The organism is Kitasatospora sp. NPDC051984 (assembly GCF_044593455.1).
In the GTDB taxonomy this organism is placed as follows: Bacteria; Actinomycetota; Actinomycetes; order Streptomycetales; family Streptomycetaceae; genus Kitasatospora.
In genome coordinates this window covers 59,786-116,755 of record NZ_JBIUCB010000011.1, presented here as the reverse complement: position 1 = coordinate 116,755, position 56,970 = coordinate 59,786, and the positions used below count along the sequence as shown (strand labels likewise).

Here is a 56,970-nt window from a genome sequence, read left to right as displayed (position 1 = left end):
TGGGCGGTTGGGCCGAGACCGGCGGCTACTTCGACGACTCGGGCAAGCGGGTCAACTCCGGCGGCTTCTACTCGATGACCGTCAACGCGGACGGGTCGGTCAACCAGGCCGGCATCAACACCTTCGCGGATTCCGCCGTCAACTTCATCAAGAAGTACGGCTTCAACGGCGTCGACCTCGACTACGAGTACCCGACCTCGATGAAGGACGCGGGCAACCCGCTCGACTACTCCATCTCCAACGCCAAGCGCGCGTCCCTGATGAAGGGCTACGCGGCGCTGATGAAGACCATGCGCGAGAAGCTCGACCGGGCCTCCGCCGCCGACGGCAAGTACTACCTGCTGTCGGTCGCCGCCCCGTCCTCGGGCTACCTGCTGCGCGGCATGGAGACCTTCCAGGTCACCCAGTACCTGGACTACGTCAACATCATGTCGTACGACCTGCACGGCGCCTGGAACAAGTACGTCGGCCCGAACGCCGCGCTGTACGACGACGGCAAGGACGGCGAGCTCGCGGCCGCCAACGTGTACGGCACCTCGCAGTACGGCGGGATCGGCTACCTGAACGGTGACTGGGCCTACCACTACTTCCGCGGCGCGATGCCGGCCGGCCGGATCAACCTCGGCGTGCCGTACTACACCCGCGGCTTCCAGAACGTGCAGGGCGGCACCAACGGCCTGTGGGGCACCGCCTCCACCACCAACTGTCCGGCCGGCTCCGGCCTGACCACCTGTGGTGACGGCGCCGTCGGCATCGACAACATCTGGCACGACCTGGACGACAACGGCAAGGAGTCGCCGGCCGGCTCCAACCCGATGTGGCACGCCAAGAACCTGGAGAACGGCATCCTGCCGGACTACCTCTCCAAGTACGGCGTCAAGGACACCGCGCTGAACGGCAGCTACACCCGCAACTACAGTGCCTCGCTGGTCGCCCCGTGGCTGTGGAACGCCGACAAGAAGGTCTTCCTGTCCACCGAGGACGACCAGTCCATCGGCGCCAAGGCCGACTACCTGGTCAACCAGGGCGTCGGTGGCGCGATGATCTGGGAGCTCGCCGGCGACTACAAGTGGGACGCCACCGCCAACGGCGGCAAGGGCGAGTACGTCCAGGGCAACACCATGACCTCGCTGCTGTACGACAAGTTCAAGGCGGCCTCGGCGTACGGCGCGACCCGCTCCACCGTCGCGCTGCCGCAGCAGACCCTGCCGATCGACGTGTCGTTCACCAACTTCGCGCTGGGTGACAACAACTACCCGATCAACCCGAAGATCCACATCGTCAACAACTCGACCGTCACCCTGCCGGGCGGCACCGAGTTCCAGTTCGACTACTCGAACTCCGCGCCCAGCAACGCCGCCGACCAGTCCGGCTTCGGCTCCAAGGTCATCCGGGCCGACCACACCGGCAACAACATCGGCGGTCTGAAGGGCACCTACAACCGGGTCTCGCTGAAGCTGCCGACCTGGCAGTCGCTGGCGCCCGGCGCCTCTGTGGACGTCGCGTTCGTCTACTACCTGCCGGTCTCCACCCCCGCCAACTGGACCGTCAACGTCGGCGGCACCCTGTACGGCATCACCGGCGACTACACCCGCGGCGCCACCGCGGGCACCGGCTCGCCGTCGCCGAGCACCTCGGCCAGCGCTTCGGCCAGCGCCTCTGCGTCGGCCTCCGCCTCGCCCTCGCAGTCGGCCTCGCCGTCGGCGTCCGCGTCCGCCTCGGCTTCGCAGTCCGCGTCGCCGTCGGCGTCCGCCGGCAGCTGCTCGGCCGCGCCGAGCTGGAGCGCCGGGACCACCTACGCCGCCGTCACCAAGGTGTCGTGGCAGGGCCACTACTACCAGAACAAGTGGTGGACCGCGGGCGAGGACCCGTCGCTGAGCGGCGCCTGGGGCGTCTGGACGGACCTCGGGGCCTGCTGATCCCGAACCCATGAACGGCGGTGGCGGTCGACCCGGTCGGGGGGTCGGCCGCCACCGCTGCCGCGTTCTCGGTTACTGCCCGACCTTCAGGTCCTTCAGCAGCTTCGCGACATGGCCGGTGGCCCGGACGTTGTAGAGCGCCCGCTCGACCTTGCCCTGCTCGTCCACGATCACCGTGGAGCGGATCACACCCTGGTAGGTGCGGCCGTAGTTCATCTTCTCGCCGTACGCGCCGTACGCCTCGAGCACCTTGTGCTCCGGGTCCGACAGCAGCGTCACCTTCAGGTGCTCCGTCTCGCGGAACTTGCCGAGCTTCTCCGGCTTGTCCGGCGAAATGCCGATCACGTCGTAGCCCGCGCCCGCGAAGACCTCCAGGTTGTCCGTGAAGTCGCAGGCCTGCTTGGTGCAGCCCGGGGTCAGCGCCGCCGGGTAGAAGTAGACGATCACCTTGCGGCCGAGGTGGTCGGCCAGCGACACCTCGTTGCCGTCGGCGTCGGGCAGGGTGAAGGCGGGGGCGGTGTCGCCCGCCTGCAGGCGCTCGCTCACGATGGTGCTTCTCTCCTCCGGTCCAGGACAGGGTGGTGCTCCCGCCAACCTACCTCCGTTGGTGGGTGGCGCTGCGCGAGCGCGACGGCGAGCTGACAGACTGTCGGTGCAGAGACGTACCTAGCGGTAACAGAGATGGGGTGGCCCCAGTGGCAGCGAGCAGCAAGGACACGTCGGCACCGCGCACGACGGCCCAGATCGAGGCGGACATCGCCGGGACCAGGGACAGGCTCGCCGCGACCCTCGACGAGCTCGCCATGCGCGTGCACCCGGCCACCGTCGCCGCCCAGACCAAGGCCAAGCTGCGCGCCACGGTCGAGCAGCGGGCCGGCAAGGCGTACGTCGCCGCGAGCGGCGCCGTCGAGCAGGTCAAGTCCAGGTTCGTCGACGAGGACGGGCGGCCGCGACCCGAGCGGATCGTGCCCGTCGCGCTGGTCGGCGTCGGCGTGGTGCTGCTCATCGCCTCCGCGAAGCGGCGCCGCAAGGGCTGACAGCTCCTGCGGACGGCGGGGACCCGGGTTCGGACGCCCGGGGCCCCGCCGTTTTCGCTGTCCGGTACGGTCGGGGAGTGAGTGAGAACGACACGCAGAGCAGACACGACCGGCTCGGGGAGAAGCTTCCGATTCGGATGCTGCACGACCGGGTCCTCGTCAGGACCGAGACCGGCGAGGGCGAACGCCGCTCCACCGGTGGCATCCTGATCCCCGCCACCGCGGAGCTTTCGCGCCGCTGCACCTGGGCCGAAGCCGTGGCCGTCGGCCAGAGCGTCCGCTCGGTGGAGCCCGGCGACCGGGTGCTCTACGACCCGGAGGACAAGCTGGAGGTGGAGGTGCGCGGCGCGACCTACATCCTGCTCCGGGAACGCGACCTGCACGCGGTGGCGGCGGGACGCTTCGGGGACCTTGAGGGGTCGACGGGGCTGTACCTGTAACAGCTTGGGATTATCGGTCCGCAAGGTCGCGAGCACGTGCAAGTAATTGCCCGGCGTCGCGACCTTGCGGTTTGGTACGTTCCCCTTCGCGCAGTTCTCCCCCAGCCCCAGCGGGCCGGGAGGTACCCCCACGCGCCCCTGTTTTCCAGCGCCCAAGGAGACAGCCGACATGGCCGGGGTCTACTTAGCCGTCGCCCGCGGCGCGTTCCGGCGGTACTCGACGTACCGGGCCGCGACGGTGGCCGGGGTGGTGACCAATTCCGTCTTCGGGTGGATTCTGGCGTCGACGATGCTCGCGTTGTGGCAGGTGCGGCCGGGGCTGGGCGGGTACGACGCGCGGCAGGCGGTGACGTATGTGTGGATCGGCCAGGCGCTGTTGGCGGCCGTCGCGGTGTGGGGCGGCGGGTTCCAGGACGACGTGCAGGCGCGGTTCCGGAGCGGGGACATCGCGATCGACCTGTACCGGCCGGTGGACTTCCAGGGGTGGTGGCTGGCGACGGACCTCGGGCGGGCGGGGTTCCAGCTGATCACCCGGGGTGCGCTGCCGCTCGCGCTGGGGGCGCTGCTGTTCGAACTGGCGCTGCCCTCAAGGCCGTTGGTGTGGGTGGAGTTCCTGCTGGCGGTGGCGCTGGCGGTGGTGGTGAGTTTCGGGCTGCGGTTCCTGGTGTCGCTGACGGGGTTCTGGCTGCACGACACGGACGGGGTGCGGGCGGCGGTGATGGTGCTGTCGATGTTCTTCTCCGGTTTGCTGCTGCCGCTGGCCCTGTTCCCGGGCGTGCTGGGGGAGCTGGCGCGGGTGCTGCCGTTCTCGGCGATGGTGCAGCTGCCCGCCGACGTGCTGCTGCAACGACGCACCGGACACGGCCTGTTGGCCCTGTACGCCTTCCAACTGGCTTGGGCGGCAGCCCTGTTGGGGATGGGCCGGATGGTGCAGGCGCTCGCGGTGCGCAAGGTGGTGGTGCAGGGTGGTTGAGAGCGAGTCGCTCGCCGCCAGGGCGGGCTGGGCAGTGCGGTCGTGGTGGCTGATCGCCGCGATGTGGGGCCGGTCCATGCTGACGTACCGGGCGTCGTTCGTGCTGGGCCTGGCCGCGAACATGCTGATCACCTTCCTGGACTTCGCGGTGCTGATCCTGATGTTCCGGCAGGCCCGCCAGCTGGCCGGCTGGACGCTCGCGGAGACCGGGTTCCTGTACGGGACGAGTTCGGTGGCGCTCGGCGCGGCCAACTTCCTGGTCGGCTCGGTGAGTGGGCTGGGCGAGCGGGTGCGCTCCGGGGCGCTGGACACCATGCTGATCCGGCCCGCCCCCGCGCTGTCCCAACTCGCCGCCGAGCGTTTCTCGTTGCGGCGGCTGGGCCGCCTGGCGCAGGCGTTCGCGGTGCTCGGCTGGTCGCTCACCGCGCTGGACGTGCGGTGGACCTGGGACCGGGTGCTGATGGTGCCCGGTCTGCTGCTGTGCGGGACGGTGATCTTCTGCGCGGTCTTCGTCGGCTGCTCCTGCGTGCAGTTCTGGTGGGGCGACGCTGCCGAGCTGCAGAACTCCGTCACCTACGGCGGCGGCACGCTGCTCCGGTACCCGCCCACGATGTTCGCCAAGGAGGTCGTCGCGGGCACCGTCTTCGGGGTGCCGCTGGCGTTCGTCAACTGGCTGCCCGCGCTGCACATCCTGAGCCGGCCCGACCCGCTCGGGCTGCCCGTCGCGTTCCAGTTCGCCTCGCCCGTCGCGGCGGCGCTGTGCGTGCTGGCGGCGGCGCTGGCCTGGCGGGCCGGGCTGCGTGCCTACCGTTCCACCGGAAGCTGAGAGAGGGAGACGGACCGTGGCGGTGATCGAGGTCGAGGACGTCCGGCGGACATTCACCGTCCGCACCAGGAACGGCCGCCTGCGGCGCGAGAAGCGCGAGGTGCGGGCCGTGGACGGGCTCACCTTCCAGGTCGAGGAGGGGGAGTGCGTCGGCTACATCGGGCCGAACGGGGCCGGCAAGTCGACGACGGTGAAGATGCTCACCGGGATCCTGGTGCCCACCGGCGGGCGGCTGCGGGTGGCGGGAGTGGACCCGGCGGCCAGGCGGGCCGCGCTGGCCCGGCGGATCGGCGTGGTGTTCGGCCAGCGCACCACCCTGTGGTGGGACCTGCCGCTGCGCGACAGCTACGAACTGGCCCGCCGGATCTACCGGATCCCCGACGCCCGCTACCGGACCAACCTCGACCGGTGCGTCGAACTGCTCGACCTGGGCGGCCTGTTGGACACCCCCGTACGGCAGCTCTCGCTCGGCCAGCGGATGCGCGGCGACCTCGCCGCCGCCCTGCTGCACGACCCGAACGTGCTGTACCTCGACGAGCCGACCATCGGACTCGACGTGATCAGCAAGACCAAGGTCCGCGAGTTCCTCCGCGAGACCAACCGCGAACAGCGCACCACCGTGCTGCTCACCACCCACGACCTCACCGACATCGAGCAGCTGTGCGGCCGGGTGATGGTGATCGACCACGGCCGGCTGGTGCTGGACGGCCCGCTGGAGCAGCTGCACGCGGCCGGCGAGAGCGAACGCACCCTGGTGGTCGACCTGGCCACCGCGCACCCGCCGATCGAACTGCCCGGGGTGCGCACCGTCAAGGTCGAGGGCCCGCGGCAGTGGCTGGCGTTCCCGGCCCGGCAGAGCGCCGCCCCGCTGGTCGCCGCCGTCGCCGAGCGCTACCCGCTGGTCGACCTGTCGCTGCGCGAACCCGCCATCGAGGACGTGATCGCCCGGATCTACGCCGGCGCCGCCACCGAACCCGCCGTCTGACCCACTCACTCGTTCGGGTGGGGGAGGTGACCGAACGGTCGGCCCGGGAGTTGGTATCTCGTGACCGAGCCCGAACCGGACGTCAGTGTGGTGATCGCCGTCCACGACACCATGCCGTACCTCACCGACTGCCTGAACTCGCTGGCCGAACAGACCATCGGCGCGGACCGGATGGAAGTGGTCGCCGTCGACGACGGGTCGAGCGACGGCAGCACCGAGGAACTCGCCCGGTTCGCCGACGCCCACCCCGGACTGCTGCGCACCGTACGGCAGCCCGCGTCCGGCGGCCCCGCCAAACCCACCAACCGCGGCACCGACCTGGCCCGCGGCCGCTACCTGATGTACCTCGGCGCCGACGACTGGCTCGGCCCCGAGGCACTGGAGCGGATGGTCGACACCGCCGACCGCTGGCAGTCCGACGTGCTGATCCCCAAACTCGTCGGCGAGAACGGCCGGATCGTCCCGCAGGGCATCTTCGAGCGCACCGCCGAACACGTCGGCTTCACCGACTCGGCGCTCGCCTGGGCACTCGCCGACACCAAGATGTTCCGCCGCGCCCTGGTGCTCAGCCACGGCCTGCGCCGCCGCGAGGACCTGCCGGTCTGCTCCGACCAGCCGTTCACCCTCGGCGCGCTGCTCAACGCCCGCAAGGTGTCCGTACTCGCCGACTACGACTACTACCACCTGGTGCTGCGGCAGGACCGTTCCAACGTCACCCACCGCGCCGGGCCGATCGACCGGCTGCGCGCCATGGGCGCCGTCCAGGAGGTGCTGGAGCGGGGCACCCGCCCCGGCCCCGCCCGCGACGCCGTCCGGGAACGCTACTTCAGCTGGGACGTCCCGCAGGTGCTGCAGGAGCAGTTCCTCGCCGAACCGCCCGCCATGCAGCGGCGCATCCTCGGCGAGATCGGCCGGCTGCTCGACCGGCACTGCCCACCCGCCGTGTTCGCCGCCGTACCGGTACCCGCCCGGCTGCGCCTCGCGCTCGCCCGCCGCGGCGAACTCGCCACCCTGTGCGAACTCATCGACTGGGAACGGCAGCACGGCCCCGCCCCCGTCGAACGCCGCGGCGGCCGGCTGTACGCCCGCTACCCGATGTACCGCGACCGGCGGCTCGGCCTGCCCGACACGCTGTTCGACACCGGCCGCGCCCCCGGCCCCACCGGCTGGCGACGGATGGTCCCCGCCCCCGCACGCCGCGCGCTGCGCCGCGCCCGGAAGGCCTGGCGCGGCCGCCCCGACACGCTGCGGGCCGCCCGATGACACCAAACGTCCTACCGGAAGGCGACCGAGTGACGGCGCTGCACGTCTGCGTGGTCGGACTGGGCAAGATCGGCCTGCCGCTGGCCGTCCAGTTCGCCACCAAGGGACACCGGGTCACCGGCGCCGACATCGCCCCCGCGGTGGTCGCCGCCGTCACCGCCGGGCGCCCGCCGTTCCCCCGGGAGGCCCACCTCGACGAACTGCTCGCCGAGACCGTCGCCGCCGGCCGCCTGCACGCCACCACCGACACCGCCGCCGCCACCGCCGCGGCCGACGCCGTGGTGATCGTCGTCCCGCTGCTCACCGACGCCGACGGCCGGCCCGACTTCGCGCTGCTGGACGCCGCCACCGACGCGGTCGCCGCCGGGCTGCGGCCCGGCACGCTGATCAGCTACGAGACCACGCTGCCGGTGGGCACCGTACGGGGCCGGTTCGCCCGGCGGCTGGAGGACGGCTCCGGGCTGACCGCCGGCCGGGACTTCGCGCTGGTGTTCAGCCCCGAACGGGTCCGCACCGGGCGGGTCTTCGCCGACCTGCGGCGCTACCCCAAGCTGGTCGGCGGCATCGACGAGGAGTCCACCCGGCGCGGCGTCGCGTTCTACCGGGCGGTGCTGGACTTCGACCCGCGCCCCGACCTGCCGCGCGGCAACGGCGTGTGGGCGCTGAGCGGGGCGGAGGCCGCCGAGTTCTCGAAGCTCGCCGAGACCACCTACCGGGACGTCAACATCGCGCTGGTCAACCAGTTCGCCCGGCTCGCGGACCGGGTCGGCGTCGACCTGGTCGAGGTGATCGACGCCTGCAACTCGCAGCCCTACAGCCACCTGCACCGCCCCGGCATCGCGGTCGGCGGGCACTGCATCCCGGTCTACCCGCGGCTGTACCTGTGGAACGACCCGGACGCGACCGTGGTGCGCGCCGCCCGGGAGGCCAACGAGCAGGTCCCGGCGTACGCGGTCGGACTGCTGGCGGGCGCGCTCGGCCCGCTGGACGGCGTCGCCGTCACCGTGCTCGGCGCGTCCTACCGGGGCGGCGTCAAGGAGACCGCCGTCTCCGGGGTGTTCCCGCTGGTCGCGGCGCTGCGGGCGGCCGGCGCCCGGGTCGGCGTCAGCGACCCGCTGTACACGCCGGAGGAACTCGCCGCGCTCGGCCTGCCGCCCGACGACGGCAAGCCCGTCGCCGCGCTGGTCGTGCAGGCCGACCACCCCGAGTACCGGGACCTCGGCGCCGTCGACTTCCCGGGCGTGCGGGTGCTGCTGGACGGCCGGCGGGTCACCGACCCGGCCCGCTGGGAGGGCGTCCGGCGGATCGTCCTCGGCGGGGGCGGCTGACCGGGCGGATTCGCGGGGCGGCGGTCGTTTCGCCCGCCCGGTGTGCCAGGCTGACGGGGTGAGTGTGGACGAGACGGCACCCCCAGGAGTCAGCTTCACCGCCGCCGACGAGGCCAAACGGCAGGGCGTACGGCGGATGAAGACCATCGCCACCGGCCTGCTCGGCCTGGCCACGGTCGTCTTCGCGCTCGCCACCTGGGCGGGGTCCGCCGGCGCGGGCAGCTGGGCCGGCTACGTGGCGGCCGCCGCCGAGGCCGGCATGGTCGGCGCGCTCGCCGACTGGTTCGCCGTCACCGCGCTGTTCCGCCGCCCGTTCGGCCTGCCGATCCCGCACACCGCGATCATCCCGACCAAGAAGGACGCGTTCGGGCGTTCGCTCGGCGACTTCGTCGGCGACAACTTCCTGTCCCCGTCGGTGGTCCGGGCCCGGCTCGGCCGGATCGGGGTGGCCCGGCGGCTCGGCGAGTGGCTGTCCGCGCCCGGCAGCGCCGAACGCGTCACCCACGAGGCCGCCGCCGCGCTGCGCGGCGTCCTCGCGGTGCTGCGCGACGAGGACGTGCAGGCCGTGGTCGCCGAGGCGATCACCCGGCGGGCCGCCGCCACCTCGGTCGCCGAACCCGCCGGCCGGCTGCTCGGCAAGATCGTCGCGGACGGCGGCCACAAGGGCGTGGTCGACCTGGTCGCGGTCCGGGCCCGCGACTGGCTGGTCGAGCACCACGTCGACGTGGTCTCCCGGGTCACCGCCAAAACCCCCGGCTGGACGCCCAAGTTCATCGACCACCAGGTCGGCGAGCGGGTCTACAAGGAACTGCTGCGCTTCGTCACCGACGTCCGCGACGACCCGGAGCACCCCGCGCGCGGCGCCCTCGACAACTTCCTCGCCGACTTCGCGCAGGAACTCCAGCACGACCCGGAGACCATCGCCCGGGTCGAACGCGCCAAGTCCGACCTGCTGGCCCGCCCCGAGGTGCAGGACCTGATCGCCTCCTCCTGGTCGGCGGTCCGCACCCTGGTGATGAACGCCGCCGAGGACGAGGACAGCGAGCTGCGCCGCCGGATCACCACGGCCCTCCGCTCCTTCGGCCGCCGCCTCGCCACCGACGGCAAACTCCAGGCGAAGACCGACGGCTGGCTGCTGGACGCCGCCGAGTACGTGGTCTCCACCTACCGGGAGGAGATCACCTCGCTGATCTCCGACACGGTGGCCGGCTGGGACGCCGACGACGCCTCCCGCAAGATCGAGGCGAACGTCGGCCGCGACCTGCAGTTCATCCGGATCAACGGCACCGTGGTCGGCGCGCTGGCGGGCCTGCTCATCCACACCGCCAGTACGGCATTGGGTGGTTGACGAACGGTCCGGTCCGCCCCCGGTGGGTAGGTGTCCGACCCCTTCGGTAGGGTGATCGACCGATCGGCACGGCCAGGGGGGCCGGGGCCTTTCCAATCCATGGGGGGATTCACTGTGAAGACGGTTCACGCACGCACACTCGGACTCCGCATCGCCGCCCTCGCGGCGGCCGGCCTGGTCCTGACGGCCTGCAACGACGACGACCTGGACACCGGGGCGACCGGCCAGACCTCGCCCACCGCGCCGGCCTCCTCGTCCGCCACTGCCGGCGCCAGCGGCAAGGCCAAGGACCCGGCCAAGCCCAGCACCCGCCCGAGCGGCACCGCCGCGGGCGGCAACTCCGCCACCGCGCAGGCGAAGACCAACAAGCTCGCGCTGACCCCGGCCGACTGGGGCACCGGCTACCAGACCAGCGCCGACGACGACACCGCGATCACCGCCTTCACCATGGACAAGTCCTGCGTCTACAAGGACTCCGGGCAGGTCAAGACCCTCGTCGCCTACACCGGCCGGTTCGTGAAGGCACCGCGACCCGACGGCGACGAGGTCATGGGCACCAGCGTCGCCTCCGAGTTCACCAACGCCGACGCCGCGCACCAGGACATGGCGGAGCAGCTGGCCAACGTCCTGCGCTGCACCAACTACAAGGACGGCGAAGGCAACGAGTTCAAGGCCGTGCACGACGTCGACGCGCCGAAGGTGGCGGGAGCCGACGAGGTGTACGCGGAGGAGGGCCTGGCCGTGTACGGCACCACCGACGGCGGCAAGACCCAGGACCGCCCGTTCTCCCGCGTCGTCGCGCGCAAGGGCGCGGTGACCATCTCGGTGCTGGTCGACCTCGCCCCCAACCAGCAGGTCTTCGAGGGCCGCGCCCAGGTGCGGGCGCTGCTGCAGAAGGCCACCGCCAAGTGGTGACACCGCCGTTCGCGGCAGCGGGTTAGCTTGTGGCGCCGGGTGGTTGACGAACCGTCCGGCGCCGGTTCGGTCCGCGCGTGTCCGACCGATTCGGTAGGGTGATAGACCGGTCGGCACGGCCAGGGGGGTCGGGGCCTCGTATTTCCATGGGGGATTCACCGTGAAGACGGTTCACGCACGCACGCTCGGACTGCGCATCGCCGCCCTCGCGGCGGCCGGCCTGGTCCTGACGGCCTGCAACGAGGACGACGCGGCCACGGGGGCGACCGGGCAGACGTCGCCGAGCGCGGTGGCTTCGGCGCCGGCGTCCGCGAAGGCCAGCGGCAAGGCGAAGGAGCCGGTGAAGCCCAGCGCCCACGCGAGCGGCAGCACGACGGGCGGCGACGCGGCGGCCCAGGCCAAGACGAACAAGATCGCGCTGACCGAGAAGGAGTGGGACAACGCCTTCGTCTCCGACGGCGACGACTACACCGGTCTGTTCAACTCCGCGATGGACAAGTCCTGCAAGTTCAATCCCGACACCACCTCGGACAAGGGTCTGCAGGCCGACACCTACCGGTACGTGCGCCAGGACCATGAGAAGGACAGCACCTACGCGAGCACCGGGGCGATGTCCTTCACCACCGCCGACGCGGCGGTGAAGGAGATCGCCAAGCGCAGGGACAACACCAGGCGCTGCCCGAACTACACCAATGACGACGCTCATGCCGCCAACCAGGGTGTCCACGAGATCGAGTCGCCGAAGGTGCCCGGTGCCGACGAGGTGTACGCCGAGGAGGGCCGCGCCGTGTACGACACCGACGGCGGTGGCAAGTCCGCCGCACGGCCGTTCACCTCGGTGATCGCCCGCAAGGGCTCCATCACCGTGGAGGTGTTCGTGGACCTCGACCCCGACCGGCAGGCCTCCGAAGGCCGGGGGCAGGCCCTCGATGCGCTGAAGAAGCTCACCGCCAAGTGGTGACACCGGCGTTCGCCGCGGCGGGTTAGCATGCGAGGTCTGTCCGGGTCCGGGTGAGTAGACGGGAGCGTGCCGTGGCCGAGGGTGTCCAGGGGATCGAGGCGTTCATCGCCGGAATGCCGAAGGCGGAGCTGCACGTGCACCACGTCGGCTCGGCCTCGCCGCGGGTGGTCGCCGAACTCGCGGCGCGGCACGCCGGGCGCACCAAGGTCCCGGCGGACCCGGAGGCGCTCGCCGAGTACTTCACGTTCACCGACTTCGCGCACTTCATCGAGGTGTACCTGAGCGTCGTCGATCTGATCCGGGACGCCGAGGACGTCCGCTCCCTCACCTACGGCGTCGCCGAGGACATGGCCCGGCAGAACATCCGCTACGCGGAACTGACCGTCACGCCCTACTCGTCGGTCCGTCGCGGCATCCCCGACGTCGCTTTCATGGAGGCGATCGAGGACGCCCGGCTGGCCGCCGAGAGGGAACTCGGCGTTGTCCTGCGCTGGTGCTTCGACATCCCCGGCGAGGCCGGACTGGCCTCCGCCGAGGAGACCGCCCGCCTCGCGCTCGACCTGGCGCCCGCCGGACTGGTCTCGTTCGGCCTCGGTGGCCCCGAGATCGGCGTGCCGCGCCCGCAGTTCAAGCCGTACTTCGACCGGGCCCGGGCGGCCGGCCTGCGCAGCGTGCCGCACGCCGGCGAGTCCACCGGGCCGGAGACGGTCTGGGACGCGATCCGGGAGCTGGGCGCGGAGCGCATCGGCCACGGCACCCAGTCGGTGAAGGACCCGGCGCTGGTCGACTACCTCGGCGAGCACCGGATCCCGTTGGAGGTCTGCCCGACCTCCAACCTGGCCACCCGGGTGGTCGAGCGGATCGAGGACCACCCGATCCGCCGGATGGTCGACGCCGGGCTGCTGGTCACCGTCAACAGCGACGACCCGCCGATGTTCGGCACCGACCTGAACACCGAGTACGCGGTCGCCGCGAAGCTGCTCGGCCTGGACGAGGCAGGGATCGCGGCGCTCGCCCGCAACGCGGTGGAGGCGTCGTTCCTGGACCCGGCGGGCAAGCGCCGGCTGACCGGCGAGATCGACGCCCACCTGGCGGCCTGGCCCACCGCCTGACGGACGACCGGGTCACCGGCGGGGCGGTGAGGATCCCGCCGGTGACTTCGACCGTGCCGGTCAGGGAAGGCGGACGACGCTCGCCGTCGCGGCGGAGGCGCGGGCGGCCTCCAGGACGGTCAAGGTGGCGACGGCGTCCCAGGGGTTCACCGGCGGCGGGGTGCGGTCGGTGAGCGAGGCCGCGATGCCCGCGTAGAAGGCGGGGTAGTCGCCGGCGTCGGTGGTGATCGGTTCGACGTCGCCGTCGCTGCCCAGCAGACCGTACGCGGCCGGGTCGTCGTCGCCCCAGTGGCTGTCCGGCCCGGGGCGGCGGCCGGCCCGGAGCGCGGCCTCCTGCGGGTCCATGCCGAACTTGACGTAGCCGGCGCTGTCGCCGAGGACCCGCAGCCGGGGCCCGGCGAGCGGGGCGAGGGCGCTGGTCCACAGGTGGGAGCGGACGCCGCCGGTGTGGGTGAGGGCGAGGAACGCGTCGTCGTCGACCACCGCGCCGTCCCGGCGGACGTCGATCTCGGCGTACACCGTCTCGACCGGCCCGAACAGGGCGAGGGCCTGGTCGACCAGGTGGCTGCCCAGGTCGTACAGGGTGCCGCCGACCTCCGCCGGGTCGGCGAGCTCGCGCCAGCCCGGCTTGGGCTTGGGACGGAAACGCTCGAAGCGGGACTCGAAGCGGTGCACCCGGCCGAGCCGGCCGTCCTCGATCAGGCGGCGGGCGGTGAGGAAGTCGCCGTCCCAGCGGCGGTTCTGGAACACCGACAGCAGCAGACCGGACTTCTCGGCGAACTCGCACAGGTCGCGGGCCTCGGCGCTGGTCGCGGCGAGCGGCTTGTCGACGACGGTGGCCAGACCGGCCAGCAGCGCGGTGCGGGCCAGCGGCACGTGGGTGCGGTTGGGGGAGGCGATCACCACCAGGTCGTAGCGGTCGGCCTCCTCGAACAGCTGGTCGGGGGTGTCGAGGGCGCGGGCGCCGGGGTGCTCGCGCTGCAACTGGGCGCGGCGCTCGGGATTGGCGGTGACCACCGCCTCCAACTGGAGTCCGGGGGTGGTGGCGATCAGCGGGGCGTGGAACGCCGAGCCGGCCAGGCCGTAGCCGATCAGGCCGACGCGGAAAGGGGCGGGGGGCGTGCTCATGACCCCCACTCAATCATCCCCGTCCCCCGGAGCGACGGAGGTCGTCCGGTCCGTATGCCCAGGTCGGGACGGCCCTGCGCCGCGGCGGCGCACGGTGACGGCCGCCGCACCGGTGAGCAGCAGCACCGAGCCGAGCGACAGCAGCACCCCGTCGGCGGTGCCCCCGTCGGCGAGGGCGGCAGCGGTGTCGGCCGCCGAGGCGGGTGCGGCGGCGCCGCCGAGCAGGGCGGTGGCGGCCAGCAGGACGGCGGTGCGGCGAACGGAGGCCACGGGCGGGCTCCTTGCGTCGGGCGGAGGGTGTGCCCGGGACATTAGCCTTACTGCGGACGGAAGTTGACTGGGCGTCAGGGCAATTAGGCGCCGCTTAAGGCTGACTTGAGGCGGTCCCGGCGTCCGGTCGCACGGCCGGACGCCGGTGGGAGATCCGGGCCTCGGTCAGATCAGCTCGACCAGGTCCGCGATGGACTCCACCACCCGGGTCGGGCGGTACGGGAAGCGGTCCACCTCGCCGGCCTGAGTGAGGCCGGTCAGCACCAGGAAGGTCGACATGCCGGCCTCCATGCCGGAGACGATGTCGGTGTCCATCCGGTCGCCGATCATCGCGCTGTTCTCCGAGTGCGCGCCGATCGCGTTCAGGCCGGCCCGCATCATCAGCGGGTTCGGCTTGCCGACGAAGTACGGCTCCACACCGGTGGCCTTGGTGATCAGCGCCGCGACCGCACCCGTCGCGGGCAGCGCGCCCTCGGCGGACGGGCCGGTCTCGTCCGGGTTGGTGGCGATGAAACGGGCACCCGCGTCGATCAGCCGGACCGCCTTGGTCATCGCCTCGAACGAGTAGGTGCGGGTCTCGCCGAGCACCACGAAGTCCGGGTCGGTGTCGGTCAGCACGTAACCGACATCGTGCAGCGCGGTGGTCAGGCCGGCCTCGCCGATCACGTACGCGCTGCCGTTCGGGCGCTGGTCGGAGAGGAACTTCGCGGTGGCCAGCGCGGACGTCCAGATGTGCTCGGCCGGCACGTCCAGACCCATCCGGGACAGCCGGGCATGCAGGTCGCGCTGGGTGTAGATGGAGTTGTTGGTGAGCACCAGGAAAGGCTTTCCGGACTCACGCAGCCGCTTGATGAAGGCGTCGGCTCCCGGGATCGGCACGCCCTCGTGGATGAGGACTCCGTCCATGTCGGTCAGCCAGGTCTCGATGGGCTTGCGGTCTGCCACGGTGGGTCACTCCTAGGTCTTGCGACGGTCGAACGATCAATGTGCATCGCTCCGACCGGACACCGCTGGCCGGCCGGGCGCCACTGGCTGCCCCAACGCCGCTCAGCCTAGTGCGCCCCGCCGGCCGACCACAGGGGCGGCCTTCCCCTCAGCCCGCGTACGGGTTCCCGCCCCCCGGCGGGGGCTGCTGGCCGTAAGGCGGCTGCTGGCCGTAGGGCGGTTGCTGACCGTAGGGCTGCTGACCGTACGTCTGCTGCGGGGCCTGGCCGTAGGGCGGCTGCGGCTGGCCCGGGAGCGGCATGGGGGGCACCGGCGGCACCGGGCCTGCGGCGGAGGTCCGGCGGTTGCGCATGAGGATCGCCGCCGCCACGAGCAGCAGCACCACGCCGGCCACACCGCCGCCGATCAGCAGCGGCATGTTGTTCGACTTCGAGGACGTGTCCGCGGTGGCGGACGGCTGTGACGACGCCGAGTCCTGATCCTGCGAGGAGTCGGCGGGCACACTCGCGGTGCCGCTCGGCTTCGCCGCGCCGCCCGACTTGCCCGGCGCAGGCGAGGACCCGGCTGCGGCGGGCAGCGGGCTGACGTTCGGCGGGCCCGGGTCGCCGGGATCTGTCAGTGCGATGCGCGGCCGGACGATGCCGTAGCCGAGGTAGTCGCTGCGCTGCTGGGGGTTGCTGGCGGTGTTGATCAGGACGCGCAGCACCTGGTTGGCCGTCCAGTCCGGGTGCGCGGACCAGATCAGTGCGGCGGAGGCTGACGTCAGGGCGGTGGCGCCGGAGGTGCCGTTTCCCTTGCAGTAGCCGGAAGGGCCGGTGCATGCCGCGTAGAGGTCCTGGCCCGGGGCGGCGAGCGTCACCTGTGGGCCGTGCTCCGACTCCGCTGTGGCCTTCCCGTCCTGGTCGGTGGCGGCCACGCCGACCACGCCGCTCATTGAGGCGGGATACTCAAGGCGGTTGTCCACATTGCCGGTGTTGCCGACCGCGGCGAACAGCAGGACTCCTCGGGACACCGCATGGTCGACCGCAGCCCGGAGCTTGTCGACGTCGGCGGGCAGCAGCGAGACCACGGGGAAGCCGAGCGACATGTTGATGATCTTTGCGTCGTGGTCGACGGCATAGGTGATGCCCCGGGAGACCTCGTCCATGATTTGGCTTTGACCGGTCCCGTTGTCCAGGTCGACCTTGATCGGGAGGATCTTCGCCCCGGGTGCGAGGCCGTAGGCCCCCTTGCCGCCCAGACCTTTGCCAGTGCCGGCGATGGTGCTGGACATCCCCGTTCCGTGGCCGTCACTGGGGGAGAGCTCACTGCCGGGCTGGCCGCTGAGGTTCGTGCCGCCCACCAACTGCCCGGCCAGGTCGGGCGCGTCGCCCTTCACGCCGGAGTCGATCACGGCAACGGTGATGCCGGCTCCGGTGCTGGTCCGCCACATTTCGTCGGCGTGCATCGCGTCCAGGTGCCACTGCTGTGCGCGGATCGAGTCCACCGCGAGCGCGGGCCCCGCCGACCACCCCCACAGGACACCGGCGACCGCCGCTGCTGCGGCGAGCCGCTGCCCCCGTCCTGTCCTGCCCGTCTGCCGCATCACAAACTCCTTCGCACGCCGACGTGTTCGGCGAGTGACTTGCCCCCGACCGCACGATGCTGCCCGGCCGCAGGAGCGGTATTCCCCTGCGGCCGGGCAGCCTGTGCGGACCTACTCGATCACATTCGGGTTGACCGGACCCATGCCGGACGTCCAGGTGTCCTCGTCCTCGGTCAGGTAGTCGGGGCGCTTGCCCTGCGGCTTGCCCTTGCGGTTCGCACCGCCGTGGCCGCCGCCGAACCCGCCCTGACCGGCCCGCCCGTCGGCGCCCCGCTCGGCTCGGCCGCGCAGCCCGGTGCCGCCCGGCGTGACGTCGCGGCCCGAGGCCGACCCGCGCTGTCCGCCGACGGTGCCGCCGCCCCGGCTGACCAGCCCGCCGCCGCGTGCGCCGCCGGCACCGCCCTTGGCGCCGCCGGCACCCATGCCGCCACCGCCGTGCGGCATGCCGCCCATTCCCGGGGTGCCCGCGCGCCCCGCCTGGCCGGGCTGGCCCGCGCCGCCGGACGTCGTGGTGGTGCCACCGGCTCGGCCGCCAGCACCTGCGGTGCCGCCGGTGCCCGGGGCGCCGCCGCCGGTCCGGCCGGTGCCGGTCGTTCCGCCGCCGCCCAGGCCGCCACCGATCGGGCCGCCACCGATCGGGCCGCCCGGGTAACCGCCGCCGTGCCCACCGCCGGAGGAACCACTGCCCACGTCGCCGAGGCCGCCTCCACCGATGCCGCCACCACCTCCGCCGCCATGGCCCGGGGGCGTTGGAGCGGGGGGCGGTGTGTGGTCGAGACCGGTCCCGGGATCCTTGATCGGAGGCCAGGGAGTCGGAGTCGGCGGATTCGGGGGTACCGGGCCCGGCGGGTGCGGCGGGCCAGGAGCCGGCGGGTGCGGGGGACCCGGGATCGGCGGCTGCGGCGGACCCGGGGGAACCGGAGTCGGCGGCTGCGGAATGGGTGTCGGCGGACGCGGGGTCGGCGGAGGCGCCACCCTGGGCGGGTGCGGAAGAGTGCCGCCGCCACCGGGGTTCCGGCCGGTGCTGCCGCCGTCCCCGCCGATCGGGACGTCCACCGATCCTTCATGTTCGCCCTTCCCGGGCAGCGGCGGAAACACCGGCGGCTGCACCGCGTTCAGCTGCATAGTCGACTGCTGGTACGCCTGCGCCAGCTTGTTCATCTGCTGGATGGCCTCGTTGTGCGCCTGGTTCACCCGCTGCTGCGCCGCCTTGGCCTCTGCGGGCGTGACCCAGTCGGAGTCGACCGCGTCGGCGATCTTGCCGGCCGCCCAGCTGCCGATCCCCGCGCCGACGCCCGGAATCATGCCGCCCAGGATGGCGCCGCCGGTGCTGACGGCGTCGTTGGGCTGGTCGTCGTAGCGGCTGACGGTCTGCATGTCGGCGTGCGGTACGGCCGGCATGCCCGACTTGACGGTGGCGAGCGTCTCGCCGGCGGAGGCCATGTACTCGCCGGCGTTCCGCGAGTAACTCGCCAGGTCCATGGTGGACTTGGAGACCTGGCCGCCCCAGTTCTTGAAGCTGTCGGCCGCGGCGCCCTCCCAGTCGAGGCCGCTCATGTGCGCGTGCAGCTCTTCGCTGACCTCGTCCATCTTGTTCGCGGCGGCCAGCAGCCGCTGGGCCACCTGCATGACGGCGATCGGGTCCGTGTGCTGGACCATGGCCACCAGTTGCTCGTGGCTGGCGCCGTCGATCTCGCCGCCGTCGTCGTGGATCTTGCGGATGAAGCGTCCCTGCGTCATTTTTCGAATCCCCCGTTCTCCGTCGCCGGAGACGTCGTCAGTACGCGCCCTGCTGGGTGCCGGTGGGCGGGGCCGGCGGGCGGTAGGCGGTCCTCGGGTCGACGGCGCCGGTGGCCGGGGCCGGCATCGCGCTGAACCGGGCCTCCTGCTGGGCGTCCGCGTCGCTGTAGGTGCCGGCTGCCCTGCCGATGCTCGCGCTCATCGCCGCGATCTGGGCGGCGAGGTTCTGGGAGAGCCGTTCCAGGTTGCCGTGCACGGTGTTGTAGGCGGTCATCAGGTCGCCGGCCTGTCCGAAGTTCTGGCCGAGCTGCCCGGCCGTCAGCGTCTGCTGGGAGACCGTGCCGTGGCTCGCGTCGGAGCCGTCGAGTTCGCGCAGGATCTGGTCGACCTTGTTCTTGAAGGTCTGCAGGTTCTCGACCTCGACCTTGACCGCCCCGCTGCCGACCTGGCCCGCCAGCGCCTGCGAGGCGGCGACCATGGCCCCCGTCACCACTGACGTGACGTTCGCGACCGTGTCGTACACAAAGCCTGATATTCCGCTGTCGACGTCGCTCATCGCCGATCCCCCTCCCCCTGAGCGGACCCACCCCCGTGGTGGCCCGCCGGTGGCACTGACCGCCTTTCAAGATAGCGGTACGAACGGACGGTCCGTCAGGGGCCGGAGGTAAAAGGCGCCCGGTAGCCTGTGCCGGTCGTTTGCCGGTGGGTGGCGTCAAGGGGCTTGGGGTGTGGGGGAGTTCGGATGGGGGAGAAGCGCGTCACCTGGGCGGAGCTGTACTTCGACCTGGTGTTCGTGTTCGCGGTGACGCAGGTGTCGGGGCTGCTGCACCACCACCACGACTGGGCGGGCTGCGGGCGGGCCCTGGTGGCGTTCGTGCCGGTGTACTGGTGCTGGGTGGGCACCACGGTGCAGGCCAACATCCGGGACGTGGACAACCCGCGGGACCGGATCGGGATCTTCGCGGTGGGCCTGGCCGGGCTGTTCCTGGCGCTCGCCCTGCCGGGGGCGTTCGGCGAACGCGGTGTGCTGTTCGGCGGCGCGTACTGGGCGGCCCGGCTGGTGCTGGTCGGGCTGCTGGCCCGCCGGGTGCGGCGGATCTGGATCGGCCCGTACGGGGTGGGCGCGTTCTTCAGCGGGCCGCTGCTGGTGGTCGGCGGCCTGTTGCCGTCCCCCGCGCGGGAGTTGCTGTGGGCGGTGGCCGCGACGGCGGACCTCTCGGCGCCGCTGCTGTTCCGCCGGCGGCTGGCGAAGGTCGAGTACCACCCGGGCCACCTGCCGGAGCGCTTCGGCCTGTTCCTGCTGGTGGCGCTCGGCGAATCGATCGTCGGGATCGGCGCCCCGGTGGCCGGCGCCCCGCTGCACGCGGGCCAACTGGCCTCGGTGGCAGTGGCGTTCGTGATCTCCTGCACGCTGTGGTGGCAGTACTTCGGGTACGCCGCCGACGCGATGCGGCACGCCATGGAGATCGCGAGTTCGCGCCGCGACGTGCTGCGGCGGGTGTTCTCGTACGGGCACCTGGCGCTGATCGCCGGGGTGATCACCGTCGCGGTCGGTTTCGCCGAGACGGTGGCGCGCCCCGGGGCGGCACTCGGCGGCGGCGCGCTCGGGCTGCTGTACGGCGGCAGCGCGCTGTACCTGCTGGCCTTCAACTACACCCGGTGGATGATGTTCCGGAAGTTCTCGCCGACCCGGCTGGCGGCCGGCCTGCTGGTCGCCGCGCTGCTGGCACTGCTGCTGCTCACCCCGCTGCACCGGCTGCCGGCGCTGGCCGTGCTGGGCCTGCTGGCGGCGGTGCTGGTCGGCCTGAGCGGCTGGGAGTCGCTCCGGGTACGGAGGGCGGAGCGGGCTGTCGGCGCGACTGTGTAGCGTTCTTCGCAGCGGGTCCGGCACGGGCCCGGGAACGTTTTCGAGCGAGTGCGGCCGCCGTGCGGCGCGGCCGGTGGGAGGTACAACGTGACGGATCTGGCCGAGGCGTCCGTGGGCGGCACGCTGGAGGTGCCGGAGTCCTGGCGCGCGGTGCTCGCCGAGGAGACCGGCAAGCCGTACTTCGCGCAGCTGTCGGAGTTCCTGGCGGCCGAGCGGGCCGAGCACGAGGTGTTCCCGCCCGCCGGGCAGGAGTTCTCCGCGCTTGCCGCCACGGCGTACCAGGATGTCAAGGTGCTGCTGCTCGGCCAGGACCCGTACCACGACAACGGGCAGGCGCACGGCATGAGCTTCTCGGTGCTGCCGGGCGTGAAGACGCCGCCCTCGCTGCGCAACATCTACAAGGAGCTGAACACCGACCTCGGCCTGCCGGTGCCCGACAACGGCTACCTGAAGCCGTGGGCCGAGCAGGGCGTGCTGCTGCTGAACGCGGTGCTCACCGTGCGTGCGCACGAGGCCAACTCGCACAAGAACAAGGGCTGGGAGAAGTTCACCGACGCCGTGATCAGCGCGGTGAGCGCCCGCGAGGAGCCGTGCGTGTTCGTGCTCTGGGGCGGCTACGCGAAGAAGAAGCTGTCGCTGATCGACACCGACCGGCACGTGGTCGTGCAGAGCGGGCACCCGTCGCCGCTGTCGCAGAAGACGTTCCTCGGCACGAAGCCGTTCTCGCAGATCAACGCCGCGCTGGAAGGGTTCGGGCAGAAGGCGATCGACTGGAACATTCCGAACGTCGGGAAGTAACACCAGGGGCCCGGGGAACGGCGGGGCCGAGCTGCTGATGGTCGGGGGCCCGGGGACGGTCGTGCTGCGTCGGGTCAAAGACGGAGACCGGAAACGACAGAACGCCCCGAGCCCTGCGACCCCACCGCCACGAACCCCCGCCGTTCCCCGGGCCCCTGTCGGTTCACCACCTGCCTACAGAATCGGGGGTTCCGTCGCGGCACGCAGTTGTTCGAGGCTCACGCCGTCCGCGAGTTCGACCAGGCGGAGGCCGTCCGGGGTGACGTCGAGGACGGCGAGGTCGGTGACGATGCGGTGGACGACGGCGCGGCCGGTCGCGGGGAGGGTGAGCTCGTTGACGATCTTCGGGGTGCCGTCCTTCGCGGTGTGCTCCATCACCACGATCAGGCGGCGGGCTCCGTGGACCAGGTCCATCGCGCCGCCCATGCCCTTGACCATCTTGCCGGGGATCATCCAGTTGGCGAGGTCGCCGCTCGCGGAGACCTGCATCGCGCCGAGCACCGAGACGTCGATCCGCCCGGAGCGCACCATGCCGAAGGAGAACGCCGAGTCGAAGTAGGCCGCACCGGGGTTGACGGTGACGGTCTCCTTGCCGGCGTTGATCAGGTCGGGGTGGACGTCGGCGTCGGCGGGGTAGGGGCCGACGCCGAGGATGCCGTTCTCGGAGTGCAGGACGACGTGCACGCCGGCGGGCAGGTGGTTGGGGATCAGGGTGGGCAGGCCGATGCCGAGGTTGACGTACTGGCCGTCGCGCAGTTCGCGGGCGGCCCGGGCGGCGAGCACGTCGCGCGGGTCGAGCTGGGTGGTCATCAGGACTCCTGAGGGGCGACGGCGCTGACGGTGCGGCGCTCGATCCGGCGGTCGGTCGGGTCGGCGGCGACCACCCGGTCGACGTACACGCCGGGGAGGTGGACGGCGTCCGGCGGGATCTCGCCGGGTTCGACGATCCGGTCGGCCTCGACGACGGTGATCCGGCCCGCGGTGGCGCACAGCGGGTTGAAGTTGCGGGCGGCCGCGTGGAAGACGCAGTTGCCGTGCCGGTCGGCGATCTCGGCGCGGACCAGGGCGAAGTCCGCGACGATGGCCTCTTCCAGCAGGTAGCGGCGTCCGCCGAACTCGCGGACCTCCTTCGGCGGGGAGGCCACCGCGACGGCGCCGCCGCCCGGCGCGTACCGCCAGGGCAGGCCGCCCTCCTCGACCTGGGTGCCGGCGCCGGCGGGGGTGTAGAACGCGGGGATGCCGGCGCCGCCGGCCCGCAGGCGTTCCGCCAGGGTGCCCTGCGGGGTCAGTTCGACCTCGAGTTCGCCGTTCAGGTACTGGCGGGCGAATTCCTTGTTCTCGCCGACGTAGCTGGAGGTCATCCGGGCGATCCGGCCCGCGCCCAGCAGCAGGCCGAGGCCCCAGTCGTCCACGCCGCAGTTGTTGGACACCACCCGCAACCCGGTGGTGCCGGCGTCGACCAGCGCGCCGATCAGGGTGGACGGGATGCCGCACAGGCCGAAGCCGCCGACCGCGAGCACCGCGCCGTCGGGAATGTCCCCGACCGCGCGGGCGGGGGAGTCCAGGACCTTGTCCAAAGGGGCCACCTTCTCGAAGGGGGAGGGCTGACTGCGGCCACCACACTCGCCGCAGGCCCCGGCGCTTTCCATGGCGGACGGCGCCATGGAGCAGGGCGGATCCATGTGTCCGCCGCACACCTCGCGGCAGGCGGCACCGCAACATGTGGCGAACCCATACAGAAGGGGCTGTCGATGCGTGCTCCCGTCACATGTCGCCTTCCGGGCGGCCCCCCTACGGTTCCCGCATCCCACCAGCACAGGTACGTCAGGAGCTCCCCACCATGTCAGTCACGGACGCCACCCCCAGACGACCCGTCCGCAAGCTCGCCGCGCTGGCCGCCTGCGTGCTGCTCGCGTCCGCTTGCGCCAAGGCCGGCACGGCGGGCACCTCGGCGGAGGCGGGCGGGGGCGACAAGAGCCCGGTCAAGGTCGGCCTGGTGTACTCCAAGACCGGCCCGCTGGCGGCCTACGGCAAGCAGTACCTGGAGGGCTTCAAGGCCGGTCTGTCGTACGCCACCAAGGGCACCAACGCGGTGGACGGCCGCCCGGTGGAGATCGCCGAGCAGGACGACGCCGGTGACCCGGCGAAGGCGGTCTCCGCCGCCAAGGACCTGATCGGCAAGAACTACAAGATCCTCGCGGGCTCCACCGCCTCCGGCGTGGCCCTGCAGGTCGGCCCGATCGCGGCGCAGAACAAGGTGCTGTTCATCAGCGGCCCGGCCGCCGCCGACAAGGTCACCGGCCTGAACAAGTACACCTTCCGCTCCGGCCGCCAGTCCTACCAGGACATCAGGGCCGCCGCGTCCTTCATCGGCGACGCCAAGGGCAAGAAGGTCACCGTGCTGGCGCAGGACAACGCCTTCGGCCAGGCCAACGTGGCCGCCGTCAAGGAGGTCCTCGGCGGCGAGGGCGCCACCGTGGAAGCCGTGCTGGCCCCGCCGTCCGCGACCGACCTGACGCCGTTCGCCACCCAGGCCAAGGGCGCCAAGCCCGACCTGCTGTTCGTCGCCTGGGCCGGCGAGACCGCCTCCGCGCTGTGGACCTCGCTCAACCAGCAGGACGTGTTCTCCTCGACCAAGGTCGTCACCGGCCTCGACGTGGCCGCCTCCTACCCGCTGTTCGGCCCGGCCGCCGAGAAGATCGACTTCCTGAACCACTACTTCTCCGGCGCGGCCGGCGGCACCGACGCCGAGCTGGCGATGAACGACTTCGTCACCAAGAACGGCTCCAAGTCCGACCTGTTCACCCCGGACGGCTTCACCGCCGCGCAGATGGTGGTGCACGCGCTGGAGACCAACAAGGGCTCCGACGCGGACACCGACGCGCTGGTGAAGGCCCTGGAGGGCTGGAGCTTCGACGGCGTCAAGGGCAAGCTCACCGTTCGCGCCGAGGACCACGCGCTGCTCCAGCCGATGTTCCAGGTCAAGCTGACCGGCACCGGCGCCGCCGCCAAGCCCAACGCGGAGAAGATCCTGCCCGCCGACCTGGTCGCCCCGCCGGTCGCCAAGATGGCGGGCTGAGAAGCACATGAGCACTCCCGCCCCGGTTCTGCGGCTGGACGGCCTCGGCTGGTCCGTCCGCGGCGTCCCGATCGTCCAGGACGTCACCCTCGACGTCGCCGAAGGCGAGTTCGTCGCCTTCATCGGCCCGAACGGGGCGGGCAAGACCTCCCTGTTCAACCTGATCTCCGGGATCTACCCGGCCAGCCACGGCACCCTCCACCTGGACGGCGCCGACATCACCGCCCTGCCGGTCCCCGCCCGGGCCCGGCGGGGCCTCGGCCGGACCTTCCAGACCTCCTCGCTGTGGCCCGGCCTGACCGTCGCCGACCACGTCCGCCTGGCCGCCCAGGCGGCGGCCGGCCCGTCCGCGTCGTACCGGATCTGGCGCCGCGCCGAGCGCTACCGCCAGCAGGTCGAGGAGACCCTGGAGCGCACCGGCCTCGCCGACCAGGCCGACGACCTGGCCGGCTCCCTCTCGCACGGCGGCAAGCGGAAGCTGGAGCTCGCCGTGCTGCTGGTGGGCGACCCCCGGCTGATCCTGCTCGACGAGCCGATGGCCGGGGTGAGCGCCGAGGAGGTGCCCGCCCTGGTCGAGCTGATCCGCTCGGTCCACCAGGACCAGGGCCGCACCGTCCTGATGGTCGAACACCACATGGACGTGCTGCTGGGCCTGGCCGACCGGCTCGCCGTGATGCACCACGGCACCCTGCTCGCACTCGACACCCCCGAAGCCGTGATGGCCGACGAAACCGTCCAGGGGGCCTACCTCGGGGAGGCGCTGTGACGACCCTGCTCGCCGTCCGCGGCCTCAAGGTGGTGATCGACGGACTGCACATCCTGCACGGGGTGGACCTGGACGTCGCCGCCACCGGAGTCACCGCCCTGCTCGGCCGCAACGGCGCCGGCAAGACCACCACCGTCAAAGCGGTCATGGGACTCGTCCCGCGCACCGGTTCGCTGGTCTTCGACGGCACCGATATCGGCCGGCTGCCCACCCACCTGGTGGTCCGCCAGGGCATCGGCTACGCCCCCGAGGACCGCGGCATCTTCGCGGGCCTCAGCGTCGCCGAGAACCTGCGCCTGGCGGAACGGGACTCGACTCCCGCCTACGACCTGGTCTTCGAGCTGTTCCCCGAGCTGAAGCAGCGCCACAAGCAGGCCGCCGGAACCCTGTCGGGCGGCCAGCAGCAGATGGTCGCGATCGCCCGCACGCTGCTCAACGGCAACCGGCTGATCATCGCCGACGAGCCCACCAAGGGCCTCGCCCCGAAGATCGTCACCGAGGTCGCCGACGTGCTCGCCCGGGCCGCCGAGACCGTCCCCGTGCTGCTGGTCGAACAGAACCTGGCCCTGGTCCGCCGGGTGGCCGGCCACTGCGCCGTCCTCGCCGACGGCCGCACCGCCCACCAGGGCGACGCCGGCGAACTGCTCGCCGACGAGGACGCCGCCCGCCGCCTGCTCGGCGTCGGCAGCCACCGTCCCGCCGCTCCTGATCCCGAGGTGTCTGCCTGATGAACACCGTCGTCCTGCTCGCCTGCACCGGACTCGGGCTCGGCGCGCTGTACTTCCTGGTCGCCTCCGGCCTCTCGCTGATCTTCGGCCTGATGGACGTCCTGAACTTCGCCCACGGCGCGCTGCTGTCCGTCGGCGCGTACGCCGCCTGGTGGGCCGCCACCGACGGCGGACTCGGGTTCTGGCTGGCCGTCCCGTTCGGCACCGCGGTCGGCACCGCCGCCTCGGTGCTGCTCGAACTCGCCCTGATCCGGCCGCTGTACTCCCGGCCGCGCGACCAGATCCTCGCCACCGTCGGCGTCGGACTCGCCCTGCCCGCCCTGATCATGGGCATCTGGGGCGCCGACGCCCGGCCGTTCCCGCAGCCCGAGGCGCTGTCCGGCACGGTGAACCTGCTGGGCGCGACCGTGCCCGTCAACCGCTTCGTGCTGATGGCCGCCGCGCTGATCGTGCTGGTGCTGCTGCGGCTGTTCCTCGCCAAGACCCGCTACGGCCTGATCGTCCGGGCCGGCGTCGAGGACCGGGCCATGGTCACCGCCCTCGGCATCGACGTCCGCAAGGCGTTCACCCTGGTCTTCGCCATCGGCGGCGCCGCCGCCTCGCTCGGCGGGGCACTGGCCGGCCTGTACTTCGGCTCGATCAACCCCGGCCAGGGCACCGGCCTGCTGATCTTCGCCTTCGTGGTCGTGGTGATGGGCGGCATGGGCTCCGTCACCGGCGCGGCCGTGGCCTCGGTCGGCGTCGGACTCGTCCAGCAGTTCGCCAACTACTACACCGCCGCGGGCCTCGGCGACCTCTCCGTCGTCGTCCTGCTCGCCGTGCTGCTGCTCGTCAAGCCGCGCGGACTCACCGGGAGACTCGCATGACCACCCACCTCAAGCGCTGGTGGCCGCTCGCCCTGCTGATCGTCCTGGTGATCGCGCCGTACAGCACCCTGCCGCTGCCCGGCCTGCTGGACGGACCGCTCGGCAGCCCCGGCAGCCTCCAACTGATCGCGCTCTGCCTGGTCTACGGCGGCCTCGCCACCGGCTACGACCTGCTGCTCGGCCGCACCGGCCTGCTCTCCTTCGGCCACGCCCTGTACTTCGCCACCGGCCTGTACGCCACCGACCTGGCGATGCTGGAGTTCGGCCTCGGCTTCGTGCCGGCCGCGGTGTTCGGCATCGCCTGCTCGATCGCCCTGGCGCTGCTGCTCGGCTCGGTGTCGCTGAAGGTCACCGGCATCGGCTTCTCCATGGTCACGCTGGCCTTCGCCCAGGCCGGGGCGATCCTGGTGCAGCGCAACCCCGGCGGCCTCACCGGCGGCGAGGAGGGCCGCTCCGCGCCCGCCGAGCACCTGCCCGACGCGCTGATCGGCATCCAGAACACCGCCAACCTGTACTGGATCGCGGTGCTCTACCTGGTCGTCACGCTCGCCGTGGTGCACTGGACGGTCTCCTCGCCGACCGGCCGGGTCTGGGCCGGCATCCGCGAGAACGAACGCCGGGTCGAGGTGCTGGGCCTGCGCCCGTACGGCTTCAAGCTGGTCGCGTTCACCGTGGCCGGCGGCCTGGCCGGCGCCGGCGGCGTGGTCTACCTGCTGCTCACCGGCGGCGCCACCCCGCAGGCCGCGAGCTCGGACGCGACGCTGGCGCTGCTGGTGATGGTGGTGCTCGGCGGCTCCGGCACCCGGTGGGGGCCGCTGCTCGGCGGCGTGCTCTACACCTGGGCGGCACACCGGCTCGGCGACCTCGCCAACTCCGCGTCCATCGCCGAACTCCCGTCGGTGCTGCGGGTTCCGCTCTCCCAGCCGCTGTTCCTGCTCGGTACGCTCTTCGTCGCCGTGGTCTACCTGCTGCCCGGCGGTCTGGCCAAGCTGCCCGCCCGGCTGCGGGCGGGCCGCGCCGCCAAGGCCGCCAAGGTGTCCGTCACCGCCGTACCGGAAGGCGCCGCATGACCCTCCCTCAGCACCTCACCGTCCCCGTCGACGGCGGCGACCTCGCCGTCCTGCACTGGCCGGCCGCCGACCCCGGAGCGCCCGTGGTGGTCGCCGTGCACGGCATCACGGCCAACGCGCTGGCCTGGGCCGGCCTGGCCCGCCTGCTCGCGGGCCGGGTCTCGCTGTACGCCCCCGACCTGCGCGGCCGGGCCGCCAGCCGCGAGCTGCCGGGCCCGTGGGGCCTCGGCCGGCACGCGGAGGACGTCGCCGCGCTGATCCGCCACCTGGACGCCGGCCCCGTCCGGCTGGTCGGCCACTCGATGGGTGCCTGGGTGTCGGCCGTCGCCGCCGCCCGCCACCCCGAGCTGCTCGCCGACCTGGTCCTGGTCGACGGCGCGGTGTCCTTCCCGCTGCCCGACGGCGTCCGCGAGGAGGACGCGCTGGCCGCGGTGCTCGGCCCGGCGCTGGCCCGGCTGTCGATGACCTTCGAGAGCCGCGAGGCCTACCGCGCGTTCTGGCAGGCGCACCCCGCGTTCGCCGACTGGAACGAGGAGCTGGACGCCTACACCCAGCGCGACCTGGTCGGCGAGGCCCCAGCCCTGGTCTCCTCCTGCGTCCACGAGGCGATCACCACCGACGGCACCCAGGTCCTGCTCGACGCGGAGGCCGCCGGCGCGATCCACCGCCTGACCGTCCCGACCCGCTTCCTGTACGCCGAGCGCGGCCTGCTGAACGAGCCCCAGGCGCTCTACGACGAGGGCCGGCTGACGGCGGCGAAGGTCACCGTCCCGACCGAGCTGGTCGCCGACACCAGCCACTACTCGATCATCTGGGCCGACCGGCTGGCCGAACTGCTGGTCTGAGTGCGGACGTGCCGGTGCCCCCTCTCTCCGTGCTCGGAGGGAGAGGGCACCGGCATGTCTGGTCCGGTCAGGCGCGGCGCCGCAGGTACACGGTGCCGAAGACGGCCGCGGCGGCCAGCGAGCCACCGATCAGCCCGACCTGGGTGTTGATCATCGGGACGGTCGCGGCCGCCGGCGCGCCGCCGCACTCGACGTGGCCGACGATCACGTTGGCGCCGCCGAGGGCGGGCAGCAGGGTGAGGTGCACGGCGTTGACGGTGATCACCCCGTTGGCGTCGGTGGACTGCTCGTTGAGAATCACGTCGCCGAGGCCGGGGACGGTGAGGCTGGTGTTCTTCGGGGCGTTCGCCTGCAAGGTGGTCTGGCCGCCCAGGACGGTGACCGTGCCGCTCGCGATGACACCGTTGCCGGTGGCGCCACCGGGGTCCGCGTTGCAGGTGGAGCTGACGCCGGTCAGCTCACCGGTCAGGGCCGGGCCGAGGGTGAGGCTCAGCTGGTCGACGGTGGCGGAGGCGGACGAGGTGCCGGTCGTCGGGTCACCCGCGGTGGTGGCGGTGAGCGTGGCGTTGGTCGCGAACGGGCCGACGGTCAGGCCCACCAGGGTCTTGGTGCCGCCCGGCGGGAAGGTGGACTGCGGTTGCGGCGGGACGGCCACGTTGTTGTTCAGCGCGTCGGCCGCGACCACGTACGCCAGTGCCTCGGGGGAGGTGAGCGCGGCGAACGCGGGTGCGGCGGAGCAGAACAGGCCGGCTGCGAGTGCTGCGCCGGCCAGGACGCGGGTGCGGGTGGTGGTCACGAGCGGACCGCCTTTCTGGTGGTGGATGTGCCAGTGGCTGCCGATCAATTCCCTGATAAGGCACGGGAGTTATGCGAAAGTCGGAAAATCCGATCGAATGGAGCAGTCGGTCCAAGTGGTCTGATCGAGCGTCAATGCACGCCCGTCCGGGCGGTCTTGTGCCAGCTCCGCTCCCCGCGTACCAGCCGCCAGAACGCGCGCACCGCGACCAGGTACGTCCCGACCGCGTAGACCGCCAGCGCCAGCCCGTAGGCCAGCGCCGAGCCCCGGCCGATGTCCCGCTCGCAGTGCCGCCGGTACAGCGGGCCCCAGACGGCGAACTCGGTGACACCGATCAGCAGGTACAGGCCGATCAGCAGCGCTCCGCCGTGGCCGAGGAAGTCCGCGGTGAACTCCGGGTAGGCCCAGGCGTGGTAGCCGAAGACCCCGATCGGCAGCAGGTACGCGAACAGCCCGACCACCTGCAGCCAGGGCTGTGCCATGAAGTAGCCGACCTCCAGGAAGCCGAGGGCGCTGAACTGCCGGGAGCTCCAGATCCGCGGCAGGTAGCGGGCGCACTGCATCGAGCCCTGCGCCCAGCGCACCCGCTGGGTGAGCAGCTGACGGACGCTCCACAGCGCCTCCTGCTCGACCCAGGCGGTGGTGGTGTAGCCGTTGCGGCGGCCGGCCAGCATCATCCGCAGTCCCAGTTCGAAGTCCTCCAACAGGGCCTTCCCCCAGGGGTTTCCGGTCTCGGCGGCGACCGCTCGCAGCGCGCTGAGCCGGTTGGCCTGCCCGTTGCCGCCGACGTTGACGGTGCCGGTGCGGCGCCGGGTGATCTGCATGGCGGAGATCGGCCCGCGGAACTCCAGGTCCTGGAGCCGGGCCAGCAGCCGGGCGCGGGCGTTGGCTGCCCGGCTCCGGCCGGGCAGCGGCGCGGCCACCGCCCGGTTGGACATCCGGACCTCCACCTGGACGGCGCCGATCGCCGGGTCGCCGAACGAGGCCGGCCCGGCCAGTACGTGCAGCAGGTTCGGCGAGGGGCGGCCGTCCGCGTCCACCACGGTCAGCACCACCCGGTCCGGGTCGGTGCCGGGCGGCAGCCGGCTCTCCAGCGCGTGGTACGCGGCGTTCAGCGCGTCGCCCTTGCCGGTGCGGGCGTCCGGCAGCCGGCGCCGCACCAGGTGGACGGGCAGCCCGGCGGTGGCGAGGGCGAGGACGATCTCCGCGGTGCGGTCCGTCGAGTGGTCGTCCACCACCCAGAGCCGGGCGGTGGGGAAGCGCCGGTGCAGGTGGTCGAGGGTGAGGCCGATCACCGCCTCCTCGTCGCGGCACGGGATCACGAAGTGCCACTGGTAGCCGGACGGGTCGCCGGGGGCGTCCGGCCGGGCGCGCAGGAAGCCGGTCACGATCACCCCGACGTAGCCGAGGAAGCCGACACCGAGGATGAAGGACAGGCAGACGGACAGGTCGAGCAGGCTCACGGGGCGACGTCCTCGGCGGAGTGGGAGCCGCGGGCGACCACGGCGAGGCAGAGCAGCAGGGCCGCCAGCGCGGCGATCATCATCAGCAGCGAGCCGAACAGGACGTGCGTCCACTCGAAGCCGGCGCTGCCGTAGCGGTGCTGCATGGCGACGATCAGGGTGAGCCGGCCCAGGTTGGTGCCGGCGATCAGCGTGACGGCCAGTGCCAGGGCCAGCAGCAGCCTGCCGGGGCGGCGGTGGCCGAACGCCAGCAGCAGGCCGATGACCAGCGCGAACGGGGCGATCAGCAGGGCGCTGCTGCACCCGGTGGTCAGCGCGATGCCGCGCTCGAAGTGGTCCGGCCCGCCCGCGTACAGCACCGGTGCGCCCGGGCTCGGCAGCAGCAGGGTGCGCAGGCCCAGCAGGTGGGTCGTCAGCTGGGAGACGGCGGTCAACTCCAGGTTGCGGTACATGTGTTCGCCGCCGACCAGCAGTCCGGCCAGGGCGAGGGAGAGCGGGCCGCATACCGTGCCGAGGCGGCCGGGGCGGGGGCGGGCGGCCGGCCGGGCCGACGGCCGGGGGAGTGCGGTGGCAGGCATGGGCGGCTCCACGCGAGGGGCGGACGGGCCGGACCCGGCGGCCGTGCCGCCCGGGTCCGGCGGCGGTCAGGGGCGGCGGCGCCGGGCTTCGGGGCGCTGGGCGTCCGAGTGCTCGGATCCGGGACCGGCGGCCAGCCGGCCGCGCCGCACCAGCAGCACCCCGACCAGCAGCAGGCCGGTGGCCGCGGCGGCGGCCAGGCCGAGCCCGGGCGAGCCGGTGGAGGCCAGCACCCCGCCGCCGGCCGCGACCGGCGGGATTCCGCCCACGTGAGGTCCGTACACGGTCGTCTCCTCTCGTCTCGGCCCGGTGGCTTCCGGGCCGGAGCCAAAGGTGACTGCCGGGCCGATCATCAGATCGCCGTGACGCGCAGGTCGGCGGGAAGTCCACTCGGACGCCCCACGCCCCGGCCGGGCGCGATCGACCGTCGGTGCCACCGCGGCCGAGCGCCCGGCCGTTGCGCCGGGCGGGTGGTCCTGCGGCGCGGCCGATCGGCAAGGGCGCGGCGCGTGGCGCTCATCGACGCGGCCTCAAGACCATGTGAGACGCCATTCGGAAGCCCCAGCCCGGAGTCCCGCCCCACCCATGGAGCACCATGACCTCCCGCGACCTCGCCCTGGTCCTCGGAACCCGGCCGGAAATCGTCAAACTCGCCGCCCTCGCCCGGCTGTTGGGCCCCCGCACCCGCCTGGTGTGGACCGGGCAGCACTGGGACCCGGCCCTCACCACCGCCTTCTTCACCGGCTACGGCCTGCCCGCCCCGCACCACCGGCTGGACGGCGTCGGCGGCGAACCGCGCGGGCAGCAGATCGGCCGGATGATCGGCGAACTCAGCCGGCACTTCGCCGAACACCCGCCCGCCGCCGCGATCGTCCAGGGCGACACCAACACCGCCGCCGCCGGGGCGCTCGCCGCGCACTGCGCGGGCGTCCCCGTGGTGCACGTCGAAGCGGGCCTGCGGTCCTTCGACGCCGCCATGCCCGAGGAGGCCAACCGGCGGGTCATCGCCCCGCTCGCCGACCTGCACTGCGCGCCCACCCGGACCGCCGCCGACCACCTGCTGCGCGAGGGCATCGACCCGCAGCGGATCCTGGTCACCGGCAACACCGTGGTCGAGGCCACCCTCGCCACCCTGCCCGACGACCTCGCCGCTCGCGCCGTCCTGGCCCGGCACGGCGTCACGCCCGAGAACTACCTGCTGGCCACCGTCCACCGGCCCGAGAACACCGACGACCCGGAGCGGCTCGCCCGGCTGCTGGGCCAACTCGGCGGCCTCGAGCTGCCGGTGCTGCTGCCGCTGCACCCCCGTACCCAGGCGGCCGCCGCGTCCGCCGGGCTGCTCGCCATCGGCGGGGGGCTGCGCCCGATCGAGCCGCTCGGCCACGCCGCGTTCCTGGCGCTGGCCCGGCACTGCCGGCTGCTGGTCTCCGACTCCGGCGGCGTCCAGGAGGAGTGCACGGTGCTCAAGCGCCCCCTGGTGGTGGTCCGCAACTCCACCGAACGTCCGGAGGCGGTGCGGGCCGGGTTCGCCCGGCTGGCCCGCCCCGGGCCCGAACTCGACGCCGCGCTGCGCGAGTTGCTCGCCGACCCGGGCCTCGCGGCGCGGCTCGCCGAGGTGCCCTCCCCGTACGGCGACGGCCGGGCGTCCGAGACGATCGCCACCGCCGTCCGGGACCGCTACCCGCAGCACGCGCCCCGGCCGCGCGGTGCGGCGGCCGGGGCGGCGGACCGTCAGGCGGTGCCGAGGAAGGTCTGCCAGCCGCCGGCCGGGGCCTGGCCGACGCCCAGGGTGCGCAGCTTGCGCAGCGTGGACTGATCCTGGACCTCCATCCACTCGACCAGCTGCTTGAACGAGACCAGGCGGACGTCCGGCTTGCCGGCGATCTGCTTCATGGTCTGCTCGACGGCGTCCATGTAGATGCCCCCGTTCCACTGCTCGAAGTGGTTGCCGACGAAGAACGGCGCGCGGTTGGTGCTGTAGGCGCGGTTGAAGCCCGCCAGGTAGGAGTCCCGGGCCTGGTCGCGCCACTCGCCGTACTTGGCCGGGTCGCCCTTGGTCGAGCCGGCGGACTGGTTGGCGAGGATGTTGTAGTCCATCGACAGCACCTGGAAGTTGTGCCCGGGGAACGGGATGCCCTGCAGCGGGAAGTCCCAGATCTTGCCGTCCTGCACCTTCTGCGGCCAGATCTGCTGCCCGCCGGGCGAGCTGGCGTCGTACTTCCAGCCGAGCTTGGCGGCGGTCGGCAGCAGCGCCTTCTGGCCCTCCAGGCACGGGGTGCGGGCGCCGATCAGTTCCTTCTTGTAGTCGAAGGGCAGCGGGTCGACGTCGGTGATGCCGGTGTTGGTCTTCCACTGGGTGACGAAGGAGACCGCCTGCTCGATCTCGCTCTCCCAGTCCTCCGGCGTCCACTTGTTGACGCCGTTGCCGTCCGAGCGGGTCGAGCAGAAGTGCCCGTTGAAGTGGGTGCCGATCTCGTGGCCGGCCAGCCAGGCCTGGCTGATCAGCTTCAGCGTGTTGCGGACGGCGTTCTCGGACAGGAACGGGATGTCGGAGGCGCCCTGCGAGTGCTTCGGCGGGTGGTACAGCGAGGCCTTCTCCTTCGGCAGCGTGTAGATGCCGGAGAGGAAGAACGTCATGGTCGCCTTGTGTTCCTCGGCGAGCTTGAGGAACCGGGTGAACTGGCCGTCGTCGGTGGCGCCCGCGCCGTCCCAGGAGAACACCACGAACTGCGGCGGGGCCTCGCCGGGCTTCAGCTTCTCCCACTTGGGCTGGTTGGGCTGCGGGCCGGTGTCGGCGTTGGAGCCGTCGCCTATCGGGGTGCCCTTGGTGCCGGACTGGCCGGGCGCGGGCTTGCCGGTGCCGCCCGAGCCGGTGCCCGCGTCCGACCCCGGGCGGCCGGTCGCACCGCCTCCGCTGGAACAGGCCGCGACGGCTCCCAGGGCCGCGGTGGCTGCCGTGGCGGACAGCACTGTCCTGCGCGAGATGGTGCTCATGGTCTCCCCTGCCGCAGTGGGCCCGGCCAGAAGGGATCCGGAGGCCTGCCGCGGCTTCGGATGGTCAACTTCTGGCAAACTCGGACAATTTGACGGTTTCGCCACCCAAGGATGGCATGCCCGGGACGGACGGTCCAAGCCGCCCATCCTCAACCAGTCATCACGCGGACCGGGTCCGCCCGGCTCCCGCCAGGGCCCACCTGTTGCCGTCCTGGGACAAAACCCCTGCTAGACGAGTTCGCCCTCGACCAGCACGGCCAGCCGGCGGCGTCGGCGGACCAGTTGGACCACCAGGCTGCTGACCGCCGTCGCCGCCAGGCTGGAGATCACCAGGCTCAGCCACTCGGTGTCGAACCAGTGCAGGTTCAGCCAGCCGAGGCTGACGATGTACGCCGCCCACACCACCGCGGAAACCGCCGACCAGCGCAGGAACGTCCAGGGCCGGTTCGGGGAGTGACCGACCGCCAGGTCCAGCACCGTCCGTCCGGCCGGGACGAAGCGCGCCACGATGACGATCGCCGCCGCCGTCCGGCTGGTGGTGCGGCCGGTCAGGGCCCGCTGCACCCGGGCCACGTTGGCGGCCAGCCGGGGCCGGCGCTCCAGGCGACGGTTCACCGCGGGTGCGCCGCGCCGGGCCAGGTTGAGCAGCAGCAGGTCGCCGAGGAAGGACGCCACGGCCACGCCGGCGGCCAGCGGCAGCGGCGAGCCGCCCATCTGGCCGGTCTTCAGCACGGCCAGGATCACCAGCGTCCCGCTGGGCAGGAACGGCAGGAAGGCGTCGCCGAGTACCGCGAGCAGCGCGATGGCGCAGTACCACGCCGGTGCGATGGCGGCATTGGCGTCCAAGGTTCTCTCCCTCCAGCCCGCCCGGGGGAGAGGCAGCTGCAACGAGGGTCAACGCTAGCGCGGACACCTTTCATCACCTGAAGCACCCCTGTGTGGGATGTCGCACACGTGTCCGGGAATGCTGAGAGCCCCCGGCGGGGTGCCGCTGCGGGGGCTCGGGAAGGACCGGCGGTGCTGGTCGAGCCCGCCGATCCGTACGGTGCGCGGAGCCGGTAGGTCGTCCGCGACGGTCACCAGCCTGCCGCATCCCCGGGCCCCGGCTCGGCCGTTTCCCCTGGCGACTTCCCGCGCTGGCGCGAACTCGCCAGCCGACACGCCCGGGCCCCGGCTCGGCCGTTTCCCCTGGCGACTTCCCGCGCTGGCGCGAACTCGCCAGCCGGCACATTCGCGGCGGGCGGCGGGAACAGCCCGGCCCGTCGGCGGGTTGTGCTCCGACGAACGCCCGGGCGCCCGGCCGGGGCACCAGGAGGACGCACCGCATGAGCAGCGCACCGGAGCCGACCGAACAGCACCCCGGCGAGGACGACCGGATCCGCGGCCGGGCGGCCGGCACCGCCCCCGCCCCGCTCTCCATCCTGGACCTCGCCACCGTCGGCACCGGCCACACCGCCGCCGAGGCGCTCGCCGCCACCACCGAACTCGCCCGCAGCGCCGAACGCTGGGGCTACCACCGGTTCTGGGTCGCCGAACACCACGGCATGCCCGGCGTCGCCTCCTCGGTGCCCGCCGTGCTGCTCGCCCACCTCGGCGCGCACACCAGCACCCTGCGGCTCGGCTCCGGCGGCGTGATGCTCCCCAACCACGCCCCGCTCTCCATCGCCGAACAGTTCGGCCTGCTGGAGGCCCTGCACCCCGGCCGGATCGACCTCGGCCTCGGCCGCGCCCCCGGCACCGACCAGGCCACCGCCCGCGCCCTGCGCCGCGGCCTGGCCGACGGCGCCGAGGACTTCCCCCGCCAACTCGCCGAACTCACCCACTTCCTGGACGGCGACTTCCCCGACGGCCACCCCTACGCCCGGCTGGAGGCGGTGCCGCGCTCGGCCTCCCGCCCGCCCATCTGGCTGCTCGGCTCGTCCGGCTTCTCCGCGCAGCTCTCCGCCCGGCTCGGCCTGCCGTTCGCGTTCGCGCACCACTTCAGCGCCGCCAACACGGTGCCCGCGCTCGACCTGTACCGGGACACCTTCCGCCCGTCCGCGGTGCTGGCCGAGCCGTACGCGCTGATCGGGGTCAGCGCCGTCGCCGCCGAGAGCACCGAGCGGGCGCTGTGGCTGGCCCGCTCGGCCGGCCTCGGCATGCTGCGGCTGCGCCAGGGCCGGCCCGGGCCGATCCCCACCCCCAAGGAGGCCGCCGCGCACCCGTACACCCTGGCCGAGGAGGACTTCCTCGACTCCTGGCTGGCCAACGTGGTGCTCGGCACCCCGGCGGAGGTCGCCGAGGGCCTGGAGGCGCTGCGCCGCCGCACCGGGGCGGACGAGCTGATGGTGACCTCGCACATCCACGGCCACCAGAACCGGCTGACGTCCTACGGGATGATCGCCGAGGCGTACGGACTCACGCGGCCCTGACGGCTACCGGCGCGGGCACTGCCGCAGTATCTCGGCGATCCGGTCGGGCGCGCCCGGGCGGGCGAAGTACCAGCCCTGGGCGGTGTCGCAGCCGGTCTGCCGCAGACGTTCGGCCTGCGCGGCGTGCTCGATGCCCTCGGCGGTGACGGTCAGGCCCAGCGCGTGCGCCAGCTGCACGACGGCGCCGACGATCTGCTCGTCGGCGGCGCGCCGCCGCCCGCCGTCGCCGGACGGGCTCTCCCGGAACGCCTCGATGAACGTGCCGTCGAGCTTCAGCGCGTGCACCGGCAGCCGGGACAGGTAGGCGAGGTTGGAGTAGCCGGTGCCGAAGTCGTCGATGGCGATCCGCACGCCCATCTCGGCGAGCGCCTGCAAGGCCTGCAGGGGGCGCCCGCTCGGGCCGAGGATCGCGCTCTCGGTGATCTCCAGTTGCAGCAGCCGGGCGGGCAGCCCGGTGCGCTCCAGCACCTCGGCGACGTCGGCGACCACGTCGGAGTCCCAGATCTGGCGGGCGGCCAGGTTGACCGAGACGAAGGTCTCCGCGTCCGGGAACTCGGCCAGCCAGCGGCGGGCCTGACGGCAGGACTCCTCCAGCACCCACTTGCCGAGCGGCACGATCGCCCCGGACTCCTCGGCGAGCGGGATGAAACGGTCCGGCGACAGCAGGCCGTAGCGCGGGTGGCGCCAGCGCACCAGCGACTCCGCGCCGTGCACCGCGCCGTCCGTCAGACCCACCAGCGGCTGGTACTCGACGATGAACTCGCCGCGCTCCACGGCCGGGCGAAGCGCCGTCGCCAGCAGGTGCCTGGTCAGCTGGTCGGCGCCGCGGTCGCGGTCGTACAGCGTCCAGCGGGCGCGGCCGTCGGCCTTCGACCAGTACAGGGTGGAGTCGGCGTCGCGGATCAGGTCGGTCGGGGTGGAACCGCGCACCGGGCGCTCCACCACGCCGATCGAGGCCGTCACCGTCAGCCGGTGGCCGGCCACCTCGAAGGGCCGCTCCAGGGCGTTCATCAGCCCCGCCGCCAGGTGGGTGAGCTGCTGGTCGCCGCCGCTGTCGGTGACCAGCACGGCGAACTCGTCGCCGCCGAGGCGGGCCACCAACTGGCCCTCGCCGTCGGCGAATCCGTGCTCCAGCCGGGCGGCGACGGCGACCAGCAGCTGGTCGCCGATGTGGTGGCCGAGGGTCTCGTTGATGGCGGCGAACCCGTCCAGGTCGATGTAGCACAGCCCGATCCGGCGCTCGTCCTTCCGGACGGCCGGCCCGGCCTGACCGTCCGGCTTGAACGCCGCTTCCAGCCGCTCGTAGAACAGCGCCCGGTTGGGCAGCCTGGTCAGCGGGTCGTGCAGTGCCTGATAGGCCAGCCGGTCGCCGAGCTGCCGCTGCTCGGTGATGTCCTCGACCATGACCAGCGTGTAGTACGGGCGGCCGGCCCCGTCGCGGATCAGGGAGACGGTGACGCGGCCCCAGACCTCTTGCCCGCCGAGGTGCTTGAGGCGCTTCTCGGTGCGCATCCGGTCGCGCTCGCCGCGCACCAGCTCGCGGTAGCGCTGCCGGGACGGGTCCTCGGGTTCGATGATCCGGTGGATGTGCATGCCGGGCAGCTCGGAGGTCTCCCGGCCGAGCATCGCCGCGAACGCCGGGTTGCCCTCGATCACCAGGTCGTCGGTGTCGATCAGCGCCATGCCGATGCCGGCGTCCGAGAACGCGGCGCGAAAGCGGGACTCGCTGGCGCGCAGCGCGTCCGCCAGGTGCACCGCGTCGGCGCTCAGCGAACTGCCGCAGGCGGTGCAGATCTGGGGCGGGCCGTCGGCCACCCCCGGGGAGTGCGCACCGCTCTGCGGGCGCGGCGCTTCGGGCCACCCACCCCGATGGTGTGCGTCGGCCCCGACGTTCCGGCCCGGCACGGCACGCTCCCGTCCGCTGCTGCCACTGACTCACCGCCCACACCCACGCGGGCGGAGACCGGCCCGCGGCCCCGCTCCGCTCGGCGGACCCCGGCCGGTGACCGGGGAGCTGTCGGCGGCCTCGGCCACGTCCGCCGATCATAGGCCGCCGGTGTAACTGTGCGCGACCGGCGGCGGGTCGATTCGGGCGAATTGCCCGCAGATGTGCCTCGACATTACGTGCGAGACCCCCGGCGTGCACCGGATCCGGTGCACGCCGGGGGCGTACGACCGCGCTCACCCGCCGTAGCGAAGCGGCGTTCGAGGGCAGGTCGGGCGGTACGTCGGGCGGCAGGTCAGGCGAGCGAGGCGCTGAGCGTGATGGTGGTGCCGGTGAGCGCCTGGCTGACCGGGCAGTTCGCCTTCGCGTCCTCGGCGGCCTTCACGAAACCCGCCTCGTCCAGGCCCGGGACGGTGCCGACCACGGTCAGGTGGATGCCCGTGATGCCGGTGCCCGGCTGGAAGGTCACGTCCGCCTTGGTGTCCAGCTTGGTGGGCGGGGTGCCCGCGCCCGTCAGGCCGTGCGAGAGCGCCATCGAGAAGCATGCCGAGTGCGCGCCCGCGATGAGCTCCTCCGGGCTGGTCTTCCCGTTCGCGGCCTCGGCCCGGGACGGCCAGGACACCGGGAACTCGCCGATGCCCGAGGAGTCGAAGGTCACCAGGCCCTTGCCGTCGAGCAGGTTGCCCTCCCACTCGGTGTGCGCGGTGCGGGTCGTTGCCACGATCAGGTACCTCCTGTAGGGGGAACTGCCGGTCGAACTGCTCCACCCGCGACCGCACTTGCGGCCGCGGCCCGCCCAGCCTAGGGCCTGCCCGGCCGTTCCCGTCGGATCAGCGCGCAGTCCGTCCGGCGGCCGTCCCACATCGCGGAACGTGCCGGTGATCGGGGCGAAAGCGACGTGTTTGCCCTGTTAGATTGGCCGTTCGCCCGCGCCCGGGCCGGCCCGTCCGCCGCGCCCCGCCGTGCCCGGAGCCCACCCGCACCCGCATCGGAGCCGCCCCCATGACGGACCAGCCCACCCCCTCCCCGGCGGAGACCGACCCGGCCGTGCGGGCCGAGCTGACCCGCCTGCGCGAGTCGATCGACAACATCGACGCCGCCGTCGTCCACATGCTCGCCGAGCGCTTCAAGGCCACCCAGCAGGTCGGCCGCCTCAAGGCCGAGCACCGGCTGCCGCCCGCCGACCCGGAGCGCGAGCGCCGGCAGATCGCCCGGCTGCGCGAACTGGCCGTCAGCGCCCACCTCGACCCGGTGTTCGCCGAGAAGTTCCTGAACTTCATCATCGCCGAGGTGATCAGGCATCACGAGGCGATCGCCGGCGACAGGCCGTAGTGTCTGTGTGTCTGTCCGGTCCGCGTAAGGGCCGGATTTTCGCCGCGTCCGGCGCGCGGGTTAGCGTGCTGTCCTTCCCGAGGAGGCGGTGTCGGTGTCGGTTGCGGTGACCGAGGAGACCACACAGGAGCAGGGCTGGCGCAGGCGCCGGCCCTGGTACGTGGAACTGCCCGTGATGATCGCCGTCGGCCTGGTGGTCGCGGTGGTGATCAAGTCCTGCCTGTTCCAGATGTTCTCCATCCCGTCCGGTTCCATGGAGAACACCCTGCAGATCGGCGACCGGGTCGCGGTCAACAAGCTTGCCCCGCTCACCGGTTGGAAGCCCGAACCGGGCGAGCCCGTGGTGTTCAAGGACCCGGGCGGCTGGCTGCCGCCCACCCCGAAGGACAGCAACGCCTTCACCGGCGCCATCCACTCCGGCCTCAGCGCGATCGGCCTGCTGCCGCCCGGCGACGACTACCTGGTCAAGCGGGTCATCGCCACCGGCGGCCAGACCGTCGCCTGCCGCGGCACCACCCTCAGCGTCGACGGCCAGCCCGTCGCCGAGCCCTACCTGCACCCCGGCGACGACTCCTGCTCCGGCCTGGACTTCGGGCCCATCACCGTCCCCGCCGGCCACATCTGGGTCGAGGGCGACCACCGCAGCGACTCCGCCGACTCCCGCTACCACCGCGACGGCCCGTCCGGCGGCGCCGTCCCCGTAGACAACGTGGTCGGCCCGACCTCCGCCGTGGTCTGGCCCCTCAACCACCTCAACTGGTTCGGCTGGACCGGCCGCTGAGCGCCGGTCAGGCCGACCCGCCGCGCCGCAGCCGGACGGCGCAGCCCGCCGCGACGGCCGCCGACAGCAGCACCAGCGCCCCCGTCTCCGCCCACTGGAACGCCCAGTAGCGGTCGGCCGGCTGGTACTCGGTGCGCTGCGACAGGTGCATCGCGTTGATCGTCTCCATGCACCGCCCGGTCGAGCCGGCCGGGCCGCACACCTCGGGGGCGGTGGGCGTGAACGGCCGGCCGTCGGCGTCCAGCGTCCGCACCGACACCAACCAGGCGCCCGGCAGCGCCACCGGAGTCGTCACGTACAGCCGCTCGCCCTCGATCCGGATCACGGCCGGCCGGTCCGGCGCCAGCACCACCGCGGTCTGCTGCTGCACGGGCGCCGCCAGGTGGGCGCGCAGCGCCAGCGGCACCAGTACCTGCATCGCCGCGATCGTCGCCAACACTACGGCCATCGCGGCGACTTGGCGCCGCAGCAGCAGCCCGGCCGCCGCCCGGAGCCCGCGACGGCCCCGGTGGCGCTCGCCGGGACCACCGAACGCGAACGGGAGGTGCTCGTACTGGTCGGGCTCGGCCTCTCCAACGAGGAGATCGCCGCGCACCTGCACGTCAGCCTGTCCACCGCGAAGACCCACATCGGCCGGCTGCTGCAGAAGCTCGCCGCCCGGGACCGGGCGCAACTGGTCATCGCGGCCTACGAGTCGGGCCTGATCCGGCCCGGGGGCCCGCGCGGCCTAGGATGATCGGGTGTTCATTCTGGAGCTGACCTACACCGCCCCGCTGGAGCGCATCGACGCGCTGCTGCCCGCCCACGTGGCCTGGCTGGAGCAGCACTACGCGAGCGGCACCTTCCTCGCCTCCGGCCGCAAGGTTCCCCGGGACGGCGGGGTCATCATCGCCGTCGCGGAGAGCCGGGACGCCGTCGAGGCGCTGGCGGCCACGGACCCGTTCGCGCAGGGCGACGTCGCCGAGTACCGCATCACCGAGTTCGTCCCCACCACCACCGGCCCCGAGCTCGCCCCGTACCGGCAGACGCTCCCGGCCTGACGCGGGGGACGCCTCCGGCGGGGAGTCGGGGGCGCTTCGCGCGCACGGAGCCGGGCTCGACGTGACCTGATGGTCCGGCGTCCCGGGACGCCTCGGCGGGCCCTGCGAGCTGGGGACCGGCATGCGTGGCGCCGGGCCGGGCCCGGCCCGGCGGCTCGGGCGCGGTTTCTTCGGTGAGTCCACAGGAGCCGGCGGCCCCCCGAGCCCGCGCGGCGGTCAGTGTTTGGCTGAGGAGGCCGACTGGGCGGCGAAGGCGCCGGCCAGGACGAGGGCGCCGCCGGCGAGTTGGGGGGTGCCGAGGTGTTCGCCGAGGAGGATCCAGGCGAGGACGGTGGCGACCACGGCTTCGAGGTTGGCGACGACGCCGGCCACGGGCGGGGAGAGGTACTGGACCGAGGCGACGCCGGTGAGGTAGGCGACGACGGTGGCGACCAGGATCATCCAGAGGGCGGGGAGCAGCGCCGGGAGCTGGTGGCCGTTCATGCTGACGGAGCGGGTCAGCAGGGACCAGTCGGCGTCCCAGGGGCGGGTGAAGGCGGTGAGCAGGATCGCGCCGATCAGCAGGCCGTACGCGGAGACGGCCAGCGGGTCGACGGGGCGGTCGCCCTCGCGGCCGGCGTCGGCGAGGACGAAGTAGCCGACCTGGCAGCAGGCCGCGCCGAGGGCGAACAGGACGCCGAGCGGGTCGAAGGAGAGGCCGTGCCAGACCTCGACGACGCAGGCGAGGCCGGCCACCGCGGCGCCCGCGCCGGCCATCGCGCGGCGGGAGACGGGGCGGCGCTGCACGAGTCGGACGTAGGCGAGCAGCAGCGGCGGGCCGAGGTACTCGATCAGCATGGCCACGGCGACGGGGATGCGGGAGATCGCCGCGAAGTAGCAGGCCTGGACGCCGGCGACGGCGAGCAGGCCGAAGCCGATCAGCAGTCCGGGGCGGCGCAGTACCGCGTCGCGGTGCTTCCAGGCGATGGGCAGCAGCACCAGTGCCGCGCCGGCGACCCGCAGCCAGACGGTGTGGGTGGGGGAGAGGCCGGCTTCGATCAGCGGCTTGGCGGCCGTTCCGGATCCGCCGAAGGCGACCGCGGAGACCAGGGCCAGCATCAGGCCCAGCTTGGCGGTGCGGTGGGCGGGGGAGGGGCTTTCCACCAGGGGACGATCGGGCGCCGGGCGCGGGTCGAGCGACATGGCGGAGGGGTCCGAGCTGCTGTGCATCGCCGCATTGTGCCAGCCCGGACCCCTCTGCCGTAAGGCGCTATCCCGCAGGTTGGTCCTGTGTTCCGAGCAGTCCGCCGGAGCCGCCGGACCCCGTCGAGGCGCTCGGCGTCGGCGGCTCGCTGGGGCCGGCGCTGGGCTTGGCGGACGGGCTGCGGCTGGGCCGCGGCTGACCGCCGCCGTCACCGGCGCCGCCGCTGGGACGCGAGCTGGGGCTGCCGTTGCCGTTGCCGGTGCTGTCGCCGGCCGACGGGGACGGCGCGGAGGTCACGCCGTCCGAGGTGGACGGGTTCTGGCTCGGCGAGGCGGACCCGGTCGGCGCGGACGGGACGGTGGTGGACGGCGTCCGGGCCGGACCGGGGAAGGAGCTGACCGGCTGCCCGGACAGGGCCGACTTCATGTAGGCCGTCCAGATCTGCGCCGGGAACTTGCCGCCGGCCGCGCTGCCCGTGCCGCCGACGCCGTCCAGGGTGACCTGCTTGCCGGTGGCCGGGTCCTGACCGAACAGGCCGACCACGGTAGCCAGTTCGGGCGTGTAACCGGCGAACCAGACCGACTTGGAGTCGTCGGTGGTGCCGGTCTTGCCGGCCGCCGGGCGGTTCAGCGCGGCAGCCCGGTAGCCGGTGCCGCCCGGGTCGTCGATGACGCCCTGGAGGATCGAGGTGGTGCTGCGGGCGGCGTTCTTCGAGATCGCCTGGGTGGCCTTGTGCTCGGGCAGCGCGACCTGCTCGCCGCCGGACTCCAGCCCCTTCACCAGCCACGGGGTGATCTGCTGGCCGTCGTTGTCGAGCGTGGCGTACACGCCGGCCAGTTCAAGCACGCTCGGGGTGGCCGCACCCAGCGGGATCGACGGGATGGCCTTCAGGCCCGGGGTGTCGGCGGGCAGGCCGAGCGCCACCGCGGTGGAGCGGACCTTCTCCAGGCCGGTGTCCTGGGCGAGCTGCGCGAACACCGAGTTCACCGACCAGTCGGTGGCCTGCTGGAGGCTGATCTGCCCGAACGAGCGCTCGCCCTCGTTCGGCGGCGCGTAGGGCACGCCCTTGGCGCCGCGGACGGGCCGCCGGTTGGTGCCGTCGTAGATGGTGTCGGCGGTGATCCGGTCGCCGTACTGGGTGCGCGCCCCGGAGTCCAGGGCGGCGGCCAGCGCGATCGCCTTGAAGGTGGAGCCGGCCTGGTAGTCGGTGCGGGTGGCGTTGTCGATCCAGTGCTTGGTGGCGTCGGCGCCGCCGTACAGCGCCACCACCTGACCGGTCTTCGGGTCGACCGACACCGCGCCGGCCTGCGCGGCCGCGTCCACCTTGCGGGTGTCCGGCTTCAGGTTGTCGATGAGCTGGGCCTGCACCGCGTCCTGCAGCTGCTGCTGCTTCTTGGAGTCCACGGTGAGCGTGATGGTGTAGCCGCCCTTGGCGAGCTGGGCGTCACTGACGATGTGGTTGTCGGTGAGGTACGAGGTGGCGGCGGCCACCAGGTAGCCGGCCTGGCCGGACATGCCGGGCGCGGACTTCGGCGACTGCACCTCCGGGAAGGTCAGCTGCTTGCGCTCGTCGGCGCCCAGCCAGTTCTTCGTCACCATGCCGTCGAGCACGTAGTTCCAGCGGGCCGTCGCCTTCTGCTTGCCGTTCTCGGTGGCCGAGGAGACGTCGTACGCGCTGGGCGCGTTCAGCAGGGTCGCCAGGTACGCGCCCTGGGCGGCGTTCAGCTGGCTGGCGTCCACCCCGAAGTAGGCCTGCGAGGCGGCCTGGATGCCGTACGCGCCGCGTCCGTAGTAGGAGGTGTTCAGGTAGGAGGAGAGGATCTCGTCCTTGCTCTGGGTGGCGTCCACCTTGAACGAGATGAAGACTTCCTTCACCTTGCGGCTGACGGTCTGCTTCTGGTTCAGGTACGCGTTCTTCACGTACTGCTGGGTGATCGTCGAACCGCCCTGGGTGGCGCCGCCGGAAGCGGTGTTGAAGGCGGCGCGGGCCATGCCCTTGAAGTTGACCGCACCCTCCGAGTAGAAGTTGCGGTCCTCGGCGGCCAGTGCGGCGTGCTGCGCGTCCTTGGAGACCTTGTCCAGTCCGACGTTCTGCCGGTTGGTCTGCCCGGTGCGGGCCAGCAGCGAGCCGTCCGAGTACAGCCAGGTGTTCGACTGGGCGGTGGCCGCGGCGTGCGCGTCCGGCACCTTGACCAGGGCGACCCCCAGGGCGAACAGGCCGACTCCCAGCAGCAGCGAGGCGGCCAGGCCGACCAGCGTCGTCCGCCAGGTGGGTATGAGTCGGCGCCAACCGGTTCTTTTCGTGCGTTCACGGGGCTCTCGAGGCAACGGAGACCTTCCCGCAGGCCCCGGACGGGCTGCTCGCTCGGGCGACGGATGAACCTCGCCAGCTTGATCGATCGACTTGTCAGATGTTAGGGACCTATGTCCTATTTCTCCTAAGACGATCTTTAAATCCCTCTTAGTTGCGTGTTCTCCGTCACCCCGGCCGTCACCCCGGCCGTGACCCCGGTCTTCTCAACGAGCGGACCCCGCACGGGGACATGGCCGGCCCGATCGCACGATCGAGAACCTGCTCGGAGAAATGCAGAAGGCCCCCCGCTTTCGCGAGGGGCCTTCTGCTGTCTGTGCGCCGCCAGGGACTCGAACCCCGGACCCGCTGATTAAGAGTCAGCTGCTCTAACCAACTGAGCTAGCGGCGCTTGCTGACGGAGAGAACATTACACGCCTCCCGACCTGCGGTGAAATCGAGTTCCCCGGGCCGGTGGGCGGGGAAACGCAAAAAGCCCCTCGCGTGAGCGAGGGGCTTTCGTGCTGTCTGTGCGCCGCCAGGGACTCGAACCCCGGACCCGCTGATTAAGAGTCAGCTGCTCTAACCAACTGAGCTAGCGGCGCCTGCTGACCTGGAGAACATTACATGCCCGGCGCCGATCCGCCGAATCGTGACGGCCCGGCCACGCACCGTGCCCGCCGGTGGTCAGCGCTGCGGCGGGAGCCTGGCCAGGAACACCTCGAAGGCGGTCGACCGCACCCGGTTCGCCCCGTCGAACGGATAGTTCATCTCCTTGATCGCGATCAGCGACAGGCCGATCAGCCCGGCCAGCGACACCACCATCGCCAGGTGCGCCCAGGTGTTGGACAGGCCGAACAGGAAGGTGAAGGCGATGGTGACGATCGCGCCGGCGATCAGCGCCGCCCACAGCAGCAGCGGCACGCAGTCCGCGATCTGGTTCAGCCGGGCGCGGCGCTTGCTGGCCAGGCCGTCCACATGCGTCACCAGGTTCTGGTAGATCGTCGCCTGCCGGGCATCGGCCGGTTCGAAGGCCAGCGCGGTGTCGCGGATGCTGTACATCAGCGCGGTCGCCGCCGGGTCGCTCCGGTGTCCGGCCATCTGCTTCCACTCGGCGTCCACCACCGTGTGCGCGTAGCTGAGCGTCAGGCCCTCCAGTTTGGCGCCCTCCGGCAGCGGCATCGCCCGGGACATCCAGTAGACCCCCGCGAGCTCGTCCGCCTCCTCGAAGGTGGTCGCCCTGGCGGCCGAGGTGTTCTCCCACACCACGATCACCACGAAGGCCACCAGTACCGCGTAGAAGGCGCCGACCGCGGCGAAGATGAACCCCGCCACGTCGTTGCAGTTCTCCCGGGCCGGGACGGACGCGTACCGCTGCACCAGCACCATGCAGCCCGCCGTCGCCAGCAGCATGCCGACCAGGATCGCCACGTCGGACCAGTTCACGACGACCCCCGCTGAGCAGCTCGGTGCACGCCTGTACGCATACCGTCATCAGGCCACGGGCGGGCCGGGGCGGGCGAGCGGGGATGGTCCGACCGGCCGGGGGGCGGCGCGCCGCCGGACAGCGCGGTGATCGCGAGGAGGGCCGGTGGGCGGACGCGGGGCGAGGCGGCAAGACCGCCCCCCATCGTCCGTGCCGTCCTCCTTGACCTTCCGCGTTGCCCGCGAGGCGTCCGTCCGTCCCTCCATTCGGAGAGGAATCTATCGGGCCAAACGGGGCGGACGGGACAAGCTTCGCACCAACGCCCCGGACGGGCCCCAGCTGTCACCCGGATCGCGCACTGCGGCGTCAACTCTGCCTGACGGACGGGCAAAACGGTTCGAATCGGACCAATCGGCGTGCCGGGTACGGTCCGTGCGGGTTCGCGCTCCGGATGCAAGGATCGTCCGAGAGCAACTCCCCGGCCGCGCGCGCTCCCTGCCGCGCGGCCCCGTCGTGAAAGCAGGACGATGACCACCGCCCCCGACCGCTACCGTCCGGTCCGCCGGATGCTGGCTCGCGACCAGGGCGAGTCCCACCGGGTCTCCACCCCCCTGGAACTGTTCTTCGACCTGTGCTTCACGGTGGCCATCGCCCAGGCCGGCCGCCAACTCGCCCACGCGCTGGCCGCCGGGCACCTCACGGTCGCCCTGCCCGGGTACGCGATGTCCTTCTTCGCCATCTGGTGGGCCTGGATGAACTTCACCTGGTTCGCCTCCGCGTACGACGTGGACGACGTCCCCTACCGGCTCACCACGCTGCTCCAGATCACCGGCGTGCTGGTGCTCGCCGCCGGCGTGCCGCGGCTCTTCGGGGACCAGGACCTCTCCCTGGTGGTGGCCGGATACCTGCTGATGCGCCTCGCGATGGTCACCCAGTGGCTGCGCGCCGCCCGCGGCGAGAACGGGTCCGCCCGGACCGCCGCGCTGCGCTATGCCCGCGGCATCGCGCTCGTCCAGGCGTTCTGGGTGGTGCTGCTGTTCGTCCCGCACGAGGCCCGCGTCCCGCTGTTCGTGGTCGGCGTGGTCGCCGAACTGTCCGTCCCCGTCTGGGCCGAGACGCACAACCGGACCCCGTGGCACCGGCGCCACATCGCCGACCGGTACGGCGCGTTCACCATCATCGTGCTCGGCGAGACGGTCGCGGCCGCCACCGTCGCCGTCCAGACCGCGCTGGACGAACACAAGGCCGTCGCCGAACTGCTGCCGATCGCCGGCAGCGGACTGCTGATCTGCTTCGGCGCCTGGTGGATCTACTTCGCCGACGACGCCCACCCCTACCTGCACTCCGCCCGGCAGGCACTGCCCTGGGGCTACGGCCACTTCGCGGTCTTCGCCTCGGCGGCCGCCGTCGGCGCCGGGCTGGAGGTCGCCGTCCAGCACGCCGTCGGCACCACCCACCTCACCGACCGCGCCGCGGCCGCCGCCGTCACCGTCCCCACCGCGCTGTTCCTGTTCACCGTCTGGGCCCTGCACTCCCGCCACCACCGGCGCGGCGCCGCCCAGTTGATCCTGCCGCTGGCCGCGCTGTCGGTGCTGGCTGCGACGCTGGCCGGGGATGCCGGTGTGCTGCTGGCCGGCCTGCTGGTGGCGGCCGCCGTCGCCATCGGCATCGCCCTGTCCGCGAAGACCGTTCAGAGACGGAGTTGACCACCCGTGCGCCTGGAAGACCTCCCCTACGCCCACCTGCTGCAACGCCACACCGGACCGCTGCGCGCCGACAGCCGCTACGACACCGTCCACTTCGACGACCTCGACCTGGGCGGCCAGCTCGGCGGGGTGAGCTTCCTGGAGTGCGCGTTCACCGGCATCCGGGCGGACGGCGCGAAGCTGCGCCGGGCCGGTTTCAACGAGGTGTGGCTGCACGGCGGGCGGCTGGTCGGCGTCGACCTCGCCGAGAGCGAATGGCAGGACGCCGAGATCGACTCCAGCGTGCTGGCCGGCGTCTCCGCGTACAGCTCGGCGATCCGCCGCACCGTCTTCCGCCAGTGCAAGCTCGAAGCGGTCAACCTGCGCGGCGCCACGCTGCGCGACGTCGTCTTCGAGGACTGCCTGCTGCGCGACGTCGACCTCGCCGAAGCGAAACTCACCAACGTGACGTTCCCGGGCTCCACGCTCGACGACGTCCACCTGCGCGGCGCGACCCTCAAGGCGGTGGACCTGCGCCGGGCCGCGAGCCTCGGCCTGCCGGACGGGCACCAGGGGCTGCGCGGGGCGATCATCTCGACGGGGCAACTGCTGGATCTGGCGCCGCAGTTCGCGCAGGCGCTGGGGATTTCGGTGAAGGACTGAGAAAGGTTCCGCTTCGCGGCGAATGGGAGGGTTCCGGGGCCGGTGTGCCGTCAATGGCCCTGCGTGTACCCGCCGTTCATCTGGTGAACGGTTCGACAAACGTTCGGTTCAAGTCATGGCCATGCCGCCCCGGCTGCGTGAGGATGCTCGGCGTTCGGACACGAGGTGTCTGAACAACATCATCAGCAGCCGAAGGGACGGGCGGGTCAAGATGGCAGAGCTGAGTCGTAGGAAGTTCATGGCGCTGTCGGCGAGTGCGGCAGCCGGTGCGGCGGTCGCCGGGTCGGGCGTGGTGGGCGGGGCGGCTCCCGCGGTCGCGGCGCCGGCGGGGACCACGGGGACGATCACGGACGCGAAGCACGTGGTGATCCTGATGCAGGAGAACCGCAGCTTCGACCACTACTTCGGGATGCTCAAGGGCGTGCGCGGCTTCGCGGACCGCTCGGCGATCCAGATATCCGGCGGCTACAGCGTGTTCAACCAGCCGAACCTGCTGGGCCGCCAGTACCCGTGGCAGTTCAGCGCCACCAAGCCGGCGGGTGGCGCGGACCCGGCGCGGCTGGCGCAATGCAATGGCGACCTGAGTCACGCGTGGAGCGATCAGCACAACGCCTGGAACGGCGGCAAGCTGGACTCCTGGGTCTCCGCCAAGGGCACCGTCCGCGCGCTGGGGTACCTGACCAGGGCGGACATCCCGTTCCACTACGCGCTGGCCGACAACTGGACGGTCTGCGACGCCTACCACTGCTCGGTGCTGAGCGCGACGGGCCCGAACCGCACCTACCACTGGTCCGGCCAGATCGACCCGTCCGGCACGGCGGGCGGCCCGGCGTACGACGGCGGCGACGAGTCGGGGCTGCGCTGGCAGACGTACGCGGAGGCGCTGGAGAACGCGGGGGTGAGCTGGAAGGTCTACCAGAACGCGTCGGACAACTACGGGGACAACGCTCTCGCGTATTTCTCGCAATTCTCCTCCGCCCCGGCGGGCAGCGCCCTCGCCGTGAAGGGCATGGGCTCCGTCCCGAAGGCGACCGGCCGGACGCCGGACGACATCGTGGCGGCGATCAAGGCGGACGTGCTGGCGGGCACCCTGCCGCAGGTGTCGTGGATCGTGCCGGACCAGGCGTCCTCGGAGCACCCCTACGCCACGCCCACCGACGGCGCGCACTTCGTGCACAACGTCATGGACGCGCTGAACGCCGACCCGAACGTCTTCAACTCGTCGATCCTGTTCATCAATTACGACGAGAACGACGGCTTCTTCGACCACGTCCCGCCGCCGGCCGCGCCCTCCGGGACGGCCGGGGAGTTCTACAACGGGGTCAACATCGGCCTGGGCTTCCGCGTCCCGATGCTCGCCATATCCCCGTGGAGCCGGGGCGGCTGGGTGTCCTCGGAGACCTTCGACCACACCTCGGTACTGCGCTTCCTGGAGAAGTGGACGGCCGCCCAGGGCCGGCCCGCGAACTGCGTGAACATCTCGGCCTGGCGGCGGAAGATGTGCGGCGACCTGACCGGCCTGTTCGACTTCGCCAACCCGGTGTACGGGATGCCCGCGCTGCCCGACACCTCGGCGACCATCGGCCTGGCCGCCTGCGGTCCGCTGCCGAACCCGGCGCCCGTCAACAACCAGCTGCCCGCGCAGGAGGCCGGTACCCGCCCGGCCCGTGCGCTGCCGTACCAGCCGGTGGCGAACCTGGACCACCTGGAGTTCGGCTCCGCCGGCGTGACGAAGGTCTGGATCGCGATGTCCAACGCCGGCACCGCCACCAACCACTTCGCCGCCTACGCCAACGCCTACCGCTCGGGCGGGCCCTGGCAGTACACCGTCGATCCCGGCGCGGCGACCAGCGACTTCTTCAACTGCGGCACCGGCTACGGCTCGGGCAAGTACGACCTGACGGTGATCGGCCCCAACCGCTTCCTGCGCCGCTTCACCGGCGACACCACCGCCGCCGGCAAGAACGCGGCCGTCACCGCGACGTACGCCCCCGCGCCCGACACCGGCAAGCTCGCCGTCTGGTTCAAGCTCGCCAACACCGGGACCGCCCCGGTGACCTTCACCATCACGTCCACCAACTACCGCACCGACGGCCCCTGGACGTACCAGGTCGCCGCCGGGGCCACCACCAGCGACTGGTTCAACGCGGCGGCCTACACCAACGGTTGGTACGACTTCACGGTGACGGTCAGCGGCGACGCCAGTTGGTCGCAGCGCTTCACCGGCCACCTGGAGACCGGCACCCCGTCGATCTCCGGCTGACGCGGGCTCACACCGCACGCAGGCCGTGCGCGGCGAAGATGTCGCGCGCGGCCTGCACCTGTTCGGGCGTGGGCGTGGGGGTGTCGGCGAGGGTGAACTCGCGGCCCAGGGCCGTCCACTTGGGATGGCCGAGCTTGTGGAAGGGGAGGACGTCGACGCGCGAGACGTTGCCGAGGGAGGCGGCGAAGGCGGCGACCCCGGCGATGTTCTCGGGCGGGTCGGTGAGGCCGGGGACGAGGACGAAGCGGAGCCACACGTCCTTGCCGAGGTCGGCGAGGCGGCGGGCGAAACCGAGGGTGGGTTCGAGGGGCTGACCGGTCAGGCGGCGGTAGAGGGCGCGGTCCCAGGACTTGATGTCGAGCAGGACCAGGTCGGTGTCGGCGAGCAGGGCGTCGCTCGCCCGGGCGCCGAGGAAGCCCGAGGTGTCGAGCGCGGTGTGCAGGCCGAGCTCGTGCTTGAAGCGGCGCAGCAGTTCGCCGGTGAAGGCCGGCTGGAGCAGGGGTTCGCCGCCGGAGAGGGTGGCGCCGCCGCTGCCCGAGGCGTGGATGAAGGCGGTGTACTTGGCGGCCTCGGCGACCACCTCGTCCGTCGTGGTCCGCCGGCCGCTGCGCATCCGCATGGTGTCGGGGTTTTGGCAGTACAGGCAGTTCAGCGGGCATCCGGCGAGGAAGGCCACGAACCGGGTGCCGGGGCCGTCCACGCCGGTCGACAGGTCCCAGGAGTGCACCGAGCCGGTGGTCTTCGGAGCGGTGGTCATGGCGGTGCCTCCCGGGAGCTGTCGGGGTGGGCTCAGAGCGAGCCGTGGAAGGTGCGGTTGACGACGTCCAGCTGCTGTTCCCTGGTCAGCCGGACGAAGTTGACCGCGTAGCCGCTGACCCGGATGGTCAGCTGCGGGTACTTCTCGGGGTGCTCCATGGCGTCGAGCAGCGTCGTCCGGTTCAGCACGTTGACGTTCATGTGGAACCCGCCGACGGCCGTGTACCCGTCGAGCACACCCGCGAGGTTCCGCACCCGTTCCTCGCGGGTGCGGCCGAGGGCGTCGGGCGTGACGGTGTTGGTGAGCGAGATGCCGTCCTCGGCCGCGTCGTAGGGGAGTTTCGCCACCGACAGGGCGCTCGCCACGTAGCCGTGGGTGTCGCGGCCGTTCATCGGGTTGGCGCCGGGGGAGAACGGTTCGCCGGCCCGGCGGCCGTCGGGGGTGGCGCCGGTCTTCTTGCCGTAGACCACGTTCGAGGTGATGGTCAGCACCGACTGGGTGTGCTCGGCGCCCCGGTAGGTGGGGTGCTTGCGGACCTTGCGCATGAACTCCTCGACGAGTTGCACCGCCAGCTGGTCCACCCGGTCGTCGTTGTTGCCGTACGCCGGGTACTCGCCCTCCACGGTGTAGTCGACGGCGAGGCCGGACGCGTCGCGCACGGGCCGCACCTTCGCGTACCTGATCGCCGACAGCGAGTCCGCCGCCACCGCGAGGCCCGCTATGCCGCAGGCCATGGTGCGCCGCACGGCACGGTCGTGCAGGGCCATCTCGAGGCGCTCGTACGCGTACTTGTCGTGCATGTAGTGGATGACGTTCAGCGCGTGCACGTACGTCTCGGCCAGCCACTCCAGCTGCCGGTCGAAACGGGCCGACACCTCGTCGTAGTCGAGGACCCCGGACTCGATCGGGCCGGTGTCGGGGCCGATCTGCTCGCCGGTGATCTCGTCCCGGCCGCCGTTGATCGCGTAGAGCAGCGTCTTGGCGAGGTTGACCCGGGCGCCGAAGAACTGCATCTGCTTGCCGACCTCCATCGCGGAGACGCAGCAGGCGATCGCGGTGTCGTCGCCGAAGCGGGGGCGCATCAGCTCGTCCGACTCGTACTGCACGCTGGAGGTGTCGATGGACACCTGGGCGCAGAACTCCTTGAAGCCCTGCGGGAGTTGCGGCGACCAGAACACCGTCATGTTGGGCTCGGGCGCCGGGCCCAGGTTGTACAGCGTCTGGAGGTAGCGGAACGAGGTGCGGGTGACCAGGGGGCGGCCGTCGCAGCCGATGCCGCCGATCGACTCGGTGACCCAGGTCGGGTCGCCGGAGAACAGCTCGTCGTACTCGGGGGTGCGCAGGAAGCGGACGATCCGCAGCTTGATGATGAAGTCGTCGATCAGCTCCTGCGCCCGGCGCTCCGTCAGCCGGCCCTCGGCCAGGTCGCGTTCCAGGTAGATGTCCAGGAAGGTCGAGGTGCGGCCGAGCGACATGGCCGCGCCGTTCTGCTCCTTCACGGCCGCCAGGTAGGCGAAGTACAGCCACTGGATTGCCTGTTGGGCGGTGCCGGCGGGCCCGGAGATGTCCTGGCCGTAGCTCGCGGCCATCGCCTTGAGCTCCTCGAGGGCGCGGATCTGCTCGGCCAGTTCCTCGCGCTCCCGGATGGTGTTCTCCAGCGTGCGCGGGTCGCGCGGCGCGGCGTCCAGGCCGGCCTTCTCCTCGCGCTTGGCGGCGATCAGCCGGTCCACGCCGTACAGCGCCACCCGCCGGTAGTCGCCGATGATCCGGCCACGGCCGTACGCGTCCGGCAGGCCGGTGACCACACCGGCCTTGCGGGCGGCCCGGATCTCGGGCGTGTAGGCGTCGAACACGCCCGCGTTGTGGGTCTTGCGGTGGACGGTGAAGACCTTCTCCAGCTCCGGGTCCACCGGGTAGCCGTACGTCTCCAGCGCGCCCGCGACCAGCCGCCAGCCGCCGTTCGGCATGATCGCCCGCTTCAGCGGGGCGTCGGTCTGCAGGCCGACGATCAGCTCGTTGTCCCGGTCGATGTACCCGGGGGCGTGCGCGGTGATGGTGGACGGCGTGTCCCACGAGACGTCCAGGACGCCCTTGGCGCGCTCCGCGGGGAACAGGTCGGTGATCCGCTTCCAGACGGACGCGGTCCGCGCGGTCGGGCCGGCCAGGAAAGCGGCGCCGCCCTCGTACGGGGTGTAGTTCCGCTGGATGAAGTCGCGGACGTCGACGGCGTCCCGCCACAGGCCGCCCTTGAAGCCGTCCCAGGCACCGCTGTGGATGCGCTCCGCGTGCTGCGTGCTCATTGCCTCGCTCCCGCCTCTCGCCTACGAGCACCATTGTGAAGCGGTCCACAAAACTCACATGGGCTCGAAAAGTCCTGATCAGAGGGACATTGGTCCCCAATGGTCCGCCGACTCTCAGACCGCCCGGTCGTCGCCGTAGTACGCCTGGGTCATCAGCCGCCGCATGTCCCGCAGCATCGGCATCCGCGGATTCGCCGGCGCGCACTGGTCCTCGTACGCGTTCATCGCCTGCTGCTCCAGCCCCGCCAGGAACGCCGCCTCGTCCACCCCCGCCTCCTTGAACGAGCGCGGGATGCCGACCCGTTCGCGCAGCTCCTCGACCGCGAGCGCCAACGACTCCACGCCCTGCTCGGGAGTGTCCGCGGGCAGTCCCAGCGTCCGGGCGATCTGCTGGTAGCGCTCCGGCGCCCGGTAGCTGCGGTACTTCGGCCAGCTCGTGACCTTCGCCGGGGCGCCGCCGTTCCAGCGGATCACGTGCGGCAGCAGCAGCGCGTTGGTCCGCCCGTGCGCCACGTGGAAGGTCCCGCCCAGGGTGTGCGCCATCGCGTGCACCACGCCCAGGAACGCCGAGCCGAACGCCATGCCCGCGATCGTCCCCGCGTTGTGCATCCGCTCCCGCGCCACCGGATCGTTCGGGCCGTCGTCGACCGCCGCCGCCAGGTTCTCGAAGACCAGCCGGATGCCCTGCAGCGCCAGGCCGTCGGTGAAGTCGTTGGCGTACACCGACACGTACGTCTCGATGCAGTGCGTCAGCGCGTCGAAGCCGGAGTCCGCCGTCACCGTCGCCGGCAGATCCGTGGTCAGCGCCGGGTCCACGATCGCCACCGTCGGGGTCAGCGCGTAGTCCGCCAGCGGGAACTTCTGCCCGCTCTCCGGGTCGGTGATCACCGCGAACGGCGTGACCTCGCTGCCGGTGCCCGAGGTGGTCGGCACGCACACCAGCTTTGCCAGCTCGCCCAGGTCGGGGAAGGCGAAGGCACGCTTGCGGATGTCGAAGAACTTCTCCTTCAGGTCCGCGAACTCCACCTCCGGGTGCTCGTACATCAGCCACATCACCTTCGCCGCGTCCATCGGCGAACCGCCGCCCAGCGCCACGATGGTGTCCGGCCGGAAGCCGCGCATCAGGGCCGCGCCCTTCTCCACCGTCGCGATGCTCGGATTCGGCTCGACGAAGTCCACCACCCGCACCTCCACCGGCTCCGGCCGCCGGCGCAGCACCTCCCGGACCCGCTCCAGGTGGCCGATCTCCACCATCGTCCGGTCGGTGACCACCACCACCCGATGGGCGCCGCGCATGTCCGTCAGGTACGACAGGGAGCCACGTTCGAAGAAGATCTTCGGCGGGACCTTGAACCACTGCATGTTCGTGTTGCGCCGCCCGATCCGCTTGACGTTGATCAGGTGCAGTGCCGAGACGTTCCCCGACACCGAGGTACGGCCCCACGAGCCGCAACCCAGCGTCAGCGACGGCAGGAAGGCGTTGTACACATCGCCGATGCCGCCCTGCGAACTCGGCGCGTTCCAGATGATCCGGCAGGCCCGCACCCCGGCGCCGAACTCCTCGGCGAACGCGGCGTCACCGGTGTGCACCGCCGCCGAATGCCCCAGACCGTTGAACTCCACCATCTCCGCAGCGAGTTGGACGCCGTGCGCGCGCGACCGGGCGCGCAGCACCGCCAGCACCGGGCAGAGCTTCTCCCGGGTCAGCGGCTCGCCCTCGCCCACCCCCGCGACCTCCGCCAGGATCACCGAGGTGTCCTCCGGCACCTCGAACCCCGCCGCCCGCGCCACCTCCGCCGCCGACTGCCCCACCACCGCCGAATTCAGCTTCGCGCCGGCACGGTCGGCCCCCGCGCCGACCCCGAACAGGTACTGCTCCAGCAGCACCTTCTCCTCCGGCCCCGCCAGGTACGCCTTCAGCGTCCGGAACTCCGCCAGCGCCGGCTCGTAGATCTCGTCGTCCAGGATCACCGCCTGCTCGGAGGCGCAGATCATGCCGTTGTCGAAGGACTTCGACAGCACGATGTCGTTCACCGCGCACGCCAGGTCCGCGCTCTTCTCCACGTACGCCGGTACGTTGCCCGCACCCACGCCCAGCGCCGGCTTCCCGCACGAATACGCCGCCCGCACCATCGAGTTGCCGCCGGTGGCGAGGATCGTCGCCACCCCCTCGTGCCGCATCAGCGCGTCCGTCGCCGCCATCGACGGACGGTCGATCCACTGCACGCAGTGCGCCGGGGCGCCCGCCGCGATCGCCGCGTCCCGGACGAT

General features: G+C 72.2%; 52 protein-coding genes, 2 tRNA genes and 1 pseudogene (2 of these 55 only partly in view). 29 read left to right on the top strand and 26 right to left on the bottom strand.

The window, feature by feature from the left end; all coding sequences use genetic code 11:
• On the top strand, positions 1-1,919 hold the 3' portion of the coding sequence (locus tag ACIHEI_RS22250; RefSeq protein ID WP_396607859.1) for a chitinase C-terminal domain-containing protein. The gene continues 445 nt to the left of window position 1, outside the view; the window shows 1,919 of its 2,364 coding nt (coding positions 446-2,364); its start codon lies beyond the left edge, outside the window; it ends in the stop codon at positions 1,917-1,919.
• 72 nt (positions 1,920-1,991) lie between these two features.
• Here ACIHEI_RS22250 and bcp read toward each other — a convergent pair whose 3' ends face one another.
• Positions 1,992-2,465, bottom strand: a complete 474-nt coding sequence (gene bcp, locus ACIHEI_RS22245; protein ID WP_387647421.1) for a thioredoxin-dependent thiol peroxidase — start codon at positions 2,463-2,465, stop codon at positions 1,992-1,994.
• A gap of 149 nt (positions 2,466-2,614) precedes the next feature.
• Between bcp and ACIHEI_RS22240 the strand changes: the two genes are divergently transcribed.
• The 11 genes from ACIHEI_RS22240 to ACIHEI_RS22190 all read left to right on the top strand — a co-directional run bounded on the left by ACIHEI_RS22240 (position 2,615) and on the right by ACIHEI_RS22190 (position 13,107).
• Positions 2,615-2,956 (top strand): DUF3618 domain-containing protein, encoded by a 342-nt coding sequence (locus tag ACIHEI_RS22240; protein ID WP_387647419.1) that lies wholly within the window; start codon positions 2,615-2,617, stop codon positions 2,954-2,956.
• Positions 2,957-3,093: 137 nt separating this feature from the next.
• Positions 3,094-3,396 (top strand): co-chaperone GroES, encoded by a 303-nt coding sequence (locus ACIHEI_RS22235; protein WP_100588626.1) that lies wholly within the window; start codon positions 3,094-3,096, stop codon positions 3,394-3,396.
• A 169-nt stretch (positions 3,397-3,565) separates the two neighbouring features.
• Entirely contained in the window at positions 3,566-4,369 is an 804-nt protein-coding gene (locus ACIHEI_RS22230; RefSeq protein WP_396607802.1) for an ABC transporter permease, read from the top strand.
• Positions 4,362-5,195 carry an ABC transporter permease gene (locus ACIHEI_RS22225; RefSeq protein WP_396607801.1) on the top strand — a complete coding sequence of 278 codons (834 nt, stop codon included), beginning with the start codon at positions 4,362-4,364 and terminating at the stop codon, positions 5,193-5,195. Before ACIHEI_RS22230 ends, ACIHEI_RS22225 begins: the two co-directional genes overlap by 8 nt.
• Before the next feature lie 16 nt (positions 5,196-5,211).
• The gene (locus ACIHEI_RS22220; protein WP_392947024.1) at positions 5,212-6,180 is read left to right on the top strand and encodes an ATP-binding cassette domain-containing protein; all 969 of its coding nucleotides are present in this window, start codon (positions 5,212-5,214) and stop codon (positions 6,178-6,180) included.
• A 60-nt stretch (positions 6,181-6,240) separates the two neighbouring features.
• Positions 6,241-7,443 (top strand): glycosyltransferase family 2 protein, encoded by a 1,203-nt coding sequence (locus tag ACIHEI_RS22215; RefSeq protein ID WP_392947021.1) that lies wholly within the window; start codon positions 6,241-6,243, stop codon positions 7,441-7,443.
• Between the two features lie 38 nt (positions 7,444-7,481).
• The gene (locus ACIHEI_RS22210) at positions 7,482-8,771 is read left to right on the top strand and encodes a nucleotide sugar dehydrogenase (RefSeq protein ID WP_387647646.1); all 1,290 of its coding nucleotides are present in this window, start codon (positions 7,482-7,484) and stop codon (positions 8,769-8,771) included.
• 64 nt (positions 8,772-8,835) lie between these two features.
• Positions 8,836-10,119 carry a DUF445 domain-containing protein gene (locus ACIHEI_RS22205; RefSeq protein WP_396607858.1) on the top strand — a complete coding sequence of 428 codons (1,284 nt, stop codon included), beginning with the start codon at positions 8,836-8,838 and terminating at the stop codon, positions 10,117-10,119.
• A gap of 114 nt (positions 10,120-10,233) precedes the next feature.
• On the top strand, positions 10,234-11,034 hold the full coding sequence (locus ACIHEI_RS22200; RefSeq protein WP_396607800.1) for a hypothetical protein: 801 nt from the start codon (positions 10,234-10,236) through the stop codon (positions 11,032-11,034).
• 160 nt (positions 11,035-11,194) lie between these two features.
• Entirely contained in the window at positions 11,195-11,995 is an 801-nt protein-coding gene (locus tag ACIHEI_RS22195) for a hypothetical protein (protein ID WP_396607799.1), read from the top strand.
• 71 nt (positions 11,996-12,066) lie between these two features.
• Positions 12,067-13,107: an adenosine deaminase gene (locus ACIHEI_RS22190; RefSeq protein ID WP_396607798.1), complete on the top strand. Its 1,041-nt coding sequence runs from the start codon at positions 12,067-12,069 to the stop codon at positions 13,105-13,107.
• Positions 13,108-13,167: 60 nt separating this feature from the next.
• Here the strand turns inward: ACIHEI_RS22190 and ACIHEI_RS22185 are convergent, their stop codons facing one another.
• From ACIHEI_RS22185 to ACIHEI_RS22160, 6 genes are all read right to left on the bottom strand, one after another.
• A complete protein-coding gene (locus ACIHEI_RS22185) occupies positions 13,168-14,235 on the bottom strand; it encodes a Gfo/Idh/MocA family oxidoreductase (RefSeq protein ID WP_396607797.1) in 1,068 nt (355 codons plus the stop codon).
• A 9-nt stretch (positions 14,236-14,244) separates the two neighbouring features.
• A complete protein-coding gene (locus ACIHEI_RS22180) occupies positions 14,245-14,505 on the bottom strand; it encodes a hypothetical protein (RefSeq protein WP_392947009.1) in 261 nt (86 codons plus the stop codon).
• Between the two features lie 165 nt (positions 14,506-14,670).
• The gene (locus ACIHEI_RS22175; protein ID WP_387866856.1) at positions 14,671-15,450 is read right to left on the bottom strand and encodes an HAD-IIA family hydrolase; all 780 of its coding nucleotides are present in this window, start codon (positions 15,448-15,450) and stop codon (positions 14,671-14,673) included.
• A gap of 148 nt (positions 15,451-15,598) precedes the next feature.
• Complete coding sequence (locus ACIHEI_RS22170; protein ID WP_396607796.1) at positions 15,599-17,035, bottom strand: S8 family serine peptidase; 1,437 nt, start codon at positions 17,033-17,035, stop codon at positions 15,599-15,601.
• 111 nt (positions 17,036-17,146) lie between these two features.
• Entirely contained in the window at positions 17,147-18,775 is a 1,629-nt protein-coding gene (locus ACIHEI_RS22165) for a WXG100 family type VII secretion target (protein WP_396607795.1), read from the bottom strand.
• Between the two features lie 37 nt (positions 18,776-18,812).
• Positions 18,813-19,331: a hypothetical protein gene (locus ACIHEI_RS22160; protein ID WP_392947000.1), complete on the bottom strand. Its 519-nt coding sequence runs from the start codon at positions 19,329-19,331 to the stop codon at positions 18,813-18,815.
• Between the two features lie 186 nt (positions 19,332-19,517).
• On the opposite strand from ACIHEI_RS22160, the gene ACIHEI_RS22155 reads away from it, so the two are divergent.
• Positions 19,518-20,642, top strand: a complete 1,125-nt coding sequence (locus ACIHEI_RS22155; protein ID WP_396607794.1) for a low temperature requirement protein A — start codon at positions 19,518-19,520, stop codon at positions 20,640-20,642.
• Between the two features lie 87 nt (positions 20,643-20,729).
• Positions 20,730-21,440 (top strand): uracil-DNA glycosylase, encoded by a 711-nt coding sequence (locus tag ACIHEI_RS22150; protein WP_396607793.1) that lies wholly within the window; start codon positions 20,730-20,732, stop codon positions 21,438-21,440.
• 174 nt (positions 21,441-21,614) lie between these two features.
• Here ACIHEI_RS22150 and ACIHEI_RS22145 read toward each other — a convergent pair whose 3' ends face one another.
• Together ACIHEI_RS22145 and ACIHEI_RS22140 are read right to left on the bottom strand one after the other, a co-directional pair.
• Entirely contained in the window at positions 21,615-22,250 is a 636-nt protein-coding gene (locus ACIHEI_RS22145) for a 3-oxoacid CoA-transferase subunit B (RefSeq protein WP_396607792.1), read from the bottom strand.
• Positions 22,250-23,017, bottom strand: coding sequence for a CoA transferase subunit A (locus tag ACIHEI_RS22140; protein ID WP_387867709.1), 768 nt, complete (start codon positions 23,015-23,017; stop codon positions 22,250-22,252). Before ACIHEI_RS22140 ends, ACIHEI_RS22145 begins: the two co-directional genes overlap by 1 nt.
• A 263-nt stretch (positions 23,018-23,280) precedes the next feature.
• Here ACIHEI_RS22140 and ACIHEI_RS22135 point away from each other — a divergent pair, with 263 nt between their 5' ends.
• Genes ACIHEI_RS22135 through ACIHEI_RS22110 form a run of 6 tightly spaced genes read left to right on the top strand, consistent with a single transcriptional unit; the run spans position 23,281 to position 28,794 of the window.
• On the top strand, positions 23,281-24,519 hold the full coding sequence (locus ACIHEI_RS22135) for a substrate-binding domain-containing protein (RefSeq protein WP_387647379.1): 1,239 nt from the start codon (positions 23,281-23,283) through the stop codon (positions 24,517-24,519).
• Positions 24,520-24,526: 7 nt separating this feature from the next.
• On the top strand, positions 24,527-25,285 hold the full coding sequence (locus ACIHEI_RS22130) for an ABC transporter ATP-binding protein (RefSeq protein ID WP_392946986.1): 759 nt from the start codon (positions 24,527-24,529) through the stop codon (positions 25,283-25,285).
• Positions 25,282-26,013, top strand: coding sequence for an ABC transporter ATP-binding protein (locus ACIHEI_RS22125; RefSeq protein ID WP_387867711.1), 732 nt, complete (start codon positions 25,282-25,284; stop codon positions 26,011-26,013). The genes ACIHEI_RS22130 and ACIHEI_RS22125 overlap by 4 nt, the downstream gene beginning before the upstream one ends.
• Positions 26,013-26,879 carry a branched-chain amino acid ABC transporter permease gene (locus ACIHEI_RS22120; protein ID WP_387647371.1) on the top strand — a complete coding sequence of 289 codons (867 nt, stop codon included), beginning with the start codon at positions 26,013-26,015 and terminating at the stop codon, positions 26,877-26,879. Before ACIHEI_RS22125 ends, ACIHEI_RS22120 begins: the two co-directional genes overlap by 1 nt.
• The gene (locus ACIHEI_RS22115; protein ID WP_387647369.1) at positions 26,876-27,949 is read left to right on the top strand and encodes a branched-chain amino acid ABC transporter permease; all 1,074 of its coding nucleotides are present in this window, start codon (positions 26,876-26,878) and stop codon (positions 27,947-27,949) included. Before ACIHEI_RS22120 ends, ACIHEI_RS22115 begins: the two co-directional genes overlap by 4 nt.
• Complete coding sequence (locus ACIHEI_RS22110) at positions 27,946-28,794, top strand: alpha/beta hydrolase (RefSeq protein ID WP_396607791.1); 849 nt, start codon at positions 27,946-27,948, stop codon at positions 28,792-28,794. Before ACIHEI_RS22115 ends, ACIHEI_RS22110 begins: the two co-directional genes overlap by 4 nt.
• Before the next feature lie 67 nt (positions 28,795-28,861).
• Here ACIHEI_RS22110 and ACIHEI_RS22105 read toward each other — a convergent pair whose 3' ends face one another.
• From ACIHEI_RS22105 to ACIHEI_RS22090, 4 genes are all read right to left on the bottom strand, one after another.
• Positions 28,862-29,590 carry a choice-of-anchor P family protein gene (locus ACIHEI_RS22105; protein ID WP_396607790.1) on the bottom strand — a complete coding sequence of 243 codons (729 nt, stop codon included), beginning with the start codon at positions 29,588-29,590 and terminating at the stop codon, positions 28,862-28,864.
• Between the two features lie 131 nt (positions 29,591-29,721).
• Entirely contained in the window at positions 29,722-31,053 is a 1,332-nt protein-coding gene (locus ACIHEI_RS22100; protein ID WP_396607789.1) for a glycosyltransferase, read from the bottom strand.
• Positions 31,050-31,631 (bottom strand): archaeosortase/exosortase family protein, encoded by a 582-nt coding sequence (locus ACIHEI_RS22095; protein WP_396607788.1) that lies wholly within the window; start codon positions 31,629-31,631, stop codon positions 31,050-31,052. The genes ACIHEI_RS22100 and ACIHEI_RS22095 overlap by 4 nt, the downstream gene beginning before the upstream one ends.
• A 66-nt stretch (positions 31,632-31,697) precedes the next feature.
• Positions 31,698-31,913 carry a hypothetical protein gene (locus tag ACIHEI_RS22090; protein ID WP_387647356.1) on the bottom strand — a complete coding sequence of 72 codons (216 nt, stop codon included), beginning with the start codon at positions 31,911-31,913 and terminating at the stop codon, positions 31,698-31,700.
• 311 nt (positions 31,914-32,224) lie between these two features.
• Between ACIHEI_RS22090 and wecB the strand changes: the two genes are divergently transcribed.
• Complete coding sequence (gene wecB, locus ACIHEI_RS22085) at positions 32,225-33,445, top strand: non-hydrolyzing UDP-N-acetylglucosamine 2-epimerase (protein ID WP_396607787.1); 1,221 nt, start codon at positions 32,225-32,227, stop codon at positions 33,443-33,445.
• Here the strand turns inward: wecB and ACIHEI_RS22080 are convergent.
• Both ACIHEI_RS22080 and ACIHEI_RS22075 read right to left on the bottom strand, forming a co-directional pair.
• Positions 33,361-34,623: a hypothetical protein gene (locus ACIHEI_RS22080; RefSeq protein ID WP_392946961.1), complete on the bottom strand. Its 1,263-nt coding sequence runs from the start codon at positions 34,621-34,623 to the stop codon at positions 33,361-33,363. The genes wecB and ACIHEI_RS22080 overlap by 85 nt on opposite strands.
• A 228-nt stretch (positions 34,624-34,851) precedes the next feature.
• Complete coding sequence (locus ACIHEI_RS22075) at positions 34,852-35,469, bottom strand: DedA family protein (protein WP_387867723.1); 618 nt, start codon at positions 35,467-35,469, stop codon at positions 34,852-34,854.
• Positions 35,470-35,948: 479 nt separating this feature from the next.
• On the opposite strand from ACIHEI_RS22075, the gene ACIHEI_RS22070 reads away from it, so the two are divergent.
• Complete coding sequence (locus tag ACIHEI_RS22070; RefSeq protein WP_396607786.1) at positions 35,949-37,034, top strand: LLM class flavin-dependent oxidoreductase; 1,086 nt, start codon at positions 35,949-35,951, stop codon at positions 37,032-37,034.
• A 3-nt stretch (positions 37,035-37,037) separates the two neighbouring features.
• Here the strand turns inward: ACIHEI_RS22070 and ACIHEI_RS22065 are convergent, their stop codons facing one another.
• Positions 37,038-38,939 (bottom strand): putative bifunctional diguanylate cyclase/phosphodiesterase, encoded by a 1,902-nt coding sequence (locus tag ACIHEI_RS22065; protein WP_392946953.1) that lies wholly within the window; start codon positions 38,937-38,939, stop codon positions 37,038-37,040.
• A 335-nt stretch (positions 38,940-39,274) separates the two neighbouring features.
• Positions 39,275-39,700, bottom strand: a complete 426-nt coding sequence (locus ACIHEI_RS22060; protein WP_387867727.1) for an OsmC family protein — start codon at positions 39,698-39,700, stop codon at positions 39,275-39,277.
• Between the two features lie 281 nt (positions 39,701-39,981).
• Here ACIHEI_RS22060 and ACIHEI_RS22055 point away from each other — a divergent pair, with 281 nt between their 5' ends.
• Entirely contained in the window at positions 39,982-40,311 is a 330-nt protein-coding gene (locus ACIHEI_RS22055; RefSeq protein ID WP_387647338.1) for a chorismate mutase, read from the top strand.
• Positions 40,312-40,405: 94 nt separating this feature from the next.
• Complete coding sequence (gene lepB / locus ACIHEI_RS22050) at positions 40,406-41,092, top strand: signal peptidase I (protein WP_387647336.1); 687 nt, start codon at positions 40,406-40,408, stop codon at positions 41,090-41,092.
• Positions 41,093-41,099: 7 nt separating this feature from the next.
• On the opposite strand, the gene ACIHEI_RS22045 is transcribed toward lepB, so the two are convergent.
• Positions 41,100-41,540 carry a hypothetical protein gene (locus tag ACIHEI_RS22045; RefSeq protein WP_396607785.1) on the bottom strand — a complete coding sequence of 147 codons (441 nt, stop codon included), beginning with the start codon at positions 41,538-41,540 and terminating at the stop codon, positions 41,100-41,102.
• A gap of 33 nt (positions 41,541-41,573) precedes the next feature.
• On the opposite strand from ACIHEI_RS22045, the pseudogene ACIHEI_RS22040 reads away from it, so the two are divergent.
• Both ACIHEI_RS22040 and ACIHEI_RS22035 read left to right on the top strand, forming a co-directional pair.
• Positions 41,574-41,828: pseudogene (locus tag ACIHEI_RS22040) on the top strand (response regulator transcription factor); the annotation flags it as partial.
• Between the two features lie 4 nt (positions 41,829-41,832).
• Positions 41,833-42,132, top strand: a complete 300-nt coding sequence (locus ACIHEI_RS22035) for a YciI family protein (protein WP_387867732.1) — start codon at positions 41,833-41,835, stop codon at positions 42,130-42,132.
• Positions 42,133-42,348: 216 nt separating this feature from the next.
• Here the strand turns inward: ACIHEI_RS22035 and ACIHEI_RS22030 are convergent, their stop codons facing one another.
• The 5 genes from ACIHEI_RS22030 to ACIHEI_RS22010 all read right to left on the bottom strand — a co-directional run bounded on the left by ACIHEI_RS22030 (position 42,349) and on the right by ACIHEI_RS22010 (position 47,051).
• A complete protein-coding gene (locus ACIHEI_RS22030) occupies positions 42,349-43,341 on the bottom strand; it encodes an EamA family transporter (RefSeq protein WP_396607784.1) in 993 nt (330 codons plus the stop codon).
• Between the two features lie 40 nt (positions 43,342-43,381).
• A complete protein-coding gene (locus tag ACIHEI_RS22025) occupies positions 43,382-45,643 on the bottom strand; it encodes a transglycosylase domain-containing protein (RefSeq protein WP_396607783.1) in 2,262 nt (753 codons plus the stop codon).
• 300 nt (positions 45,644-45,943) lie between these two features.
• Positions 45,944-46,017: transfer RNA gene (locus ACIHEI_RS22020), tRNA-Lys, on the bottom strand.
• A gap of 119 nt (positions 46,018-46,136) precedes the next feature.
• A tRNA-Lys gene (locus ACIHEI_RS22015) sits at positions 46,137-46,210 on the bottom strand.
• A gap of 82 nt (positions 46,211-46,292) precedes the next feature.
• Positions 46,293-47,051 (bottom strand): hypothetical protein, encoded by a 759-nt coding sequence (locus tag ACIHEI_RS22010; protein WP_387647324.1) that lies wholly within the window; start codon positions 47,049-47,051, stop codon positions 46,293-46,295.
• 507 nt (positions 47,052-47,558) lie between these two features.
• Here ACIHEI_RS22010 and ACIHEI_RS22005 point away from each other — a divergent pair.
• From ACIHEI_RS22005 to ACIHEI_RS21995, 3 genes are all read left to right on the top strand, one after another.
• A complete protein-coding gene (locus tag ACIHEI_RS22005) occupies positions 47,559-48,737 on the top strand; it encodes a low temperature requirement protein A (protein ID WP_396607782.1) in 1,179 nt (392 codons plus the stop codon).
• Between the two features lie 6 nt (positions 48,738-48,743).
• On the top strand, positions 48,744-49,379 hold the full coding sequence (locus ACIHEI_RS22000; protein WP_396607781.1) for a pentapeptide repeat-containing protein: 636 nt from the start codon (positions 48,744-48,746) through the stop codon (positions 49,377-49,379).
• 211 nt (positions 49,380-49,590) lie between these two features.
• Positions 49,591-51,642, top strand: coding sequence for a phosphocholine-specific phospholipase C (locus tag ACIHEI_RS21995; protein WP_396607780.1), 2,052 nt, complete (start codon positions 49,591-49,593; stop codon positions 51,640-51,642).
• A gap of 7 nt (positions 51,643-51,649) precedes the next feature.
• Here the strand turns inward: ACIHEI_RS21995 and pflA are convergent, their stop codons facing one another.
• The 3 genes from pflA to adhE form a co-directional block, all read right to left on the bottom strand.
• Positions 51,650-52,399 (bottom strand): pyruvate formate-lyase-activating protein, encoded by a 750-nt coding sequence (pflA, locus tag ACIHEI_RS21990; protein ID WP_387647316.1) that lies wholly within the window; start codon positions 52,397-52,399, stop codon positions 51,650-51,652.
• Positions 52,400-52,431: 32 nt separating this feature from the next.
• Positions 52,432-54,699, bottom strand: coding sequence for a formate C-acetyltransferase (gene pflB, locus ACIHEI_RS21985; protein ID WP_396607779.1), 2,268 nt, complete (start codon positions 54,697-54,699; stop codon positions 52,432-52,434).
• A 114-nt stretch (positions 54,700-54,813) separates the two neighbouring features.
• On the bottom strand, positions 54,814-56,970 hold the 3' portion of the coding sequence (adhE, locus tag ACIHEI_RS21980; RefSeq protein WP_396607778.1) for a bifunctional acetaldehyde-CoA/alcohol dehydrogenase. The gene runs 543 nt beyond the window's last position; 2,157 of the gene's 2,700 nt are visible here — the last part of the coding sequence; its start codon lies off the right edge, out of view; the stop codon is at positions 54,814-54,816.

Coding starts and splice junctions, on each gene's coding strand:
- ACIHEI_RS22235 (WP_100588626.1), top strand. CDS start 3,094: ATGCTGCACGACCGGGTCCTCGTCAGGACCGAGACCGGCGAGGGCGAA.
- ACIHEI_RS22230 (WP_396607802.1), top strand. CDS start 3,566: ATGGCCGGGGTCTACTTAGCCGTCGCCCGCGGCGCGTTCCGGCGGTAC.
- ACIHEI_RS22185 (WP_396607797.1), bottom strand. CDS start 14,235: ATGAGCACGCCCCCCGCCCCTTTCCGCGTCGGCCTGATCGGCTACGGC.
- ACIHEI_RS22170 (WP_396607796.1), bottom strand. CDS start 17,035: ATGCGGCAGACGGGCAGGACAGGACGGGGGCAGCGGCTCGCCGCAGCA.
- ACIHEI_RS22165 (WP_396607795.1), bottom strand. CDS start 18,775: ATGACGCAGGGACGCTTCATCCGCAAGATCCACGACGACGGCGGCGAG.
- ACIHEI_RS22160 (WP_392947000.1), bottom strand. CDS start 19,331: ATGAGCGACGTCGACAGCGGAATATCAGGCTTTGTGTACGACACGGTC.
- ACIHEI_RS22155 (WP_396607794.1), top strand. CDS start 19,518: ATGGGGGAGAAGCGCGTCACCTGGGCGGAGCTGTACTTCGACCTGGTG.
- ACIHEI_RS22145 (WP_396607792.1), bottom strand. CDS start 22,250: ATGACCACCCAGCTCGACCCGCGCGACGTGCTCGCCGCCCGGGCCGCC.
- ACIHEI_RS22135 (WP_387647379.1), top strand. CDS start 23,281: ATGTCAGTCACGGACGCCACCCCCAGACGACCCGTCCGCAAGCTCGCC.
- ACIHEI_RS22130 (WP_392946986.1), top strand. CDS start 24,527: ATGAGCACTCCCGCCCCGGTTCTGCGGCTGGACGGCCTCGGCTGGTCC.
- ACIHEI_RS22120 (WP_387647371.1), top strand. CDS start 26,013: ATGAACACCGTCGTCCTGCTCGCCTGCACCGGACTCGGGCTCGGCGCG.
- ACIHEI_RS22115 (WP_387647369.1), top strand. CDS start 26,876: ATGACCACCCACCTCAAGCGCTGGTGGCCGCTCGCCCTGCTGATCGTC.
- ACIHEI_RS22110 (WP_396607791.1), top strand. CDS start 27,946: ATGACCCTCCCTCAGCACCTCACCGTCCCCGTCGACGGCGGCGACCTC.
- ACIHEI_RS22095 (WP_396607788.1), bottom strand. CDS start 31,631: ATGCCTGCCACCGCACTCCCCCGGCCGTCGGCCCGGCCGGCCGCCCGC.
- wecB (WP_396607787.1), top strand. CDS start 32,225: ATGACCTCCCGCGACCTCGCCCTGGTCCTCGGAACCCGGCCGGAAATC.
- ACIHEI_RS22080 (WP_392946961.1), bottom strand. CDS start 34,623: ATGAGCACCATCTCGCGCAGGACAGTGCTGTCCGCCACGGCAGCCACC.
- ACIHEI_RS22070 (WP_396607786.1), top strand. CDS start 35,949: ATGAGCAGCGCACCGGAGCCGACCGAACAGCACCCCGGCGAGGACGAC.
- ACIHEI_RS22055 (WP_387647338.1), top strand. CDS start 39,982: ATGACGGACCAGCCCACCCCCTCCCCGGCGGAGACCGACCCGGCCGTG.
- ACIHEI_RS22045 (WP_396607785.1), bottom strand. CDS start 41,540: ATGGCCGTAGTGTTGGCGACGATCGCGGCGATGCAGGTACTGGTGCCG.
- ACIHEI_RS22030 (WP_396607784.1), bottom strand. CDS start 43,341: ATGCACAGCAGCTCGGACCCCTCCGCCATGTCGCTCGACCCGCGCCCG.
- ACIHEI_RS22005 (WP_396607782.1), top strand. CDS start 47,559: ATGACCACCGCCCCCGACCGCTACCGTCCGGTCCGCCGGATGCTGGCT.
- ACIHEI_RS21995 (WP_396607780.1), top strand. CDS start 49,591: ATGGCAGAGCTGAGTCGTAGGAAGTTCATGGCGCTGTCGGCGAGTGCG.
- pflA (WP_387647316.1), bottom strand. CDS start 52,399: ATGACCACCGCTCCGAAGACCACCGGCTCGGTGCACTCCTGGGACCTG.
- pflB (WP_396607779.1), bottom strand. CDS start 54,699: ATGAGCACGCAGCACGCGGAGCGCATCCACAGCGGTGCCTGGGACGGC.